Consider the following 55,635-nt stretch of genomic DNA (forward strand, 5'->3'; position numbering starts at 1 on the left):
CGAGGTGCTCGGCATCAGCGCGCCGGTGGGCATGATCGACGTGTCCTTCTACCGCGACGATTTCGGCGAGAAGGGCCTGCATCCCCAGGTGAAGCCGACCTCGATCCCCTTCGAGGTGGAAGGCCGCCACCTGATCCTGGTGGACGACGTGCTGTACACCGGCCGCACCACCCGGGCCGCCCTCAACGAGATCTTCGACTACGGCCGGCCGGCGGCGGTGGACCTGGCGGTGCTCGCCGACCGGGGTGGCCGCGAGCTGCCGATCGCTGCCCAGTACTGCGTCTGGGACGTGGAACTGGACGACCACCAGGAGTTGATCCTGACCAAGGACGACGCTGGAAAACTCTCCTGGAAACTCGGCGCCCTGTAAGCCGCCTGGCTGTTGCCGCTACCCCTGCTGCCCCTGCCTTCCCGGTCGAATTTCCCAGCCCCTCTAGCACTATCCGCGAGACTGCCCATGGCTGACCTGCCCACTCCGCCCCACCAGCCCCTCTCCCCCCAGCTCGGCGCCGACGGCCGCCTGCTGCACCTGCTCTCCACCGAGGGCCTGCCGCGGGAGACCATCACCCACATCCTGGACACTGCCAAGAGTTTCCTCGAAGTCTCCGACCGGGATGTGAAGAAGGTTCCGCTGCTGCGCGGCAAGAGCGTCTTCAACCTGTTCTTCGAGAACTCGACGCGCACCCGCACCACCTTCGAGATCGCCGCCAAACGCCTCTCGGCCGACGTCATCAACCTGGACGTGTCGCGCTCGTCCACCGCCAAGGGCGAGACCCTGCTCGACACCATCGACAACCTCTGCTCGATGCACGCCGACATGTTCGTGGTGCGCCACGCCACCTCCGGCGCCCCCTTCCTGATCGCCGAGCACCTGGCCCGCACCGGCCGCCACGACATCCGCGTGGTCAACGCCGGGGACGGCCGCCACGCCCACCCGACCCAGGGCCTGCTCGACATGTACACGATCCGCCACTACAAGGGCGACTTCGCCGGGCTGACCGTGGCCATCGTCGGCGACATCCTGCACTCCCGGGTGGCCCGCTCCGACATCCACGCCCTGCGCGCCCTGGGTTGCGGCGAGATCCGCGCCATCGGCCCGAAGACCCTGCTGCCGGCCCACCTGGAGGCCCAGGGGGTGAAGGTCTTCCACAACCTGGAAGACGGTCTCCGGGACTGCGACGTGGTGATCATGCTGCGCTTGCAGAACGAGCGCATGGACGGCGCCCTGCTGCCCTCGGCCTCCGAGTACTTCAAGCGTTTCGGGCTGACCCCGGCCAAGCTCAAGCTGGCCAAACCCGACGCCATCGTCATGCACCCGGGGCCGATGAACCGGGGCATCGAGATCGATTCCGCCGTGGCCGACGGGCCCCAGGCGGTGATCCTCAACCAGGTCACCTTCGGCATCGCCGTGCGCATGGCGGTGATGAGCATCCTGGCGGGGAACTGAACATGAGCCAATCCGACATGAAAATCGCCATCACCAACGGCCGCGTCATCGATCCCAAGCACGGCGTGGACGCGCCCCGGGACCTGTTCATCGCCAACGGCCAGATCGTCGCGCTGCTGCCCGCCGGCCAGACGCCGGACGGTTTTGCCGCCGACCGCACCCTGAACGCGGCCGGCCAGCTGGTGCTGCCCGGGGTCGTCGATCTAGCCGCCCGTCTGCCCGGCCTGGAGCCGGAGCTGGAAGCCGCCGTGGCCGGCGGGGTGACCCGCCTGGCCTGCCCGCCGGACACCGATCCGCCCATGGACGAGCCCGAGCTGGTGGAACGCCTGGTGCGCCGCGCCCAGGACGCCGGCCTGGCCCGGGTCCACCCCGTCGGCGCCCTGACCCAGGGGCTGGCCGGTGAGAAGCTGGCCGAGATGGCCGGCCTGGCCGCCGAAGGCTGCGTCGCCTTCTCCCAGGCCAAGCGCGCCGTGCGCGAGAGCCAGTCCCTGCTGCGCGCCCTGCAGTACGCCGCCACCTTCGACTTCCCGGTGTGGTACTACCCGCAGAACCTGTCCCTGGCCCGGGGCGGCGTCGCCCACGACGGCGAGGTGGCGGCCCGCCTCGGCCTGCCCGGCATCCCGGTGGTGGCCGAAACCGTGGCCATCGCCCAGATCACCGAACTGTGCCGCGCCACCGGCGTGCGCATCCACCTCACCCGCCTGTCCTCCGCCGCTGGTGTCGCCCTGGTGCGCGCCGCCCGGGCCCAGGGCCTGCCCCTGTCCGCCGACGTGGCGGTGCACCACCTGCACCTCACCGACGACGACATCGGCTTCTTCAACAACCTGACCCGGGTCGATCCGCCCTTCCGCACCGCCGCCGACCGGGCCGCCCTGCGCGAAGCCCTGGCCGACGGCACCCTGGCGGCGGTCTGTTCCGACCACACGCCCCTGGCCGAGGACGAGCGCCAAGTGCCCTTCGGCGAAGCCACCCCCGGCGTCAGCGCCGTGGAACTGCTGCTGCCCCTGACCCTAGCCTGGGCCCGGGAAGCGGGCGTGCCCCTGACCACGGCGGTGGCCCGGCTGAGTTGCGATCCGGCCGCCCTGCTCGGCGTGGCCGGCGGCGACCTGGGCGTCGGCGCCCCCGCCGACGTGGTGCTGTTCGACCCGGAAGCGACCTGGACCGTGGGTACCGACACCCTGGTCAGCCGCGGCACCAACACCCCCTTCCTCGGCCGTGCCATCACCGGCCGGGTCGCCACCACCCTGGTGGGCGGCAAGGTGGTGTTCAGCCGCTAATGGCGTTCAACCGCTAACCCGGCCGCCGCCACGGCAGGGCGATTCCCGCCGGCACCCGACCGCGCCGGGTTCTTGCCTTGCCTCCGGGCCGCCGCCCAGTTCGCCGTTTTCGGGCACCGCCTGGAAAGCCACGACTGGCGCGGGGTTTCACGGTGGCCGGCTGAAAAGCCACGAGGGGCGGGCGTCTCCAGGCATATGCCGTGAAGATGCCCGCCCCTCGTGGCTTTCCGGGCATGGCTTTGCTGTCAGTGCCGCCATGGGCCGCACACCCGCCGGGCCACGGCCCAAAATTTCTGCCGCTATTTCCCCGGAAGTGCCGCAAGCCCCCACGGGCACGGCAAACCCGTGCGAAGCAACGCCGCCATGACGCGGCCGAACGCCTCGGCCGGGCCGGAGAACGGGGAAAAAACGCAGGAGTATTAACGACTAGCCGGCGAACAGGCGCCGGTCGCCGTCGGCGGGGGGATCGCTGATCTCCACCACCTTTTGCCGCGAGGTCTGGCCGCTTTTCAGCGTCACCGCCGCCTTGGGCACCCCCAGGGCGGCAGCGACGAAGGCGAGCAGGCTGGCGTTGGCCTTGCCATCCACCGGCGGGGCGGCCAGCTTGATCTTCAGGGCGTCGCCATGGGGGCCGGCCACCTCGGTCTTCTTCGCCCCGGGCTGGACGTGGAAGGCCACCGTGACGCTACCGTCCCGCCCGATCCGCCACCACACCGGCGCCATGGGCCGGCTCAGAGCAGGACCGGCAGCAGGCCGGCGCGCACCCCGGTCAGCAGCATCAGCAGCACCTGGCCGATCAGCAGCGCCGCCAGGGGCGACAGGTCGATGCCGGAAATGGTCGGGATGATCCGCTGCAAGGGCGCCAGGATCGGCTGGGTCAGCTCGGCCACCGGCCGGGCCAGGGGCGAGTAGGGATTGACCCAGGACAGGATGGCCTGGACCAGCACCAGGGCGAGGAACACCACCACGGTCAGGTGAATCAGCTCCAGCACGCCGAACAGGGCTGCCGCCGGCAGCCAGCGCAGCACGTCGCCCCCCAGTACCAGCCCCAGCTGCAGCCCCTGCACTGCGGCCAGGATGATCCACGCCGGCAGCAGGCTGGCCCAGTCGTACCCGCCCACCCCGGGCACCACCCGGCGCAGGGGCAGCACCGCCCAGTTGGTCAGCTTGACGATGAACTGGCCTAGGGGATGGGCGAAGGACAGGCGGCGCAGCTGCATGAGAAAGCGCAGCAGCATCAGGCCGGCGAAGAAGCTGGCCAGGGTGTCGATGAGGAAGAAGAGGATTTGCAGCAGCATCGCGGCGCTCCGCCTCAGCCCTTGCCGAGCTGATCGCCCAGCTCCTGGCCCCGGGCGTTGGCCGCATGTACCCCGGCAACGATGCCCTCCTTGACCCCCTTGGCGGCCATCACTTCCAAGGCGGCGAAGGTGGTACCGCCCTTGGAGGTGACCCGCTCGCGCAGCACGCTGGCCGGTTCCGGGCTGCCTGCGGCCAGCTTGGCGGCGCCGAGCACGGTGCCGATGGCCAGTTGGCGGGCGGTGTCGGCGTCGAAGCCGAGTTCGGTGCCGGCCTGCTGCAGGGCCTCGATGAACAGGAAGACGTAGGCCGGGCCGGAACCGGACACGGCGGTGACCGCGTCCATCTTGGCCTCGTCGTCGATCCACACGGTCTCGCCGACGGCGCCCAGGATGCGCGCCGCCGCCTCCCGCTCGGCGGCACTCACCGCCGGGGCGGCCCACAGGCCGGTGATGCCGGCGCCCACCAGGGCCGGGGTGTTGGGCATGGTACGCACGATCTTGGCGTGGCCGCCCAGCCAGCGCGACAGGGCGTCGAAGCGCAGGCCGGCGGCGATCGAAACCACCAGCTGGCCCTTGAGGTGGGCCGCCAGGGGGGCCACCGCCTCCTTCATGCTCTGGGGCTTGACCGCCAGCACCACCACGTCGGCGGCGGCCACGTCGGCGCCGGCTTGGTCGGCGGCTTCCCGGGTGACGACGCCGAAGTCGCGATTGAGCCGCTCCCGGTTCTCGGCGTGGGGTTCGATGACGGTGATGTCGGTACCGGCAAAGCCTTTGCCAGTGAGGCCGCCGATGAGGGCGTTGGCCATGTTGCCGCCGCCGAGGAAAACGATCTTCATTGTTCGGATCCTTGTGGTTTCTTGCGTTCGCCAAAGATCGCCGTGCCGATGCGCACCATCGTGGCGCCCTCCAGCACGGCGGCTTCCAAATCGTGGGACATGCCCATGGACAGGGTGTCCAGGGACAGCCCTTCCCGGTTGAGTTGTTCAAACAGCTGGCGCAGCCGCGCCAGGGGTTCGCGCTGGGCGGTCATCTCATCGGCCGGCGCGGGAATCGCCATCAGGCCGCGCAGCCGCAGGTTGGGCAGGGCGGCCACGGCGCGGCACAGGGCCGGTGCTTCTTCCAGGGTGCAGCCGCTCTTGGTGTCCTCGCCGGAGACGTTGACCTGGACGCACACGTTGAGCGGCGGCAGGTCGGCGGGACGCTGGGCGGACAGCCGCTCGGCGAGCTTGAGGCGGTCGATGGAATGGACCCAGGCGAAGGTCTCGGCCACGGGGCGGGTCTTGTTGCTCTGCAAGGGGCCGATGAAGTGCCACTCCAGCCCCAAGCCGGCCAGCTGGCGCGCCTTGTCCACGCCTTCCTGGACGTAGTTCTCGCCGAAGGCGCGCTGGCCGGCGGCGGCGGCGTCGCGCACCCGCTCCGCGGGCATGGTCTTCGACACCGCCAACAGGCCGATGCTGTCAGCATTTCTGCCGGCGACAGCCGCCGCCAGTCGGATACGGTCGCGCACAGCTTGCAGGTTGGCGGAAATGAACGTCATAATCGGCCGGATCGTCAGTGTTGGCGGCATTCGGAAACAAGGTGGACGGCCGCCGACAAGGCAGCCAGCCGCGAGTATACCCCGCTCCACCGGGGCATTTCAGGCCCCGCTCCCCTCCCCTCCGCCACACCCCGCCCATTCTTCCGCAACTTCGCCCGGACTCCCGCTCAGGACCCACCATGGATATCACTGAACTGCTCGCCTTCGCCGTCAAGAACAAGGCCTCCGACCTGCACCTGTCCGCCGGCCTGCCGCCCATGATCCGGGTGCATGGCGACGTGCGCCGCATCAACCTGCCGCCCATGGAGCACAAGGATGTGCACGCCATGGTGTACGACATCATGAACGATGGGCAGCGCAAGGTTTACGAAGAGAACCTGGAGTGCGACTTCTCCTTCGAAATTCCCGGCCTGGCCCGTTTCCGGGTCAACGCCTTCGTCCAGCAGCGCGGTGCCGGCGCGGTGTTCCGGACCATTCCCTCCAAGGTGCTGACCCTGGAGGAGCTGAACGCGCCGAAGATCTTCAAGGACATCTCCGAGTACCCCCGCGGCATCGTGCTGGTGACCGGCCCCACCGGCTCGGGTAAATCCACCACCCTGGCGGCGATGGTGAACCACATCAACGAAAACGAGTACGGCCACATCCTGACCGTGGAAGACCCGATCGAATTCGTGCACGAGTCGAAGAAGAGCCTGATCAACCAGCGGGAAGTGGGGCCCCACACCCTGTCCTTCAACAACGCCCTGCGCTCGGCCCTGCGCGAAGACCCGGACGTGGTGCTGGTGGGCGAAATGCGCGACCTGGAAACGATCCGCCTGGCCCTGACCGCAGCGGAAACCGGTCACCTGGTGTTCGGCACCCTGCACACCTCGTCGGCGGCCAAGACCGTGGACCGGATCGTGGACGTGTTCCCGGCGGCGGAAAAGGAAATGGTCCGGGCGATGCTCTCCGAGTCGCTGCGCGCGGTGATCTCCCAGACCCTGCTCAAGACCAAGGACGGCGCCGGCCGGGTGGCGGCCCATGAGATCATGATCGGCACCCCGGCCATCCGCAACCTGATCCGGGAGAACAAGGTGGCCCAGATGTACTCGGCCATCCAGACCGGCCAGCAGTTCGGCATGCAGACCCTGGACCAGAACCTGATGGACCTGGTACGGCGCAACGTGGTCTCCGCCGCCGAAGCCAAGACCAAGGCGACCAACAAGGACGCCTTCGGCGCCTGAGCCGGCGGCGCAACACGCACTACCTAGGAGTCAAGCAGCATGGAACGCGACCAGGCCCTCAAATTCATGTACGACCTGCTCCGCCTGATGGTGGAGAAGAAGGGCTCGGACCTCTTCATCAGCGCCGGTTTTCCCCCGGCGATCAAGATCGATGGCAAGGTCACCCCGGTGACCAACCAGCCCCTGTCGGTGCAGCACACCGCCGAACTGGCGCGGGCGATCATGAACGACCGTCAAGCGGCCGAGTTCGAGGCGAAGAAGGAGTGCAACTTCGCCATCTCGCCCTCGGGCATCGGCCGTTTCCGGGTCAATGCCCTGGTCCAGCAGGGCCGCATCGGCTGTGTGCTGCGCACCATCAACACCGCCATCCCCGACCTCGACGAGCTCAAGCTGCCGCCGGTGCTGAAAGACGTGGCCATGACCAAGCGCGGCCTGGTGCTGTTCGTCGGCGGCACCGGTTCGGGCAAGTCCACCTCCCTGGCGGCGATGATCGGCTACCGCAACGAGAACTCCTACGGCCACATCATCACCATCGAGGACCCGGTGGAGTATGTGCACGAGCACAAGAACTGCATCGTCACCCAGCGCGAGGTGGGGGTGGATACGGATTCCTGGGAGGCGGCGCTGAAGAACACCCTGCGCCAGGCCCCGGACGTGATCCTGATCGGCGAGATCCGCGACCGGGAGACCATGGAGCACGCCATCGCCTTCGCCGAAACCGGCCACCTGTGCATGGGCACCCTGCACGCCAACTCGACCAACCAGGCCCTCGACCGGATCATCAACTTCTTCCCCGAGGAACGGCGCCAGCAGTTGCTGATGGACCTGTCCCTCAACCTGCGCGGTCTGGTCTCCCAGCGCCTGATCCCGCTCAAGGATGGCAAGGGCCGGGCGGCGGCGGTGGAGGTGATGCTCAACTCGCCGCTGATTTCCGATCTGATCTTCAAGGGCGACGTCACCGAGATCAAGGAGATCATGAAGAAGTCCCGGGAACTGGGCATGCAGACCTTCGACCAGTCCCTGTTCGATCTCTACGAGGCCGGCAAGATCAGCTACGAGGACGCCCTGCGCAACGCCGACTCGGTCAACGACCTGCGCCTGCAGATCAAGCTGCACGGCAAGGAATCGAAGGACCGGGACCTGTCCGCCGGCATCGGCCACCTGGATATCGTCTGACCTAATCGCTCCTCCCCCCTGCCCCCGGCTGTCCTGGCCGGGGGAGCACCGCCCGCTTCTCGCGCCAACTCCGCCATGCCCCTCGCCCCCTACCTCGACCACACGCCCCAGCTTGGCGAACGGGTCTATCTCCATCCCTCCGCCCAGGTGATCGGCGACGTCACCATCGGCGCCGACAGTTCCTTGTGGTGCAACACGGTGGTGCGCGGGGACGTGAACCGCATCGTCATCGGCACCTGCAGCAACGTCCAGGACCTGGCCATGGCCCACGTCTCGCACAAGACGGCGGACAAGCCGGAAGGCTCGCCGCTCATCATCGGCGACTACGTCACCATCGGCCACGCCGCCATCCTGCACGGCTGCACCATCGGCAACGAGTGCCTGATCGGCATGGGCACCATCGTCATGGACGACGCGGTGATCGCCGACCGGGTGATGGTCGGCGCCGGCAGCCTGGTCCCTCCGGGCAAGATGCTGGAAAGCGGCATGCTGTACACCGGCCGCCCGGTGCGCGCCGTGCGCCCCCTGACCGAGGCGGAAATCGCCTACCTGAAGTACTCCGCCGAGCACTACGTGCGGGTCAAGAACAACTACCGGGACAGCGCCGCCTGAGCGTCCCGTCGCCGAGGCGGCCATGAAAAACGCCGGCCCGCGGGCCGGCGTTCTTGCTTCCGTGAAACGTTGCGCAGTGAAACCTGAACCGGCTTACACCGCAAGCGCATCCTCTTCGCGCCGCGCCTGCTTGCGCCGCGCCAGAACCCCCATCAGGCCGAGACCGGCCAGGAACATGGCGTAGGTTTCAGGCTCCGGGACCGCCGGAGCGAGCTTGGCCGAATCGTCCATGCCATACCCCGGGGGGATGTTCTGCAGGTGGATCATCATCCGGGCCGGGTTGGTGAAGGAAGCCACGCTCACACCGGCGCCCAGGATGGTCCAGGCGGCGTTGTCACCGGGTAGGAAGTGGTCGCCGTTCCCCGGAGGGGGCGGGAAATCCACGGTCCATTGATAACCGTTGAGTGACGTGTTGCTATTCGAGGCCGGAACTGCCACCCAGGTGCCACTGCTGATGGTTTGGACACCTGTACTGGCAAACGTCCCATTCGGACCGTCCATGAGGAATTTGCCGATGAATGATCCCGGCGGGGCGGTGCTGGTCAGAGAGAACGATACCCCACCCACGATGTCATTCAGAGTTAGGGTAGCGATGCTGGCAACACTCCCCGAGCAGCCCGACAGGCAACTGCTGAAGCTGTAGGACTGGGTCGCCGCCGACGCCGCGCTGGCGCCCACGGCCATGGCGCCAGCCACAGCAAGGGAAAGAAGGGTCTTACGCATGATGATTACTCCCACGGAAACTACGCCTTCAGTTTTGTTCGTGGGCGTGACATATGCAATAGCTTTCGGTTAGTCCGTTTGACCCAATCGCCCAGCCGGCGGGGCTTTCCGAGAATCATGCGCCACGCGTCGCACCGCTCCCGCCGGCGTAAAAAAGCCGGCAACCGCCGGCTTTTTCCTGGCACCTGAACAAGCCCGGGCTTACTTCAGGCTGAGAATCCACTTCGCCAGGGTTGCTGCCTCGGCTTCGGAAACAGCGGAGTTGGCGGGCATTTCCGCGCCACCCCAGACACCCTTGCTGCCGCCGCGGATCTTCTTCGCCAGGTCGCCCTCGGCGCCGGCCACGCCGGCGTATTTCTTGGCCACGTCCTTGTAGGCCGGGCCAAGCAATTTCTTGTCGATCTGGTGGCAGCCGACGCAGAACTTGGCCTTGGCCAGATCCTCGGAGGCCTGGGCGGCGCCGGACAGCAGGCCGGCGCTCAGGGCCAGGGCGGAAAGCGCGGAAAGGGAGATCAGGGACTTGCTCATCGATACACCTCCATGCGGGTCGTTGTTATGAATGCAGCATCAGCTTGCCCCAGCAACGGCGCCGGGGCAAGCCTGGAGAGGCGCATGGATAGAGGCTTACTGGTCGAGGTCCTCGGAGGCCCAATCGGGGAGCGGCTCTCCGGACTGCCCTTGTTGAGGTTGAGCCGTGGTGCGGCGATTGAAGCCGGCGACGATGCGGAACTGGTACAGGCGGCATTCCAGCTTGCCGTTGTAGAGCGGCGTCTTGCGGTCCGGGCGCAGGCCGATCAGCTTGGGCAGGCGGGTGTCCGAGGAGAAGAAGCAGGCGGTCCAGCCGGCGAACTCGGCCTTGAGGTGGTCCCCCAGCTCCGGGTACAGCTCGGCCAGCTCGTTGGCCTCGCCGATGCGCACGCCGTAGGGCGGGTTGGTCACCCAGATGCCTTCGGCGGCATGGGGGCGGATGTCCCGGGCGTCGCAGTGCTTCAGTTCCACCGCCCCTTCCAGACCGGCGCGGCGCAGGTTGGCCTGGGCCTTGCGCAGCAGGCCGCCGTCGATGTCGCTGCCGACGATGGGCAGCTTGGTCAGGGGCTGCACCCTGGCCGCCGCTTCGTTGCGCAGGTCGCGCCAGATGGCCGGGTCGAAGCTCGCCAGGCGCTCAAAGCCGAAGGTGCGGTTGAGGCCCGGGGCCTCGCCCTTGGCCATCTGCGCCGCTTCGAGCAGGAAGGTGCCGCTGCCGCACATCGGGTCGAGCAGGGCCATGCCCGGCTGCCAGCCGGACAGGCGCAGGATGCCGGCGGCCAGGTTCTCCTTGAGGGGCGCCTCACCGGTATCCAGACGCTCGCCGCGCTGCCACAGGGGGTTGCCCGAAGTATCCACGTAGAGGGTGGCCTCGTCCTCGGTGAGGTGCAGGGAGATGCGCACGTCCGGGTCCCGGGTATCCACGCTGGGGCGGATGCCGGTGCTGGCGCGGAAGCGGTCGCAGATGGCGTCCTTGACCCGCAGGGTGACGAATTCCAGGCTGCGCAGCGGACTGCGCGTGGCCACGGTGTCGCAGCGGATGGTCTGGCTCGGATCGAAGATGTCGGTCCAGCTGATGGCCAGGGCCATCTTGTAGATGTCCTCTTCCCGGGTGTAGCGGTTGTGGGCGATGCGCCAGAGGATGCGGGTGGCCACCGACGAGTGCAGGTTGGCCCGATAGCAGGCCTCCCAGCTGGCGGTGAACTGGGCGCCGCCCGGCACCTGGGCAACGCGCAGGGCGCCGGCGGCGGTCAGGTCCTCGACGAGCAGGGTTTCGAGCCCCCGCGGACAGGAAGCGAAAAATTGGAACACAGGCAGTCCTTATAGGGGTGGGCGATCAGCGCGAGAACAAGGCGCATCGCCTCAGGCAGGGCGCTCGCACGGCAAGGCGAAGCAACCCAGTTATCGCGTTGCGTGCGAAGCCGGATTAAAAGGGTTTGAGCACGACCAGGAACACCACCGCCACCAGCAGCAGCACCGGAATCTCGTTGAAGAAGCGAAACCAGACGTGGCCGCGCAGCTCGGCCCCCCGCTGGAAGCGGCGCAGCAGCTGGCCGCAGAGCAGGTGATAGACCACCAGCAGCAGCACCAGGAAGGTCTTGGCGTGGAGCCAGCCCCCGGGAAAGCGGTCGGCGCCGAAGCCGAACCACAGCCAGAAGCCCAGGCCCACGGCCAGGGCGCCGATGGGGGTGACGAAGCGGTACAGCTTGCCGGCCATGAGCAGCAGCCGGTCGCGCTCGGCCACCGACTCGGCCGGCACCATGGCCAGGTTGACGAAGATGCGCGGCAGGTAGAACAGGCCGGCGAACCAGCTGACGACGAAGATCAGGTGCAGGGCTTTGACGGTAAGCATGGGCGATGGGTAACGGGAGAAAGGGAAGTCAGGTACCGTGGGTTGCGGCCAGTGCCGCCACCGCGGCGGCCAGGCCCTCGGCTACGGTGGGGTAGCGCAGGCGCAGGTGCAGTTCGCGTTTCAGGCGGCGGTTGGAGAGGCGGCGCGACTCGTTCATGAACGACAGCAGGGCCGGCGACAGGGTCTGCTCGGCGTCGCGCCGGCTGACCCGGGGCGGGCGCGGCAGGGCGAAGGCGTCGGCCACGGCGTCGAACCAGTCGCCCATGGTCAGCTGCGAATCGTCACAGGCATTCACCGCCCGACCGGGCCGGCCGCGCACCAGGGCGGCGACGCAGGCGGCCGCCAGATCGTCGGCGTGGATGTGGTTGGTGTAGCCGTCCTCGCCGGGCAGCAGGGCCGGGGTACCGCGCTTGAGGCGCTCCACCGGCAGGCGGTCGGCGGCGTAAATGCCGGGCACCCGCAGCAGCGTAGCGGTCACACGGTTGCGCCGGGCGAAGGCGCGCACCTGCCGCTCCGCATCGACCCGGCGCTTGCCTCGGGCGCTCTGCGGCGCCACCGGCCGGGTCTCGTCGATGCGCGCGCCGCCACAGTCGCCGTAGACGCCGCTGGTGCTGATGTAGACCAGCCGCTCGGGCAGGGTCTTGCCCCGGCCCAGGGCGGCCAGTAGCCGAGCGGTGCGCGGGTCGCGCTCGCCGGAATCCGGCGGCGGCGCCAGGTGCAGCACCTGCTGTGCCAGGCCGGCCAGCCGGGCCAGGGAGGCGGGATCGTCCAGGTCGGCCACCACCGGGATGGCGCCGAGGGCGCGCAGCGCCGCCCGCTCGCCCGGATCACGGATCACGGCGAACACCCGGTAGCGCCGCACCAGGGCCGGTAGGGCGCGGCGCGCCACGTCGCCGCTGCCGATCAACAGCAGTCGGCGGGCGGGATGGCGGGGGGCAAGGGACGCGCGGGAGGCGTCATCGCACAGACGGCCATGTATCCGGGGCGCGACCGTGGCAAAATTCACGGATTGTGCCGCCGCTTGCGTCGGAGCGACGGCAGGAGTTGGTTGCGACATGGGGCCATTTTAGCCGATGGCACCGTCCCCGCCCCGCTTCTGCCGTGCCGCCGCTCCGCCGGCCCCGGTCCGCCGGGGTGCGCGAGACGGTGACCGCCCCGGTCCGTTCCCGGCCGCCTTCTTTTTTTGCGACCTTTTCGCCGCCATGACCTACACCGTCCGCATCGAACCCAGCCAGCACACCTTCACCGCCAACGAGGGCGAGACCCTGCTCGACGCCTCCCTGCGCCAGGGCCTGTTGCTGCCCTACGGCTGCCGCGATGGCGCCTGCGGCGCCTGCAAGGGCGGCGTGCTGGAAGGCACGGTGGACCACGGCAAGGCCGCCCCCCACGCTCTCACCGACGCCGACAAGGCCGCCGGCAAGACCCTGTTCTGCTGCGCCACCGCCCATTCCGACCTGGTGATCGAGTGCCGCGAGGTGCGCCGGGCCACCGATATCCCGGTGAAGACCCTGCCGGCCCGCCTGGAAGTGCTGGAAAAACCCGCGCCGGACGTAGCCATCCTCAAACTCAAGCTGCCTGCCGCCGAACGCCTGCAGTTCCTCGCCGGCCAGTACGTAGACATCCTGCTGCCGGGCAATAAGCGGCGCAGCTTCTCCATCGCCAACGCCCCTCACGACGACGTCTTCCTGGAACTGCACGTGCGCCACGTACCCGGCGGCCTGTTCACCGACAAGGTGTTCACCACCATGAAGGCCCGCGACATCCTGCGCTTCAACGGCCCCCACGGCACCTTCTTCCTGCGCGAGGACTCCACCAAGCCGATGGTGCTGGTGGCCGGCGGCACCGGCTTCGCGCCGATCAAGGCCCTGGTCGAGCACGCCCTGCACGAGGGTCTGACCCGGCCCATGGCGATCTACTGGGGCGCCAGGGACAAGGCCGGCCTGTACCTGGCCGACCTGCCGGCCGGCTGGGCCGCCGCCCACCCCCACATTTCCTTCGTGCCGGTGCTCTCCGAGCCTGCCGCGGGCGACGGCTGGAGCGGCCGTACCGGCTTCGTGCACCAGGCGGTGCTGGCCGACTTCCCCGACCTGTCCGGCCATGAGGCCTACGTCTGCGGTGCTCCGGTGATGGTCGAGGCGGCCAAGCGCGACTTCGCCGCCGCCGGCCTGCCCGAGGACGCCTTCTTCGCCGATTCCTTCGAATTTTCCGCGGACGCCCTCAGCGCGGCCACTGCCTGACCAGGCCCTCGTCCGGAGCCCCCATGTCCGTCGAACTGTTTTTCTCCCGCGAGCCGGTGGTCAACCGGCAGAACAAGATCATCGCCCACCGCTTCACGGTGCACGACCGCGGCAGCGCCGCGGCCGTGGCGGCGACCCTCAACGCCCTGGATGAGCACTGGCCCCGCGGTGAGCGTTCGGTGTTCGTGCATCTGCCCGGCCTGGACGCGCCCGGCGGCTACGCCGACCTGGCCAGCCTGGCCGATTGGGTGGCCCCGCCCAACGCCACCCTGGAAGTCCCCGCCGAACTGATCGCCCGCTCGGCCCAGGAACCGGCCCTGCAGGCGGCCCTGGCCCCCGTGGCCGGCCACCTGTGCCTGGACTTCTCCCTGGAGCATGGCGCCGCCGCCCTCAATACCGGCCGCACGCCGCGCTTCATCGGCTTTGATGCCGCCTTGCCCGCCAATACCCTGGCCACCCTGATCAACAAGACCGGCGCCCTGGGCATCCCCCTGGCCCTCAACGTCGCCAGCCACGCCGCCTGCAAGGCGGCCCTGGACGCCGGCGCCAGTGCCGTGGCCGGCTGGTTCTTCCTCGACAGCCCCGAGGGCATGACCAAGGCCGCCACCCTGGCGCCCTCCGAAGCTCACACCATCCAGGTGCTCAACCTGGTACGCCAGAACGGCGACATCCGCGACATCGAAAACGCCCTGAAGCAGGACGTGGCCCTGTCGTACAAGCTGCTGCGCTACATCAACTCGGCGGGTTTCGGCCTCTCCTGCGAGATCCAGTCGTTCCGCCACGCGGTAACCATCCTCGGCTACGAAAAGCTCAACCGCTGGCTGTCGCTGCTGCTCGCCCATTCGAGCAAGGACCCGATGGCGCCGGTGCTGCTGCACACCGCCATCACCCGCGGCCGGTTGATGGAACTGCTCGGCCACGGCCTGGTGGACAAGCAGGAGCTCGACAACCTGTTCATCACCGGCGCTTTCTCGCTGCTCGACGTGATGCTCGGGGTGAGCATGGAGACGGCCCTGGAGGCGATGCACCTGCCCGAACCGATCAGCGACGCCCTGATCAGCGATACCGGCGTCTATGCCGCCTTCCTCGACCTGGCCCGGGCCTGCGAGGCCGGCGACGGCGCCGAACTGGCCCGTCAGGCCGGCATGCTCGGCCTGTCCGCCAGTCAGGTGAATGCCGCCCAGCTGGAAGCCCTGGCCTTCGCCGAGAAGCTCGAGTTCTAATCCGCTAATTCGTTAATTCGCGATCCGCGGCGTCCCGCCAGGGCGCCGCTGCCACGGGCCCCAGACCCATGGCCCGGCCGCACCACCGGGCCAAACCCCGCGCCAGTAGCCGATCTTCAGACCCTATCCGTGAAGATCGAGCATTGGCGCGGCATTCCAGCCATGCCCTGCCGAAACGCCCGCCAGGCGTGGGGTTTACGCCCCCCCGCTAGCGGGAACGCTGCCGTTTGGCGGCGACCCCGGAGCGCACCGCCAGGGCGGCGCTGAGGGCGAACAGCAGCACCGCCAGCCCGTTGCCAAGCCCCCCGGCCAGGCGCCAGTCGGCGCGCTCCAAGCCGTCGCCGAGCAGGCGCAGCAGCAAGGAGCCGTGCAGCACCGCCAGGGGGGCGTACAGCCAGGGCCGGTAGGGGAAGGGAATGCCCGCCACCGCCGGCAGCACGATCGGCGCGTGGCCGAACACCATGGCCAGCACATAGCCGACGAACAGGGCGTGCAGCGCCGCGTCGTAGTGCGGCCCGCCCCCGGGCAGGCCCCAGGCGAGCAGCATCAAGGCGCCGGCCGCCAGCCACAGGTAGCCGGACAGCAGGCACACCGCGATGTAGCGCGGCAGCCCGGGCAGCCGGGCCGACTTCCAGGCCACGTCGCGCTTCACCAGCAGCGCCGCCAGGGCCAGGTAGGCCACGGCGAGCACCGCGCCGACCGCATCGGCGCCCAGCCCCCCGAGGGCGCCGGCCAGGACCGCCAGGGCGGCGAGCCCGGCCGCGGCGGCCACCCCGCGCAGGGTGAACGGCGAGGGAGGGAGGAGGCGGGACAACTCCAGCCGCTCGCCGGCGATGGTCAGCACGAGAAAGGCGCTCCAGCCGGGCACCGCATCGCGGATCGGCGCTCCGGCGGCGAACACCAGGGAAGCCACCGCCCCCAGGGCCGCGGCCAGCAGCAGGATGACGTTGTGCAGCGCCTTCTGGCGCCGCCACACCTCCGCCGACGCCACCACCAGCATGGCCAGGCCGAGGGCCAGCAGGCTGCCCCCCGGCACCGGTGCCAAGCCGGCCAGCAAGGCGATGCCGCCCAGGCCGCACAGGGCCGGGGCCAGATAGGCCCAGGGGCGGTTCAGCGCCACCGCCCGCTCCAGGCTGATCACCGTGCCGAAGAAGGCAGCGGCCATCAGGGCGCCGTGGAAGCCGATGGCGTTGGGCGGCGGCAGGGCCGCGCCGCCGGTCAATTCGAACAACCCGGGCAGGCGGCCAAGGCCGCCCCACAGGCCGGTGACCAGGGCGACCACGGCGCAGAGAAAGAGGGGGATGCGGTAGCGGACCGGCATGGCGTGGGCTTCCGTGGGGCTTCAGCGTGGGGCGCTGACGGCCTCAATCCCAGCCGAAGTGCTGCTTGGCGGCATCCGACATGCGTTCCGGCCCCCAGGGCGGCTCCCACACCAGCTCCAGATCCACCACGGTGCCCGGCGCCACCACGCCCTGCACCGCCTCCTCGGCGTCGCCCAGGATCAGGTTGCCCATGGGGCAGCCCGGGCTGGTCAGGGTGAGGCGCACCGTCACCTGGCCCGGGGCCACGTCCACCCCGTAGACCAGGCCCAGGTCCACGATGTTGATGCCGTGCTCCGGGTCGGAGACGGTGGAAAGGGCCGCCAGCACGGCGGCGCTATCGACAGGATCGGTCATGACATTTCTCGCTGAATGCCCAGCCCTTTAGCGACGCAAGGTGCTCTTGACCTCGTAGGCGGCAGAACGCCCCAGCATGTCGTAGGAAGTCAGGCTCAACTGGGCAGAACGATCGCGGCTGCTCACGATCAGGGAACCAGCGTAACGCCGGTTGTAGTTCGTAACATTGCAATTGCTCAAAGTCAGGTCGAGATTCAGGGCCTCCGCGACGAAATGTGGCGAGGCGATGCCCAGCACCCGGCAGCCATTGGCGCTGCTCGCACCGACCACTTTGCCCTGCCCGTCGATACCGATGGTGAAGGGCACGACCGCATGTCCCTCTGCCACCTGCCGCCCGCCAGCCACCATGTTGAATTGCGCCTGTCCGCGCCATTCGCCATAGGGGCTGGGGCCTTGGGCCGGACCATTCAGGGTGACGGTGCGGGATTGGGACGGGGATGGTGAATTCGGCCCGGCATGCCCCGCGGAGGCCGCGCAGGGCGTGTCCGAGATCACTACCTTGCCGTTCTGCTCGCATCGATAGGCCGCGTGGGACGCGCCGGACAGAGTGCAGACGATCGCCGCCCAAACGACGGCGGTGGAGGTAGGGCCGAACCGGCGGTGGCGGGTATTGATGGTCATTCTCCTAAATAGGCCGCCTGCACCCGGGGGTCTGCCAGCAGGCGGGGGGCATCGTCGGTAAACGCCAGTTCCCCGGATTCGAGCACGTAGCCCCGGTCGGCGGCTTGCAGCGCCAGGCGGGCATTCTGCTCGACCAGCAGCACCGTCACCCCGGCGGCGCGCACCTCGCGGATCACCTCGAACACCTTCTGCACCATCAGCGGCGCCAGGCCCATGGAGGGCTCGTCGAGCAGTAGCAGGCGCGGCTCGCCCATCAGGGCCCGGGCGATGGCCAGCATCTGCTGTTCGCCGCCGGACAGGGTGCCGGCCAGTTGGCGGCGCCGCTCCTTGAGGCGCGGCATCAGGGCGTAGGCCCGCTCCAAGCCTTGGGCCACGGCCTGACGGCCGGCCCGGCCGGTCAGGGAGTAGGCGCCCATGTCCAGGTTCTCTTCCACCGTCAGCCGGGCGAACACGCCGCGGCCTTCGGGCACCAGGGCAATGCCGGCGCCGATTAGCTGGTGCGGCGCCAGCTCGGCCAGTTCCCGGCCCTCGTAGCGCAGGCTGCCGACAGCGGGCAGTTGCCGGGCCAGGGCCTTGAGGGTCGAGGTCTTGCCGGCGCCGTTGGCACCGATCAAGGCCACCAGCTCCCCAGCGTTGACGTGGAAGGTGATGCCCTTGACGGCGCGGATGCCGCCGTAGGACACGGCCAGGCCGGTGACTTCAAGCATGGCCGCCCTCCTCCGCCCCACCCTGGCCTGCCTCGTCCGGGGCGGCGCCCAGGTAAGCCTCGATCACCCGGGGGTGGCGCTGCACCACCGCCGGCACGTCCTCCACCACCAGTTGGCCGTAGTCGAGCACCGCCACCCGGTCGCACAGGCCCATCACCAGCTTCACGTCGTGCTCGATGAGGAGCACGGTAATACCGTCGCTGCGGATGCCGGCGATCAGGGTGCGCAGGGCCGCGCGCTCGGTGGCGTTCATGCCCGCCGCCGGCTCGTCGAGGCAAAGCAGGCGCGGCTCGGTGGCCAGGGCCCGGGCAATCTCCAGGCGACGCTGGTCGCCGTAGGAGAGGTGCTTGGCCAGGTCGTCGGCCCGGTCGGCGATGCCCACGTAATGGAGCAGTTCCTCGGCGCGCCGGGCGATGGCCGCTTCCTCGGCCCGGGTACGCGGGTCGCGCAGGATGGCGCCGATCACCCCGGCCCGGGTGCGGGCGTGGCGGCCGACCATGACATTCTCCCGGGCGGTCATGTGGGCGAACAGGCGGATGTTCTGGAAGGTCCGGGCGATACCGCGCTGGGCTGCCTGGTGCGGCGCGCTGGCCTTGAGCGGCGCCCCGGCGAAGGTGAAGCCGCCGCCGTCCGGTGCATACAGGCCGGTCAGGCAGTTGAAGAAGGTGGTCTTGCCGGCGCCGTTGGGGCCGATCAGGCCGTAGATCTCCCCCGGAGCAATGGACAGGGACACGTCCTTGAGGGCCTTCACCCCGCCGAAGTGCTTGGCCACCGCCCGGGCCTCCAGCAGGGCGCTCATGAGGTACTCCGTTTCAGCTCGCGCTTGCGCAGGGGTGAAGGCCACAGCCCCGCCGGGCGGTAGAGCATGACCAGGATCAGGGCCAGACCGAACAGCAGCATGCGCAGGCTTTCCGGGTCTACCACCACGTGGCCGAACAGGTATTTTTGCACCGGCACCGCGGCGTAGCGGAAGGCTTCCGGCAGCAGCGACAGCAGCACGGCACCGAGGATCACCCCAGGGATGTGGCCCATGCCGCCCAGCACCACCATGCACAGCACCATCACCGATTCCATCAGGCTGAAGGATTCGGGGCTGACGAAGGCCTGGAAGCCGGCGAACAGGCCCCCGGCCACGCCGCCGAAGCTGGCCCCCATGGCGAAGGCGAGCAGCTTGATATTGCGCGTGTCGATGCCGCAGGCCTTGGCGGCGATTTCGTCCTCGCGGATCGCCACCCAGGCCCGGCCGATGCGCGAGTTTTCCAGGCGCAAGGTGACGAACACCACCCCCAGGGCGAGCAGCAGGAAGACGTAATAGGTGGCCGCCAGGGGCGGCAGGGTAAAACCGGCCACCACCACCGGCTTGGCCAGGGAGACGCCGAAGAAGGCCAGGGGATCGATGCCCGACACCCCCTGGGGACCGTTGGTGATGTTCACCGGGGCGTTCAGGTTGTTGAGGAAGATACGCACGATCTCGCCGAAACCCAGGGTGACGATGGCCAGGTAGTCGCCGCGCAGGCGCAGGGTGGGCGCCCCCAGGATGACCCCGAACAGCCCGGCCAGGGCCGCCCCGGCGGGGAGGATGGCCCAGGCCGGCAGGTGCAGGCCGAAGTGGGGCGAGGCGAGCAGGGCGTACAGATAGGCGCCCACGGCATAGAAGGCGATGTAGCCCAGGTCGAGCAGCCCGGCGAAGCCGACCACGATGTTGAGCCCGAGGGCGAGCATCACGTAGAGCACGGCGAAGTTGAGGGTGCGCAGCCAGGCGTTGCCCAGGCCGAGCACCCCGCCCACCAGACAGGGCAGCAGCGCCAGCAGCAGGGCCAGGCCGGCGTAGGCCGCCCACACCCGGGCGGGGATGGGCGTGCGGCCGACGGGAGAAATGGCGGGGGAAGCAGCAGGAGCCGTCATCACGCCCGCTCCGCGACTTTTTCGCCGACCAGGCCCGAGGGGCGGAAGACCAGCACGGCGATGAGGACGAAGAAGGCGAACACGTCCTGATAGTTGGAGCCGAAGAAACCGCCGGTCAGGTCGCCGATGTAGCCGGCCCCCAGGGATTCGATCAGACCGAGCAGGATGCCGCCGACCATGGCTCCGGCCAGGTTGCCGATGCCCCCCAGCACGGCCGCGGTGAAGGCCTTCAGCCCGAGGATGAAGCCCATGTAGTAGTGGGCGATCGAGTAGTTGGCGCTGACCATCAGCCCGGCCAGGGCCGCCAGGGCCGAGCCGAGGACGAAGGTCAGGGAGACGATGCGGTTCACGTCCACTCCCATCAGTTGGGCGATGGCCGGATTCTCGGCGGTGGCGCGCATCGCCCGGCCGAGGCGGGTGCGCAACACCAGCAGCATCAGGCCGGCCATGGTCAGGGCGGCGAGCAGCACGGTGAGCACCTGGAGCAGGGTGATGGTGGCGCCGAAGACGTCGTACTGGCGTTCCGGCACCAGGTTGGGAAAGGCGTGGTAGTTGCGTCCCCAGACCATCATGGCGCCGTTTTGCAGCACGATCGACACGCCGATGGCGGTGATCAGCGGCGCCAGCCGGGGCGCGCCGCGCAGGGGGCGATAGGCGACGCGCTCGACGGTGTAGCCCACCGCCATGCACAGCAGGGCGGCAACGGCCAGGCCGGCCAGGGCCGCCAGGGGCAGGGGAACCCCCAGGCCGAGCAGGCCGGTGATGGTCGAATAGGCGGTCAGGGCGCCGAGCATGACCACCTCGCCGTGGGCGAAGTTGATCAGGCCGAGGATGCCGTAGACCATGGTGTAGCCCAGGGCGACCAGGGCGTAGATGCTACCCAGGACCAGCCCGTTGATGATCTGCTGGATGAAGATGTCCATGGCCCGTTGCCTGTGGGTCCAGCATGGAAAAACGGCGCCAGGAAAGGCGCCGTCGCGGTTGGTTTATTTTTGCCCGTCGCCCTTGGCCGGGACAGGGGCATCGCCGCCGGAGCCACCGGCGCCGCCGCCCACGGTCTCGACGAATTGCAGCTTGCCGCCGGCGTACTTGTAGAGCGAGATGGGGCCGCTCTTCAGGTCGCCCTTGGCGTCGAAGGCGATGCGGGCAGTAACGCCCTGGTAATCGGTCTTGGCCACCTCCGGCAGGTACTTGGCCGGGTCCGCCGAGCCGGCGCGCTTCATGGCGTCGGCCAGCACCATGGTGGCGTCGTAGACGTAGGGCGCGTAGAGCTGGATGTCGGTGTTGAACTTGACCTTGAACTTGTTCACGAAGGCCGGCCCGCCGGGCATCTTGTCCAGGGGCACCCCAGGCAGGGAGCACATCTGGCCCTCGGCGGCCTCGCCGGCCAGTTTCATGAATTCGGGGGTGCAGCCGCCGTCGCCGGTGAGGAAGTTGGACTTGATGCCCAGTTCACGCAGCTGCTTCATCAGGGGCCCGGCCTGGGCGTCCATGCCGGCATAAACGATCAGGTCGGGCTTTTTCGACTTGATCTTGGTCAGGATGGCCTTGAAGTCGGTGGCCTTGTCGTTGGTGAATTCCCGGGCCACCACCTCGCCGCCGTTGGCCTTGATCGACTTCTCGACCTCGTCGGCCAGGCCCTGGCCGTAGGCGGTGCGGTCGTCCACCAGGGCGATCTTCTTCGCTCCCAGTTTCTTCACGCCATACTCGCCCAGCACCAGGCCCTGCTGCACGTCGTTGGTCATGACGCGGAAGGCGGTGTTGAAGCCCTGCTGGGTGTACTTGGGGTTGGTGGCCGAGCCGGACACCTGGGGAATGCCGGCGTCGAAGTAGATTTTCGACGCCGGGATGGTGGTGCCGGAGTTGAGGTGGCCGACGATGCCGTTCACCTTGGCGTCCACCAGCTTCTGGGCAACGATGGTGCCCTGCTTGGGATCGGCCTGGTCGTCCTCGGAGAGCAGTTCGAACTTGGCCTTGGCGCCGCCGATTTCGATGCCCTGGGCGTTAAGGTCGTCGATGGCGAGCAGGGCGCCGTCCTCGTTGTCCTTGCCCAGGTGGGCCTGGGGTCCGGTGAGGGGGCCGACGTGGCCGATGCGCACGGTGATCGTCGGTGCGACGGCCGGGGCCGTGGCGGGGGTGGCCGCCGGTTTGGGCTCTTCCTTGTTGCCGCAGCCGGCCAGGGCGGCGGCGATCAGCAGGGCCAGGGGCGCCGCACTGGCAAGAGGATGGGGATAGGCCGGGCGGGCAGGGCAAGTCTTGGTCATGGTTCCGATTCTCCGCAGGGTTCGGACAGGGTCCGGAAACGCCGCGCCCGGTTCGGGCAGGGCGACAGGGGAAAACGTACAGCCGACAACAAAGAGCTTTCCGGGCCATTCTGCGAGTGGCCGCTTTTGCCTGTCAATCAGGCACCGCACAAGCCCTGCGCGGTTTTTCACGGTCCGGCACGATGCACCAAAATGGACACAAAAAAGCCGGGAGTCCTGGGACTCCCGGCTTTTTGCGCACTGAAATCAGGCGAGGCTCACTTCTGGGACAGGATCCACTTCACCAGCTTGTGCAGATCGTCGTCGCTGACAGCGGCGTTGGGGGGCATCGGGACGGGGCCCCAAACGCCGGAACCGCCCTTCTTGACCTTCTCGACCAGCTTGGCTTCGGCGGTCTTGTCGCCGGCGTACTTCTTGGCAACATCCTTGTAGGACGGGCCGACGAGCTTCTTGTCGACGGCGTGGCAGGCCAGACAGCCCTTGGACTTGGCCAGGGCTTCATCAGCCTGGGCGACACCGGCAGACAGCAGACCGGCAACGGCCAGGAGGGACAGGATTGCTTTCATGATCTCGCTCCGTGATTGGTGGGTTGAACAACAGCCCGGGGATGGTACTGGCTTTTGCCCCCCTTGGGAACGTCACACCCACCGTCAGAATTACCTAGCACAAGGGCTGGCGTGGGGTGGCGAAGCGTTGCGTAGGCATAGCCAAGGGGCCAGGCAGTTAACGCCCTGGCATGGTCGGGCGTTGACGCGGGGGGAACTGGTCCGCCGCGCCCGAGAGACCGCTTTTCAGGGTTCAGGTGCCGCAGAAGGTGCGGTATCCCGCCGTAAAGGACGGTGCCGCCGGCTCGGCAAGGTGGACGGCACCGGACTGCTCGTCGTAGGGCCGTTGCAGCACCGCCAGTAGCTGCTCAAAGGGCTGCAGATCACCGCGATCCGAGGCGGCGGCAAGGGCCTCCTCGACCCGATGGTTACGTGGAATCAACCAGGGATTGACCCGGCGCATCCGTTGCGCCCGCACCCGGGCGGCGCCGCCCGGCTCCGCTACCGCGCCGCGGTCATCCTCGGCGGCGCAGCGGCTCTGCCAACGGATCAGCCAGGCATCCAGCGCCGCTTGATCGGCAAACAGCGTGCGCAGGGGCGACAACTGCCCTTGCGCCGCATCCGCCAGGCGCCGCCAGGCCCAGGTGAAATCGACCCGGTCATGGTGCAGCAGCTGCAGCCAGTCGGCCACCAGGGCCGTATCGCGTTCGTCCCCCCCTGCATCCCCCGGCCCCGCCAGCCCCAGCTTGGCCCGCATGACCGCCAACCAGTGGTGCCGGTAGTCCTCGGCAAAGGCGTTGACCGCCTCGGTAGCCAGGGCCACGCCCTGCTCCGGATCATCCGCCAGCAGCGGGACCAGGGTTTCTGCCAGGCGGGCCAGGTTCCACTGGGCGATGCTGGGTTGATTGGCGTAGGCGTACCGCCCGTACTCATCGATCGAACTGAATACTGTCCCGGGATCGTAGGCTTCCATGAAGGCGCAGGGACCGTAATCGATGGTTTCCCCGGGGATGCTCATGTTGTCGGTGTTCATCACCCCATGGATGAAGCCCACTCCCATCCATTGCGCCACCAGCGCGGCCTGCCGCTCGATGACGGCCCGCAGGAACGCCAGATAGGGCGCCTCCCGCCCCAGCAGCGCCGGATAGTGGCGGGCAATGGCATAGTCGGCCAGCTGACGTACGCGCGCTTGCTCGCCCCGTGCGGCAAAGAACTCGAAGGTGCCGACCCGGAGGTGGCTGGCAGCCACCCGGGTCAGCACCGCCCCGGGCAAGGGAATCTCCCGGGCGACGGCCTCCCCGGTGGCAACAACGGCCAGGGCGCGCGTCGTGGCGATCCCCAGGGCGTGCATCGCCTCACCGATCAACACTTCGCGCAACATCGGGCCGACTGCGGCCTTGCCGTCGCCGCGGCGCGAAAAGGGCGTGCGGCCTGAGCCCTTGAAGGCAATGTCGCGGCGCACACCGTGGCGGTCGATGACTTCACCGAGCAACAGCGCCCGGCCGTCGCCAAGTTGCGGCGAGAAGCCGCCGAACTGGTGGCCGGCATAGGCCTGAGCAATCGGTGCGGCCCCTTCCGGAATCGTGTTGCCGGAGAAAACGGCGGCCAGGACATCGCCATCGCCGGGCGTCGGCTCCAGCCCCAACTCCTCCGCCAGCGTCGGATTGAAAAACAGCAACAGGGGTTTCGGCACGGGCTGGGGCTGCCAGGGCACATAAAACCCGCTGAGGTCGCGGGCATAGCTGTTATCAAAGGCAAAGCGCATCTGCGGCATGGAATCCTCTCGACTACACGGCCTTACCGCCCCGGTGCACAGGCATCCGGATTGGCCAAGGCCGTACCTGCATGATTAGACCGGGATATCGGCCAAAAAAGCCCGGACGTCCCCTGAACGCCCCTTTTCTCAAGCCAGCACCTCCCATGCCAGGGAACGCCCCGCCAGGGCAGCAGGGAAGTCCGTGTTCCAGCGCCGCCCCGGCTGCCCCTGGAAATCCCCGAATTTGCGCTGGATCAATGAACCGACGGCTCACCACAGGGCACCCGGGAAATGACGTTAAAATTGCAAGGTTTGTCATATAACCCAGGGAGAGATCGATGTTTCCTCGGCTTACCGGAGGATCCGGCCGGCAACGCCCGCGTGGCCTGCTGACCACCGTGCTGGTGTCACTGACCCTGTTCGGGCCGCTCACAGCGCTCGCCCAGGGCGAAAAGACCATCGACCTGGTCAAGGCCTGGGAAGCGGATGCCGCCAAGAAGGCCGCCGCGATCAACGCCGGCAAGAAGGCATCGTTCTTCTGTGCCAACTGCCACGGGGAAGATGGCAACAGCCGCTACCCGGAAGTTCCCAACCTGGCCGGACAAAATTCGGCCTACCTGGTGGAACAGATCCGCAAATTCGGTTCCGGCGAACGCAAGGACGACTTCATGCAGGGCCTGATCAAGGTGCTCAACGACGAGCAGAAAGCCCAGATCGCCCTCTTCTACGCCGACGCCAAGGTCAGCCCGATCAAGGCCGGCGCGGTAGGCGACATCAATCGCGGCAAGGCCCTCTTCTCCCGGGTGTGTACCGGCTGTCACGGCCCCGAAGCCAAGGGCAACGAAACCATCCCGCGCCTGGCCGGACAGCAGGGCGAATACCTGAAGAAGTCGCTGCTGCGCTACCGCAACAAGAGCGGCGAACGGCTCTACGCGCCGATGAGCGCGGTGACCGCCCAGCTGAACGACAACGACGTGGAAGCGGTGGTGGCCTTCCTCTCGGCGCTGAAGTACTGACCCTCGACCAGCACGGCCGCGTAGCACCGTGTGACACAAGGGGCTCCCAACGGGAGCCCCTTGTCGTTTCTGCCAGTTCTGCCATTGCGCCGACGGGCTGCGCCACCTCGGGGTGACGACAGCCCGGCAGAGGCTTTAACGTTTCAATTGGGACAGGTCGCGCACTGCGCCCCGGTCGGCCGAGGTGGCCATCAGCGCATAGGCTTGCAGGGCTACCGACACCTTGCGTTCCCGGTTGGCCGGCTTCCAGGCGGCATCGCCCTTGGCCTCCATGGCGGCACGGCGGGCGGCCAGCTCGGCGTCGCTGATCTTCAACTGGATCGAGCGGTTGGGGATGTCGATCTCGATGGTGTCGCCGGTTTCCACCAGGCCGATGGCGCCACCCTCGGCGGCTTCGGGCGAGGCGTGGCCGATGGACAGGCCCGAGGTGCCGCCGGAGAAGCGGCCGTCGGTGAGCAGGGCGCATTCCTTGCCCAGGCCGCGGGACTTGAGGTACGAGGTCGGGTAGAGCATTTCCTGCATGCCCGGGCCGCCCTTGGGGCCTTCGTAGCGCACGATCACCACGTCGCCGGACACCACCTCGCCCTCGAGGATGCCCTTGACCGCGTCGTCCTGGCTTTCATAGACCCGGGCGTGGCCGGTGAACTTGAGGATGGAATCGTCCACCCCGGCGGTCTTCACGATGCAGCCGTTCTCGGCGATGTTGCCGTAGAGCACGGCCAGGCCGCCGTCCTGGGAATAGGCGTTCTCCTTGTTGCGGATGCAGCCGTGGGTGCGGTCCAGGTCCAGCTCGGGATAGCGGCGCTCCTGGGAAAAGGCCACCTGGGTGGGCACGCCGCCCGGGGCGGCCTTGAAGAATTCGAGCACGCCCAGGGACGGGGTGCGCATCACGTCGTGGGTGTCGATAGCCTCGCCCAGGGTCTTGGCATGGACGGTGGGCACGTCGCGGTGGATCAGGCCGGCCCGGTCCATTTCGCCGAGGATGCCCATGATGCCGCCGGCGCGGTGCACGTCCTCGATGTGGTACTTCTCGGTGGCGGGGGCCACCTTGGCCAGGCAGGGCACCTGGCGCGAGATGCGGTCGATGTCGGACAGGGTGAAGTCCACCCCGCCTTCCTGGGCAGCGGCCAGGATGTGCAGCACGGTGTTGGTGGAACCGCCCATGGCCACGTCCAGGCTCATGGCGTTCTCGAAGGCCTGTTTGCTGGCGATGGCCCGGGGCAGCACCGAGGCGTCGTCCTGCTCGTAGTAGCGGCGGGCCAATTCGACGATCTGCCGGCCAGCGGTGAGGAACAGCTTCTTACGGTCGGCGTGGGTCGCCACCACGGTACCGTTGCCCGGCAGGGACAGGCCCAGAGCTTCGGTCAGGCAGTTCATCGAGTTGGCGGTAAACATGCCGGAACAGGAGCCGCAGGTGGGGCAGGCGGAACGCTCGAAGGCGGCCACGTCCTCGTCGGAACAGGAGCTGTCACCGGCCTTGATCATGGCGTCGATCAGGTCGATGGCGATGGTCTTGCCCTGCCACTGCACCTTGCCCGCCTCCATGGGGCCGCCGGAGACGAAGATCACCGGGATGTTGAGGCGCATGGCGGCCATGAACATCCCCGGGGTGATCTTGTCGCAGTTGGAGATGCACACCATGGCGTCGGCACAGTGGGCGTTGACCATGTACTCCACCGAGTCGGCGATCAGGTCCCGGGAGGGCAGGCTGTAGAGCATGCCGTCGTGGCCCATGGCGATACCGTCGTCTACGGCGATGGTGTTGAATTCCTTGGCGATGCCGCCAGCCGCCTCGATCTCGCGGGCCACCAGCTGGCCCAGGTCCTTGAGGTGCACGTGGCCCGGGACGAACTGGGTGAAGGAGTTGACCACGGCGATGATCGGCTTGCCGAAATCGCCTTCCTTCATGCCGGTGGCGCGCCACAGGGCACGGGCGCCGGCCATGTTGCGGCCATGGGTGGAGGTGCGGGAACGGTACTGGGGCATGGTGCTGACTCCTGGATCCTGGATGCGGAAGCCTGACAGGGAACAAAAAGCCGCATGGCCGACGCACCCCATGAGCGGGCTTGGGGGTGGTCCGCCTGACGGCTGACCGGCGAGGGCGATGCGGCGTAACGCCTATAATCTTGCCATTCTATCCGCGAAAGAACGCCTCGCCCATGCTCGTCCATCCCCAGTTCGATCCCGTCGCCCTGGCCATCGGCCCCCTCGCCGTACGCTGGTACGGCCTGATGTACCTGCTCGCCTTCCTCCAGTTCTGGTTCCTCGGCCGGCGCCGCGCCCAGGCCAGCACCGGCCAGGCCAAGCCGTGGAGCGTCGAGGAGCTGGACGACCTGCTCTTCTGGGGCGCCATCGGCGTGGTGCTGGGGGGCCGCCTCGGCCAGGTGCTGTTCTACGAGCCAGGCTATTACTTCAGCCACCCCCTGGAGATCGTGGCGGTGTGGAAGGGGGGCATGAGCTTCCACGGCGGCTTCCTCGGCGTGCTCGCCGCCTTCACCCTGTTCGCCCGCAAGACCGGGCGCAGCTGGTTCCAGGTGGCCGATTTCGTCGCGCCCCTGGTGCCCCTGGGCCTGTTCTTCGGACGCATCGGCAACTTCATCAACGGCGAACTGTGGGGCCGTCCGGCGGACCCGTCCCTGCCCTGGGCGATGGTCTTCCCCCAAGTGGACGGCCTTCCCCGCCACCCCTCCCAACTCTACGAGGCCGGCCTGGAAGGGCTGGTCCTGTTCGCCGTGCTGTGGCTGTATTCGGCCACGCCGCGCCCCGCCGGCCGGGTGTCCGGCCTGTTCCTCGTCGGCTACGGCCTGGCCCGCTTCGTCGGCGAATTCTTCCGCACCCCGGACGACGGCATCTTCGGCCTGTCCACCACCGTCAGCATGGGCCAGTGGCTGTCCCTGCCGATGATCGCCGCCGGGCTCTGGCTGCTGCTGCGCCGGATGCCGGGAACGGCCCGGAACGCGGCGTCCTGAGCCCTTCTCCGACTTGACACGCCCCCCTCCTGGGGCAGAATCGGCCTGACAAGGAGGGGACCATGACCAGTACCGCCCACGCCACCACCGTTCGTTCCATCCCCGGCGACGGCCTGCCGGCCAAGGACCTAGAGCGGATCCGGGCCCAACTGCAGGAATGCGCAGCCAGTCTGGGCGGCGAAGTCTCGGCGCGCAACCGGGCGGCCCGCCTGGGTGAGACCTACCTGCAACTTGCGCCCGCCGGCCGCCGCGCGGTGTTGCAGCTGATCGCCCGGGAATTCGGCCCGGACCCGGTCAAGGTGGCCAGCGCCCATACGGCCTGGCAGGCATCGATCGGCACGCCCGCCGAAGGCGACGCCGAAGCGGCGTTGCGCGCGGCCATGCGCTCGGCGCGCATCCGCATCATGACCCAGTTTCTGGCCCTGCCCCAGGGCGTCAAGTTCCTGGTGGACCTGCGTGCCGACCTGCTGCGCTTCCTGCCCCACGCCCCCGAACTGGCGGTGCTCGACCGGGAACTGGAAGCGCGCCTGTCAGCCTGGTTCGACGTGGGCTTTCTGGAACTGCAGCGGCTCACCTGGCATTCCCCCGCCGCCCTGCTGGAAAAGCTGATCGCCTACGAGGCGGTGCACGAGATCCAGTCCTGGGCCGACCTGAAGAACCGGGTCGATTCCGACCGGCGCTGCTACGCCTTCTTCCACCCGCGCATGCCCGACGAGCCGCTGATCTTCGTCGAGGTGGCCCTGTGCGACCACCTGGCCGGCAACGTCCAGGACCTGCTCGACGTGCACGCCCCGGTGTTCGACCCGAAGCGCGCCGACACCGCCATCTTCTATTCGATCTCCAACACCCAGACCGGCCTGCGCGGCGTGTCCTTCGGCAACTTCCTGCTGAAGCGGGTGATCGACGACCTGAAGCGCGACTACCCGCGCCTCGACACCTTTGCCACCTTGTCGCCCCTGCCCGGCCTGCGCGCCTGGGCCGAAGCCCAGGCCGACCTGGAAAACGATGGGGCCCCGGGGGAATGGGCCCGGGCCTTTCCCGAGGCCGACCGGCAACGCATCGCCAAACTGGCCGGCATCGCCCCCACCCTGCACGCCATCCGCAGCCTGCTCGCCACCCCGGCCTGGAGCGGACCGGAAGCCGACCCACGCCTGGCCGGTGCCCTGCGCGGCGGTCTGGAGCGGCTGGCCGCCCGCTACCTGGTCACCGCCACCCACAAGGGCAAGCCGCGGGACCCGGTGGCCCGCTTCCATCTGGGCAATGGCGCCCGCATCGAGCGCCTCAACCTGCTCGCCGACACCTCGGCCAAGGGCTATGGCCAGTCCTACGGGATGATGGTCAATTACCTCTACCAGCCGGACAGCATCGAAGAGAACGTGGAAGCCCTGCTGCGCGACGGCACCATCGCCGCGGTGGCCAAGGTACGCCGCGCTGCCCGGGACTGAGCGGCACCGCCCCCTGCGACGGGGCGCCGCCCTGCGTATAATTATGAATTTTTAACGCATCCAAGGAGAAACCCCATGAGCCAGCGTCCGTTCAAGGTGCTCGGTATCCAGCAGATCGCCATCGGCGGCCCGTCCAAGGACAAGCTGAAGACCCTGTGGGTGGACATGCTCGGCCTGGAAGTCACCGGCAATTTCGTGTCCGAGCGCGAGAACGTGGACGAGGACATCTGCGCCATGGGCAAGGGCCCCTTCAAGGTGGAAGTGGACCTGATGCAGCCCCTGAACCCGGAAAAGAAGCCGGCGGTGCACGCCACTCCGCTCAACCACGTGGGCCTGTGGATCGACGACCTGCCCAAGGCCGTGGAGTGGCTCACCGCCAACGGCGTGCGCTTCGCCCCGGGCGGCATCCGCAAGGGCGCGGCCGGCTTCGACATCTGCTTTCTGCACCCCAAGGGCAACGAGGAAGCCCCGATCGGCGGCGAAGGCGTGCTGATCGAACTGGTGCAGGCGCCGCAGGAAGTGGTTGCCGCCTTCGCCAAACTGGCGGCCTAAGGGACAAACACTGCGGGGCGGCACAGCCCGCAGCCCCGCGGTGCAAGGATCACCCCTCGGCGACGCGATAACCGCTGCGCCCGCCGTTCTTGGCCGCGTACATGGCCTGGTCGGCACGCTGGATGAGGGTCTGGGCATCCTCGCCGTGTTCCGGGTAGATGGCGATACCGACGCTGGCGCCGACCAAGAGACGCAGCCCCTCCACCTCGAAGGGCGCCGACAGGCTGGCCACCACCCCGGAGGCCAGGCGCTCCACGTCCTCCCGGTAATGCACATCTTCCAGCAGCAGGATGAATTCATCTCCCCCCAGGCGGGCCACGGTGTCGCTGCCCCGCACCAGGGCAGTGAGCCGCGTCGCCACGGCGGAGAGCAGGGCATCGCCGACCGCATGGCCGTACTGGTCGTTGACCGGCTTGAAGCGATCCAGATCGATCAGCAGCACGGCGAATTGCTTGCCGTTGCGCCGGGCCTGGCTCACCGCCTGGCCCAGGCGGGCATCGAGGAGCAGGCGGTTGGCCACCCCGGTGAGCGGATCCTGGTGCGCCATGCGTTGCAGTAAGCGCTCATTTTCCTGAAGGCGGGCGTTGGCATCGGCCAGATCCTGGGTCCGTTCCACCACCCGGCGCTCCAGTTCCCGCTCCGACTTTTCCAGGGCCTCGACCATGTCGTGCTTGGCCTGCAACGCCTCGGCCTGAGCCTGTACGCGTTCCTGGCGCGCCAGCTGGATACGGTCGGCCAGGGCGAAGGAGAACAACAGCATCTCCAGGGCCGACCCGATCTGCATGGCATTGGAGGTAAACAGGTTGGTCGGCAACCAGCCCAGGTTGCGCAAGCCCAGGGCGCCGACCCCCACCAGCAATAGAGTCCAGGCCAGCAGGAACCAGCGGGCTCCTGCGTTGCCGCTGCGCAGGCAGTAGACCGCCACCGCCACGGCTACCGCCGAGAAGGCCACCCCGACCAGGGAGGTAAACACTGCGGCCGGCCGATAGGGAAGAAACAAGGGGGCCAGGGCCGCCGCGGCAAAACTCCAGGCCAGGACCAACAGCACGCGGTCGATACGCGGATAGCGTCCTCGGGTCCTCAGGAACAGCCGGGTGAACAAGGCCCCGAACAGGCCGGTGGCAGCGAACCCGCTCGGCAGTGCGATGTTGCCCCAAGCCGGCAGGTCGGGCCACAGGAACTGGTTGCCCAGACCGTTCAGGGACAACTGCCCCACCGCCATGGCGGCAACGAAGGCGACATAGACCAGGTAGATGCGCTCACGCAGGGAAAAGTAGAGCAGCAGGTTGTACAACCCCAGGGCCAGCAGCATGCCGTAGTAAAGCGACAAGGCGGCATAGAGTTCCTGGTTATGCACCTGGAAGGCCCGGGGCGCCCACAGGGTCAACGGCGCCGTCAGGGAGCCCGCCGACTGGATGCGCACATAGAGGATCTGCGGCTCCCCCGCCGTCAGCGCCAGGGGGAAGACGAAATTCCGGTGGGGGTAGTAGCGGGCGGCGAACGGCATCAGGTCGCCGCTGCTCCAGCTAGCGACGCCCTGGCGGCCTGGAACGAACAGGGTGACGTGATCGAGGGAGGCATAGCCCACCTCCAGCAACCACTCGCCGGCCATGCCTTCCCCGGCGCGCACTGTGGCCCGCAGCCAGTAGGCACTGGCGGAATAGCCGAAATTGATGTCCTGGCCCTGGCCTGCTACTGGGCGAAAACGCCCGGCCTGGGCCGCTTCCTGGACCTGCGCGATGGTCAGGGCGGCGGACGGATCCTCAAGCACTTCGAGGAACGGCGTCAGGGATTGACCCTGGGCATCCGGCGCCAGGGACAGCACGGGAACCGCCGCCCTGACCTGTCCGGCCGCCAGCATCACCACGGCAGCAAGCAGCAGGGTAATGGACAACAAGAAGCGGCGGAGGGGCGGCGACGCAGGCAAGGGAAGCGCTCGTAATGCAAGGTGAATCCATTGTATCTACAGCTTTCCCCGGCCAGTTATTATAAATTTCGCCTTTCCGCAGATTTTCCGGGCGCCGCCGCGTGTGCGCCGCGCCCCGTCCTTCGTCCGTGACCACGCCCTCCCCCCTGCATGCGTTCCAAACCGCCCTGCTCGGCTTCCTGCGCCAGGGCGGCAGCACCGCTGCACCTGCCCTCGCCGATGCCGTGCGCGGCTTCGCCCGTCAGCGCCCCCGCCCGGAAGCTGGCTTCTGGGCCGAGAGCGCCGCGTTCTACGACGAACTGGCCAGCGCAAAGCAGCCCCCCGACGAAGCGCAACGGCTGTGGAGCACCCGGCTCGAGCGACAAATGCGCCGCAGCCTGCGGGGCAACGACCTGGACCCGGAGCTGGAACGGGAACTGACCGTTCTGCGCGCCGCCCAGGCCTCCACCGACACCACCGCCGCGCCCCCCTTGCCCCCCCAGCTGGCCGCCCTGGCCGGTCTGCTCGGGCGTACCCTGGATCCGCTCAGCCTGGCGGCCTGGAACGCGGCCGGCAGCACATTGCAGCAGGCCTGGAATGGTGGCATCCAGCCCGACTGGAACGGCTTGCGCCAAGGCGGAGTGGCCCTGTGCGCCGCCGCGACCCGGCTGGCGAGCGAACAACCCGATACCCTGGCCCTGGCAGTGGCCCTGGCCGATGCCCTAGATCGCCAGGACGGCGTCCTCGAACCGGCCGCGGAGGTACGCGCCACCCTGTCCGCCACCCTGGAAGCCTTCGCCGAAGACGATGCCCCGGCCCGGCCCGGCTTTGCCGACCGGGTCGCCCACCTGGCGCGGCGTCTGGAGGCGATTACCCGGACCCCAGCCCGGCGGGTGGCACCCAGCCCCGATCCGGAACGACGCGACCGACCGTTCGGTTCCCTGGCCATTGCCGCCGAATTCGCGGCCGAGGCGGCCGAGCGCCTGGCCGAGCTGCGGGAAGCCCTGCACCGCTACCCTCCAGACCGGCACGCCCTCGCCCTGGGGGCCGCAGAGCTGGCCGAGGATACGGCCAACCACGGCCTGAGCGCCCTGGCGGAAATCGCCCGCCTGCTTTCCCGCGCGGTGGACTTTGGTGCTCCGGACCTGGAGTCGGCTACGGTGCGCGCCCGCCTCGAATCGGCCCTGGACGGCATGTCGGGGCAACTCGATGAGGTTGCCGACGACTGCTGGCCCACACCCCTGCCGCCCCTTGCCGCCGCCCTGGCCGCCTTTGTCGGCGAGCGCAGCTAGGTCCGCAATAACCAGCTAACCAGCGGGCAATGAAAAAGGGACCCCGGAGGGTCCCTTTTTCATTGCCGCGGCACCCTATTGCAACGGGCGCCGATCCAGCAGATCACTCGAACTCGATGATGATCTCGTCCACCGACAGGCTGGCGCCGGCGGAAGCGGAGATCTTCTTCACCTTGCAGTCCTGCTCGGCCTTGAGGATGTTTTCCATCTTCATGGCTTCGATCACCGCCAGCTTCTCGCCCGCCTTCACTTCCTGACCCACGGCCACGGAAACCTCGCGCAGCAGGCCGGGCATCGGAGAGAGCAGGAACTTGGAGAGGTCGGGCGCGGCCTTGGCCGGCATCAGCGCCAGCAGTTCGGCGGCGCGGGCGGACATCACCATCATGTCGGCACGGGTACCCCAGTGGAACAGCTGGTAGGTCATGCGGTGACGTTCCACCTGCAGGGTGAATTCCTCGCCGTTGCAGGTGCCGTTGAACAGGGACTGACCGAGGCGCCAGTTGGAGAGAATCTCGTACTTCTCGCCGTTGTACTGGACCACGTAGCCGCCGGCGATGGGCTTGGCCACCACCGGGAAGCGTTCGCCGTTACGGATCACCACCCACTCGTCGCCAACGCGACGCTCGTGGCCCGGCAACTGGCCGGACACCTTGGCGGCGCGGTCGATGTAGCGGCGGTGCACGAAGGCGGCCACCGAGATCAGCAGGGCCGGATCGTCATGGGGCACCATCGAAGCGTCGAAGCCCTTCGGGTACTCCTTGGCGATGAAGCCGGTATCGAAGATGCCGGACTGGAAGCGCGGGTGCTGCATCAGCGCGGCCTGGAACGGGATGTTCGAGGAGATGCCGCGGATGACAAAGCTGTTCAGGGCGTCGCGCATGCGGGCGATGGCCTGCTCGCGGTTGGCGCCGTGCACGATCAGCTTGGCGATCATCGAGTCGTAGAACATCGAGATCTCGCCGCCGTCGTAGACGCCGGTATCGACGCGCACCTGGCCGGCAACCTCTTCCGGCGGTTGGAACTTCACCAGGCGACCGGTGGAGGGCAGGAAGCCGCGGAACGGGTCTTCGGCGTTGATGCGGCACTCCATGGACCAGCCGTTGATCTTCACGTCGGCCTGGGTCAGGGGCAGCTTCTCGCCGTAGGCGACGCGAATCATCTGCTCCACCAGGTCGAGGCCGGTGATCAGTTCGGTGACGGGGTGCTCCACCTGCAGACGGGTGTTCATCTCCAGGAAGTAGAACTCCTTGGTGGCACCGGAAACCACGAACTCCACCGTACCGGCGGATTCGTAATTCACGGCCCGGGCCAGGGCCACAGCCTGTTCGCCCATGGCCTTGCGCATCTCGGGATCGACGAAGGGGCTCGGGGCTTCTTCGATGACCTTCTGGTGACGGCGCTGGATGGAGCAGTCGCGCTCGTTCAGGTACACGTAGTTGCCGTGGGAGTCGCCCAGCACCTGGATTTCGATGTGGCGGGGTTCCAGCACGTACTTCTCGATGAAGACGCGGTCGTCACCGAAGGAATTGCGGGCTTCATTGACGCAGGAGGAGAAGCCTTCATGGGCTTCGGCGTCGTTGTAGGCCACGCGCAGGCCCTTGCCGCCGCCGCCGGCGGAGGCCTTGATCATCACCGGGTAGCCGATCTTCTTGGCGATCTCGACGGCTTCGTCGGGACCGGCAATGGCGTCGTTGTAGCCCGGGATGGTGTTGACCTTGGCTTCGATGGCCAGCTTCTTGGACTCGATCTTGTCCCCCATCTTGGCGATGGAGTAGTGCTTCGGACCGATGAACTTGACGCCCTCTTCCTCCAGGCGACGGGAGAAGTCAGCGTTCTCGGAGAGGAAGCCGTAGCCGGGGTGCACCGCTTCAGCGCCGGTCTGCTTGCAGGCGGCGATGATCTTGTCGGCGACCAGGTAGGATTCCTTGGAGGCAGCCGGGCCGATGCAGACGGCTTCGTCGGCCATCTCCACGAACAGGGCGTCCTTGTCGGCCTCGGAGTACACGGCGACGGTCTTGATGCCCATCTTGCGGGCGGTCTTGATGACGCGGCAGGCAATTTCGCCGCGGTTGGCGATCAGGATTTTCTTGAACATGTTTCTGGTTCTCCCCGGCGATCAGAGCGGAATGTTCCCGTGCTTGCGCCACGGGTTTTCGAGTTTCTTGTCACGCAGCATCGCCAGGGAGCGGCAGATGCGCTTGCGCGTTTCGTTGGGCATGATGACGTCGTCAATGAAGCCACGGGCGCCGGCCACGAAGGGGTTGGCGAACTTGGCCTTGTATTCGGCCTCGCGCTCGGCCAGCTTGGCCGGATCGTTCTTCTCTTCGCGGAAGATGATTTCCACGGCGCCCTTGGGACCCATCACGGCGATTTCAGCGGACGGCCAGGCGAAGTTCACGTCGCCGCGCAGGTGCTTGGAGCTCATCACGTCGTAAGCGCCGCCGTAGGCCTTGCGGGTGATCAGGGTGACCTTCGGCACGGTGCACTCGGCGTAGGCGTAGAGCAGCTTGGCGCCGTGCTTGATGATGCCGCCGTATTCCTGGGTGGTGCCAGGCATGAAGCCCGGGACGTCCACCAGGGTCACCACCGGGATGTTGAAGGCATCGCAGAAGCGCACGAAGCGGGCGGCCTTGATGGAGGACTTGATGTCCAGGCAGCCGGCCAGCACCAGGGGCTGGTTGGCGACGATGCCGACCGGGTGGCCGTCGAAGCGGGCGAAGCCGGTGATGATGTTCTTGGCGTAATCGGGCTGGATCTCGAAGAAGTCGCAGTCATCGACCACCTTGATGATCAGCTCCTTCATGTCGTAGGGCTTGTTGGCGTTCTCCGGCACCAGGGTGTCGAGGGAGAAATCGAGGCGCTCGACCGGATCGTTGGTCTTCTGCACCGGGGGCTTTTCCCGGTTGTTGGCGGGCAGGAAGTTCACCAGGCGACGCAGGTAGTTGAGCGCTTCCACGTCGTTGTCGAAGGCCAGGTCGGCCACGCCGGACTTGCTGGTATGGGTGACGGCGCCGCCCAGCTCCTCGGCGGTCACTTCCTCGTGGGTCACGGTCTTCACCACTTCGGGACCGGTCACGAACATGTAGGAGGAATCCTTCACCATGAAGATGAAGTCGGTCATGGCCGGGGAGTACACCGCGCCGCCGGCACAGGGGCCCATGATCATGGAGATCTGGGGAATCACGCCGGAGGCCATGACGTTGCGCTGGAACACGTCGGCGTAGCCGCCCAGGGAGGCCACGCCTTCCTGAATACGGGCACCGCCCGAGTCGTTCAGGCCGATCACCGGCGCGCCGACCTTCATGGCGTGGTCCATGATCTTGCAGATCTTCTCGGCGTGGGTTTCGGAGAGGGAGCCGCCGAATACGGTGAAGTCCTGGGAGAACACGAACACCAGACGGCCATTGATGGTGCCGTAGCCGGTAACGACGCCATCGCCCGGGTTCTTGGTGTCCGCCATGCCGAAGTCGGTGCAGCGGTGTTCCTTGAACATGTCCCATTCTTCGAAGGAACCCGGGTCGAGCAGCAGTTCGAGGCGTTCGCGGGCCGTCAGCTTGCCTTTGTTGTGCTGGCTGTCGATACGCTTCTGGCCACCGCCCAGACGGGCCGCGGAACGTTTTTCGTCCAGCTGGCGGATGATGTCGTGCATAAAAATCTCCCTCGGAAGAAACGCGATCTACTGTCTAACAGTGCGCCATGAGGTCATGGCTTACAGCGGGCTGGCATCGGCTGACGCCAGCCCGGCTGCGGCTTGATTCGGATCGGCGCAGTCGGCCGATACGGTTTGCAGATGCCCCAGCAGGCGGTAGGCCGCCGCGGTGGGGGTGGTACGTCCGGCTTCCACCTGGGCGATCAGCCCGGGCAGGTCGGCCTGCACCGCCGGATGGTGGCGGAAATACTGGCGCAGGCCGGAATCGATCAGGTTCCACATCCAGGCCTGGGCCTGGTGACGGCGCTTGGCCTCGAACTCACCGGTGGGGGTGAGCGCCTCCCGGTAGCCCTCGACCTGGGCCCAGAAGTCGGCGATGCCTTCCTTGTGCAGGGCCGACAGGGTCAGCACCGGCGGCGCCCAATGGGGGCTGGCGTGGCGCAGGAAGTGCAGGGCATTCTTCCATTGGGCCTGCACCACTTGGGCCGCCCGGGGGTCGATGTCGGCCTTGTTGATCACCACCATGTCGGCGATCTCGACGATGCCCTTCTTGATCGCCTGCAGGTCGTCGCCGGCGTTAGGCAGTTGCAGCAGGCAGAACATGTCCACCATGCCGGCCACGGCCGTCTCCGACTGGCCGACGCCCACCGTCTCGACGATGATCACGTCGAAGCCGGCAGCCTCGCACAGCAGCATGGCCTCCCGGGTCTTCTCGGCGACGCCGCCCAGACTGCCGGCGGATGGGCTGGGGCGGATGAAGGCCTCCTCGCGCTGGCAGAGGGTCTCCATGCGGGTCTTGTCGCCAAGGATGGAGCCACCGGACACCGACGAGGACGGATCGACCGCCAACACCGCCAGGCGGTGACCCCGCTCGATCAGCCAGGTGCCGAGGGCCTCGATGAAGGTGGACTTGCCGGCGCCGGGCACCCCGGAGATACCGATGCGGGTGGCCCGACCGGTATGCGGCATGAGTGCGCCGAGTACCTGCTGGGCACGCTGCTGGTGGTCGCGCCGGGTCGACTCGATCAGGGTGATGGCCTTGGCCAGGGCGCGCCGCTGCCGGCCCAGCACCCCGTCCACCAGAGCCTGGTCGACAGGGGCGAGGCCGGCCTGACCGGACGCCGCGTGAGCGCCCTCGGTGGCGGCGGATGAGGACATCCCGGTCATCGGGCGTTAGCCGCGAGCCTTGCGGATTTCTTCGAGCACGCGGCGGGCCGAATCCTCGATCCGGGTGCCCGGGCCGAAGATGGCCTTGGCGCCGGCCTGGTACAGGAAGTCATAGTCCTGGGCCGGAATCACGCCACCGGCGAAGACGATGATGTCGTCGGCGCCCTGGGCCTTGAGCGAATTCACCAGGGTCGGCAGCAGGGTCTTGTGGCCGGCGGCCAGGGACGACACGCCGATGGCGTGCACGTCGTTTTCCACGGCCTGGCGGGCAGCTTCTTCCGGGGTCTGGAAGAGGGGGCCCATGTCGATATCGAAGCCCAGGTCGGCGAAGGCGGTGGCCACCACCTTGGCGCCCCGGTCGTGGCCATCCTGGCCGAGCTTGGCGATCATGATGCGGGGCCGACGGCCTTCTTCCTCGGCGAACTTGGCAATCTCGGCCTTGAGGCCTTCCCAGTTGTCCTGTCCTTCCACGACGCCTCCGTAAACACCGGAAATGGTCTGGTTGTTGGCGCGGAAGCGGCCGAACACCTTTTCCAGGGCGTCGGACACTTCACCCACGGTGGCGCGCAGGCGGATCGCCTTGACGGCCAGGTCGAGCAGGTTGCCCTCGCCGCTCTCGGCGGACTGGGTCAGGGCCGCCAGGGCGGCCTGGACGGCAGCACCGTCGCGGGTCTCGCGGATCTTCTTGAGGCGGGCGATCTGGGCCTCGCGCACGGCGTGGTTGTCGATATCGAGGATCTCGATCTCGTCTTCCTTGGCCAGCTTGTACTTGTTGACCCCGACGATGACGTCCTTGCCCGAGTCGATGCGCGCCTGCTTGTCGGCGGCGCAGGTCTCCACCTGCATCTTGGCCCAGCCGGATTCCACGGCCTTGGTCATGCCGCCCATGGCCTCGATCTCCTGGATGATGCTCCAGGCCTTGTCGGCCATGTCCTGGGTCAGCTTTTCCATCATGTAGGAACCGGCCCAGGGGTCTACCACGTTACAGATGTGGGTCTCTTCCTGGATGATCAGCTGGGTGTTGCGGGCGATGCGCGCCGAGAACTCGGTGGGCAGGGCGATGGCTTCGTCGAGGGCGTTGGTGTGCAGCGACTGGGTGCCGCCGAACACGGCCGCCATGGCCTCGATGGTGGTGCGCACCACGTTGTTGTACGGGTCCTGCTCGGTCAGCGACCAGCCGGAAGTCTGGCTGTGGGTGCGCAGCATCAGCGACTTGGGGTTCTTCGGGTTGAACTGGCTCATGATGCGGTGCCACAGCAGTCGGGCGGCGCGCATCTTGGCGATTTCCAGGTAGAAGTTCATGCCCACTGCCCAGAAGAACGACAGGCGGCCGGCGAAGGCGTCCACGTCGAGGCCCGAGGCGATGCCGGTACGCACGTATTCCATGCCGTCGGCCAGGGTGAACGCCAGCTCGATCGCTTGGTTCGCCCCCGCTTCCTGGATGTGATAACCCGAGATCGAGATCGAGTTGAACTTGGGCATGTGCTGGGCGGTGTAGCCGAAGATGTCGGAGATGATCTTCATCGACGGCTTGGGCGGATAGATGTAGGTGTTCCGCACCATGAATTCTTTGAGAATGTCGTTCTGGATGGTGCCCGACAGCTTCTCCTGCGGCACGCCCTGCTCTTCCGCCGCCACGATGTAGCCGGCCAGGATCGGCAGCACGGCGCCGTTCATGGTCATCGACACGGAAATCTTGTCGAGGGGGATGCCGTCGAAGAGGATCTTCATGTCCTCGACCGAATCGATCGCCACGCCGGCCTTGCCCACGTCGCCCAGCACCCGGGGATTGTCCGAGTCGTAGCCGCGGTGGGTGGCCAGGTCGAAGGCCACGGAAACGCCCTGGCCGCCGGCCGCCAGCGCCTTGCGGTAGAAGGCGTTGGATTCCTCGGCGGTGGAGAACCCGGCATACTGGCGGATGGTCCACGGCTTGACCGCGTACATGGTCGGCTGGGGGCCGCGCAGGTAGGGCGCGAAGCCCGGCAGGGTATCGGTATACTCCAGCCCCGCAACGTCCTTGGCCGTATACAGGGGCTTGACCGTCAGCCCCTCCGGGGTCACCCAATTCAGGTTGGCCACATCGCCATTGGGGGCCTGCTTGGCAGCAGCTTTCTCCCACTGATCCAGCTGGTCGGAATTGAGTTGGGTCGGTTCGGTCATGGCATCACCTCGTGTTCGGCCCCGGCATCAGGGCGACTCGTCGTTCTGGTCCAGCTGGCTCGCTCCGCGGGACCGGCTCCGGCTCTCGGCCGGACACCATGTCCCAAGCGGGCGCGTATCGGGCGAAGGGGCTGATTATGCTCCTCGCACAAAACGGCGCAGCTTGACATTGGAAACCTTCGATAATACGTTATCCATAATTATGAATGCAACCACCGGCGGCAGTGAGCGCCACCCGCCCACGCCCAGGGAGAAGAAACGGAACATGACCGGCCATCGCATCGCCCAGCCCGCCCTCTATGAAGAGGTGGCAGAGCGGCTTCGCCAGCGCATTTTCGCCCACGAGTTGAAGCCCGGGGCGTGGATCGACGAACAGGCCATCGCCGAACAGTACGGCATTTCCCGCACCCCGCTACGCGAGGCCCTCAAGGTGCTCGCCTCCGAAGGGCTGGTGAACCTCAAGCCACGCCGCGGCTGCTACGTCACCGAGCTGTCGCCCAAGGACATCAGCGACATCTTCCCGCTGATGGCCTTGCTCGAAGGGCGCAGCGCCTTCGAGGCCACCGAGCGCGCCACCGACGCCGACCGGGCCCGCCTGCAAGCCCTCCACGACGATCTCGAACAGGCCGCCCGGGATGGCGACATCCCGCGCTTCTTCGAAGCCAACCAGGAATTCCACCGCACCCTCCAGGCCATCACCGGCAACCGCTGGCTGCTCCAGGTGATCCAGGACCTGCGCAAGGTGCTCAAGCTCACCCGGCTCCATTCCCTCTCCGCCGAGGGCCGCCTGCAGCAATCCCTGGAAGAGCACCGCGCCATCCTCGCCGCCGTGCTCAAGGGCGACCCCGCCCGGGCCGAGAGCCTGATGCGCGACCATCTGCTGGCCGGGCGCGAAGCCGTCACCAAGAATCTGCCCGCCGACACCCGGGCCGCCTGACCATGGGCGGCAGCATTCTCACCCGCCACCACGGGGCGGTCGCTACCGTAGCTCTGTCCAACCCGGGCAAGCTCAACGCCGTCGATTACGCCATGTGGGGCGAGCTGAAGGCCGCCCTGGAGGCCGTTGCCGCCGAGGCCGACGCCGCCGGCAGCGAACTGCGGGTGGTGGTCATCACCGGCGAGGCCGACGGCGCCACCCCGGCCTTCGCCGCCGGCGGCGACCTGGAAGAATTCCTCACCCTGCGCGCCACCCTGGACCAGGCCCTGCACTATCACGACGAGCGGGTCGCCCCGGCGCTCAACGCCATCGCCAATTGCCCGCTGCCCACCGTGGCCGCCATCAACGGCCCGTGCATCGGTGGCGGGCTGGAGATCGCCGCCGCCTGCGACCTGCGCATCGCCAGCGCCTCGTCGCGCTTCGGCGCCCCGATCAACCGCCTCGGTTTTTCCATGTACCCCGGCGAAATGGCCGGCCTGGTGCAACTGGCCGGCCCGGCGGTGGTGCTGGAGATCCTGCTCGAAGGCCGGGTGCTCGGCGCCGACGAGGCCTACGCCAAGGGCCTGCTCACCCGGGTGGTGGAGGATGCGCAATGGCGTGCCGAAGTGGACGCCACCGTCGCCCGCATCGCCGCCGGCGCCCCCTTGGTGGCGCGCTGGCACAAGCAGTGGGTGCGCCGTCTGCTCCACGACACCCCGCTCAGCGCCACCGAAAAAGCCGACTCCTTCGCCTTCCTCGCCACCGACGACTACAAGGAAGGCCTGCGCGCCTTCTTCGCCAAGGAAAAGCCGCGCTTTTCCGGGCGCTAAGCGCGCCTTCCCCCGCTCAGGAGCCCCCGTGAGTTACGCCTACGTGATCGGCCATATCACCGTCAAGGACCCGGCACGCTGGGCCGACTACCGCCGCCAGGTACCCAACACCCTGGCACCGTGGGGCGGTGAGTTGGTGTTCCGCGGCGAGCGGCTGACGGACCTGGCCGGGCAGCAGCCTCATGGCGACGTGGTGGTGATCCGTTTCCCCGATCCGGCCGCCCTCGCCGCCTGGCACGCCTCCCCGGCCTACCAGGCCCTGATTCCCCTACGCACCGCCGCCGCCGACGTAGTCCTGACGTCCTACGGCACCTGAACCCCACGCGGCCACGTCCATCACCACCATCCCACCCAGCACCGTAGCCAGGTCCTGGCCTGGGGGTTGGATCTCGCAGATCTCGCAGCCTACTCAGCCACCGCAGCACACCCAGCGGGGTCACGTGCGGCCCCGCGCCGCCGACTCATCGGAAACCCTGCGCCCTAGTGGCTTTCCGGGCAGCCCCCGTTTGTACCGGTTCCCTGGTGCGCCCTTAGCCCGCTTTGCGGAAGGTCAAGCTGATGCGTTGGGGGCCAAGCTGCGGGTGGTGGCCGTCCTTGACCGGCAGCACGCCATGGAAATACAGCCGGGCCGGGCCGCCCCAGGCCACCACGTCGCCGTGGGTGACGGGCAGCCGCTGCGCCCGGTCCTCCCGGCGGGGGCCGCCGAACAGGAAGGTGGCGGGCAACCCCAGGGAGACGGTGACGATGGGCTGGCCCATGTCCCGCTCGTTCTTGTCCTGGTGCAGGCCCATGCGTGCCCCCGGGGCGTAGCGGTTGATCAGGCAGGCGTCCGGCTCGAAACCGGCAAAGCCGGCAGCCGCCGCGGCCTCCCGGGCGAGACGGGCGAAGGCTGGCGGCATGGCCGGCCAAGGCAGGCCGCTGGCCGGGTCCCGGGGCGCGTAGCGGTAGCCGTGGCGGTCGGTGACCCAGCCCAGGGCGCCGCAGTTGGTCATGGCCACCGACATGTCGTAGCCCCCCGGGGTAGCCAGATGGCGGAAGGGGGCTGCGGCGGTCACCGCCGCCAGCGCGGTGAGCAGGTCCGCCATGCCGTCCAGGGCGTAACGGCGCAGCAGCACGGCGCCCACGGCGATGTCCTCGCGCCAGGGCGGTGTGGTGTCGATGCCGGCCGCGGGCGGGCCAAACAGGTCCAGGGTCATGGCAAACCAAATTCCACGGAAGAAAACGCAGGGTAGCGCCCCGCCCGGGGCGAGGAAAGCGAGGGCGCCAGGCACCGCAGGCTGACTGCCGGGAGCGGGCTTTGGCGGGTCGCGGCGCAGGAGGAGTGGCGCCGTGCCACCGCGTCGCGCAACGCCCACCGACTGGCACCGCCCCTTGAAACTCCGCGCCCTTATTGACTCTCCGCAGGCATGCCGCGGAACGCAAGGCGGGACGGGCCTCTTCGGGCAGGCACCGTGAAGATGCCCGTCCCTATTGGTGTTTCAAGCAGGCGGTGCGCTGCATCCGGGCACGGGCCGGTGATTACTGCGACTCCTTGTCGAGCAGGGCGCGCTTGCGCTCCACGCCCCAGCGATAGCCGGCCAGGCCACCGTCGCTGCGCACCACCCGATGGCAAGGAATGGCCACGGCCAGGGCGTTGGCGGCGCAGGCCTGGGCCACGGCGCGCACCGCAGCGGGGGCGCCGATGCGTTCGGCGATCTCGCTGTAGGTGGCCGTCTGCCCGGGCGGAATGGCGCGCAGGGCCTGCCAGACGCGCTGCTGGAAGGCGGTGCCGCGCACGTCCAGGGGCAGCTCCAGGCCCAGGCCGGGCGCCTCGACGAAGCCGACCACCCGGGCCACCAGCTGCTCGAAGGCGGCATCGCCGCCGATCAGGGTGGCGCGGGGGAAGCGTTCCTGCAGGTCCCGGGCCAGGGCGTCGGGGTCGTCGCCGAGCAAAATGGCGCAGATGCCGCGCTCGCTCTGGGCCACCAGGATGGCGCCGAGGGAACACTGGCCGATGGCGAAGCGGATGGCCGTGGCCGCGCCGCCGGCCCGGTAACGGCTCGGCGTCATGCCCAGCACCTCCTGGGATTTTTCGTAGAAACGGCTGCTGGCGTTGTAGCCGGCGGCGAAGATCGCCGCGGTGACCGGAGCACCCCGGGCGAGTGCGGCGCGCAGCCGCGCTTCGCGTCCGGCAGCGGCGTACTGGCGCGGCGTCAGGCCGGCGATGGCGGTGAACACGCGGTGGAAATGGTAGGGGCTCAGCCCCGCCCGGGCGGCCAGCTCGGCCAGGGTGGGCGGCGCTGCGCCGCTATCGGCCTGGTCGAGCCACTGGCAGGCCTGGGCCACCAGGGCCGCGTGCTGCTCGCGCCGGGACGGCTGGTCGGGCCGGCAGCGCTTGCAAGGGCGAAAGCCGGCCTGCTCGGCCGCCTCCCGGCTGGCGTGGAAGGCCACGTTCTCGGGCCGGGCCTGGCGGGCACCGCAGGAGGGACGGCAATAGACCCCGGTGGTGGCCACCGAATAGTAGAAGGTGCCGTCGGCCCGGGCGTCGCGGGCCACCACGGCGGTCCAGCGCGGGTCCCGGGTGGTGGCCAGGGCCCGCTCGGTCCTCCATTCACTCCTGCGTTCCCCTGTAGCGCCCCCGGGGCCGGTCGCCCCGTCGGCGCGCTTGGCTGCCGGTTTCATGCTGCTTCCTTCGCTCATCGTGGATGACGCTCACTGTAGTCCGCCTACACCGGGGCCACACTCCGCTGCTTGCGCCTAAATTCGCATTGGCCATGCGGGCAGGCCCGTTCCAGGCCGGGATTGTGCCTGGAGGCCGGGCCTCGGTGGCGCACCGGGCCCCGCGCCGTGGCCGTCGGCCCGGTACCACGACGTCCGGGGTGGCGCAGCCTCCGCGTTCACAGCCGCTGCCGGTTCCGCGACGTCCGCCATTCCCGTCGCATCCGATGGCAGGCAGCAAAAACGGGCCGCCGCGCCGAATTCCGGCGCAACAAACGGAGCGCCGCCGGAACGCTCCCCTGCTAAGGTCGACGACCGCCCCCTTTCCCTGCCGACCACGACCATGCCCCCCGCTTCCGCGCCCCATCCCTACCAGCAGGCCAGCGACCATCTGGCCGGCATCGACGCCGACTGGGCCCGCCTGGTCGCCGCCGTGGGGCCGTGCACCCACCAGCCCAAGCCAGCCCGGGAACCCTACGAGGCCCTGATCCGCGCCGTGGCCTACCAGCAACTCCACGTCCGGGCGGGGGATGCCATCGTCGCCAAGTTCCTCGCCCGCTACCCGGACACAGCCTTCCCCAGCCCGGCGCAAATCCTCGCCACCGACGCCGCCACGCTGCGCGCCTGCGGTTTTTCCACGCGCAAGGCGGAAACCCTCCTGGCCCTCGCCGCCGGGGCCGCCAGCGGCCTGGTGCCGAGTCGTGCCGAGGCCGAGGGCCTCAGTGACGACGAACTGATCGCCCGCCTCACCCCCCTGCCCGGCATCGGCCGCTGGACCGTGGAGATGTTCCTGATCTACACCCTGGACCGCCTCGACATCTTTCCCGTGGACGACTTCGGCGTGCGCGACGGCTATCGCCGCCTCAAGAGCCTGCCTCGCGCCCCGGGCCGCCGCGAACTGGCCGCCGCCGGCGAGCCCCTGCGCCCCTACCGCACCATCGCCGCCTGGTATTTGTGGCGGGTGCCGAAAACGGCGGGCTGACCCCGCCGGCCAGCACGGGCGTTGCGCCTGGATTATGCTGGGCGCTGCGCGGGACGCCATGCCCGCCCGCCCCCCACCCGGCTCCCTACAGTGGCGGGGTTCAGGTTAACGCTTCCCGGAGGACCACCGTTGCGCCATCCCGACCTGCCGCTGCGCACCGCCCTGCTGCTGGCGGCCGCCCTCGCCCCGATGGCGGCGCTCGCCCAGGGCTTCATTCCCCCCGAGCAGATCACCCAGTTCGGCCGTACCTACACGCTGGCCTACCAGGACGTCGCGCCGAATGGCCGCGCCCTGTACGAATACACCAGCGCGGGCGAAACGGTGGATAACTGGACCACCCTGGTCACCCTCAACTACGCCAAGGATCTGGTCAGCGATCCGGCCACCTGGGCAAAAGCGGTCAAGGCCTCCCTCGACGCCAACACCCCCAAGCCCCACTACGCCCTCTACACGGCCAAGGGCAACGGCTACGCCCGCTTCATTTTCGAGCCGGACGGCACCCACCCCAGCTACGAATCGAACATCCACAAGAGCTTCCACACGCCGGCCTGCGGGGGACTGCTGGTACTGCAGTACGCCGCCCGGTACGCCCCAAGCGAAGAGCAAGGCAGCGCCGGCAAACTGGTCCGGCTGCGCACCATCGCCACGGAAAACGCCAAGCAGACGGTGGAGCTGGAACGCAGCGACTGGGTGCCGGCGTGCCGCTGAACGCCCCGGCGGCCGACAGCGCACCGCCGGACGAAACACCAGCCACGGGCCCGGCCGGTACCGCGGTGCCCCGCGCCAGCCGTGCCCTGGTAGCCCTCGCCACCCTGGCCTTCGCCCTCTCCCAGGCCAACCTGGCCCGCCTCCTGGCGCCCCTCGATCCGAGCATCTTCGCCCTGCAGCTGGCGTTCACCCCCGAGGCGTTCTGGCGGGTCGTCGATGCCTGGGGCCCGACCGGGGTGGCGGTGTACCGAGCCCATTTCACCTTCGACAACCTCCACCCGTTCCTCTACGGCGCCTTCGGCTACCTGGCCGTCTCGCGCACCCGGCTCTTCCCGCGCTCCGCCGGCCGCCTCTACCATGGCGTCCTGCTGGCCTTGCCGGTCGCCGGCCTGTGCGACCTGGCCGAAAATGGCATCCACGCCTGGCTGCTGGCCCACGCCCACGGCACCGGCGGCCTGCTGGTGCCGCTCTCGGGCACCTGCTCCCTGCTCAAGTGGGGACTGGCCCTATTCTTCACCCTGGCCCTGGCCGGGCGGCTACTGGTCGTACTAACGCGCCCGGCGACCAGGCCCGGTCCTCCCGCCCCACCGATACCATGAAACGATTTCTCGCCCTACTCTGCCTGCCCCTCCCCGCCCTGGCCAGCGTCTGGCACGACGACGGACGCCTCGCCGCGGCCTTTGCCAAGGCCGGCCTGCGCGGCACCTTCGTGCTCTACGACGTGGCCGCCGACCGGCTGGTCGGCCACGACCGGGCCCGGGCCGAAACCCGCTTCATCCCCGCCTCCACCTTCAAAATTGCCAACAGTCTGATCGGCCTGGACACGGGGACGGTGAGCAGCGTGGACCAGGTGCTGCCCTACGGCGGCCGCCCCCAGTGGAACAAGGCCTGGGAAAAGGACATGGGGCTGCGCGAGGCGATCCAGGTGTCCAACTTTCCGGTGTACCAGGAACTGGCCCGGCGCATTGGCCTCGCCCCCATGCAGGCCGGCGTGAAGGCCCTGGGCTACGGCAACGGGGAGGTCGGCACCGCGCTGGACCGCTTCTGGGTCGACGGCACCCTGACGATCAGCGCCGTGGAACAGGCCCACTTCCTGGCCCGGCTGGCCCGGGGCGAACTGCCGGTTTCCCCGAAAGCCCAGGCCGACGTGCGCGAAATCACCCGGCTGGAAAGCGGCCCGGGCTGGTCCCTGCACGGCAAGACCGGCTGGAGCGACAACAGCCGGCCCGACCTGGGCTGGTGGGTGGGCTGGGTGGAAAAGGCGGGCCGGGTCTATGCCTTCGCCCTCAACATCGACATGCCCGACAAGACTGCCCTGCCGGCCCGTATCGCCCTGGGCCGGGAGTGCCTGGCCATCCTGGGCGTCCTCTGACCCGGGCACCGGGTTCCCTTGTCCGGACGCCCCGTCGCAACGCGACCGCCCCGATTCAGCCTATCCAGCCATCCGGCCGCCCCCCGGCGGCGCCCGCGGAGTGCATGACCATGCAGATCCTCGCCACCCTGGCCACCCTCGCCACCGCCGCAATGGCCCTGCTGCACCTCTACATCCTGGTCCTGGAAATGTTCCTGTGGGACACGCCCACGGGACGCAAGGCCTTCGGCCTGACCCCGGAATTTTCCGCTGCGTCGAAGGTTCTGGCCGCCAACCAGGGGCTGTACAACGGCTTCCTGGCGGCCGGCCTGCTCTGGGGTGCCCTGCTCGGGTCGGAGGGCACTTCGATCCGGGTCTTCTTCCTCGGCTGCGTCGTCGTCGCCGGGATCTTCGGCGCGGCGACGGCCAACCGGAAAATCCTCGTGGTGCAGGCCCTGCCCGGCGCCATCGCCCTGGTGCTGGTCCTCGCGGCCGGAGGCGCCCCGGCATGAGCGGCGCCACCCGGCTGGTCTCCCTGGCCGCCTACGTCGGCGCCATCCACCGCCAGCCCAGCCCGCATACGCTGGCGGACGAAAGCGTTGAGCGCACGTCCTGGCTGGACCAGGGCATCGAGGTGCGCCAGGAGGTGGCCGTCTACCGCTTTGCCGACGGGGCGGTGATCCGGCGCACCGTGGAGCAGGACAGTTTTCCCAGCGACCTGGCCTGCGCCGAGTGCTGGATCACCTACGAGGTGCTCGCCCACGGGGATTCCGGCAGCCCGATCCACCCGGCGCGCCAGGTGTTCGAGAACGCCTGCCGGGAATCCTTCTGGCTCGCCTACCATACGGCCCCGGCCTGATTCGCCCACCACACCCGGCCCGGTCGCGTACCATGCGGCCGCTGCCGCCGCAGGCGGAACAATGCAATACAGGAGCACGCAATGGCAGAGATCACCTGGGACGACTTCATGAAAGTCGAGCTGCGCGTCGGTCGCGTGGTCGGCGCCGAAATCTTCAAGGAAGCGCGCAAACCGGCCTATGTGCTGCAGGTCGATTTCGGGCCGGAGATCGGCCTGAAGAAATCCAGCGCCCAGGTCACCCACCTGTACCGCCCCGAGGATTTGCTCGGCAAGCAGGTGGTGGCGGTGGTGAACTTCCCCAAGAAACAGATCGGCCCCCTCATGTCCGAATGCCTGGTCACCGGCTTTCACAACGAAAACGGCGAAGTGGCCCTGTGCGTGCCGGACAAGCCGGTGCCCCTCGGCACCAAGCTGCTGTAAGGGCCGCCCGCGCCGGCAAGCGGCGCGATCCACCCAATCCACCAGGAACGCCTTGCCACGCCCCCAACCGCCGATGCTCCTGAACTTCCTCTACGACTGGGGTGGCCTCAACCACGCCCTCTTCACCGTCATCAACGGCATTCGCGGGCCGCTGGTGGATGCCCTGATGCTCGCCGGCACCCAGCTCGGCAGCGCCTGGAACGCGGGCTGGATCGCCCTCGGGCTGACGGTGCTGAGCGCCGCCCGCCGCTGGCCGCCCCACCCCGCCCTGGCGTCTCGTCTGCCCGAGGCCCAGGTCACCGTCCGGCTGCTGCTCGCCTTCCTGCTGGCCAGCGCGGCAGCCCTGGTGCTGGTCCTGGGCGCCAAGCACGCCCTCGACATGCCCCGCCCGGCCGAGGCCCTGCCGCCGGGCAGTGTCGCCGTGCTGGCGCCCACCAGCGAGCCCTACAGCCTGCCCAGCGGCCATGCCGCCTTCGCCATGCTGGTGGCGGTGGTGTTCTGGCCCTACTGCCCACGCCGCTGGCGGATCGCCCTGGCCGCAGGCGCCCTGTGGGTGGGCCTCTCACGCATCAGCGTCGGCGCCCACTTTCCCGCCGACGTGGTGGCGGGCTACCTGTGCGGCGGCGCCTGCGCCGCGCTGGCGAGCCGGGCACTGCCCCCGCGCCGGCAGGGGTCATAGCGGAGGCACCCCGCCAAACCCCGCGCCAGTCGGGCATCTCCAGGTAGACACCTCTAGAAACAAGGCGGGGCGCGGATCTCCACTGGTATACCGTGAAGATCCGCGCCCCGCCTTGTGTTCAGCGATGGGCCGGTTTTTCAGGCGACGTTTGTCGGGCGAAACGGCCCCGCGCAAAGGCCCCGAAAACCCCTGGATTCAGCCCAAGGCGCGCATGACGATCTCGCCCACGTCGCGGGACAGGCCCGGGTGGTCGCGCAGGCTTTCCAGGGCGGCCCGGGCATGGGCCTGGCGGCCGGCGTCGAACTTCTTCCAGCGGTCGAAGCAGCGGGCCAGGCGCGAGGCCACCTGGGGATTGCGCGCGTCCAGGGCCTTGATCTGCTCGGCGAAGAAGGCGTAGCCGCTGCCGTCGGCGGCGTGGAAGCGCACCAGGTTGGCGCCGAAGGTGCGCAGCAGGGCGTACACCTTGTTGGGATTGGAGAGGTCGAAGGCCGGATGGGCGGTCAGGCGCTGCACGGTCGCTAGGGTGTCGGGCAGGCGGCTGCCGGCCTGCACCGCCAGCCACTTGTCGACGACCAGGGCCTCGCCCTGCCAGCGCTGGTAGAAGTCGGCCAGGGCCGCCTCGCGGGCCGGGCGGGCGGCGGCGTTGGCATTGGCCAGGGCCGCCAGGGCGGCGAACTGGTCGGTCATGTTGTCGGCGCCGGCGTACTGGTCCTGGGCGCGCTGGCGCTCGGCCGGGGCGTCGCGTTCGAGCAGGTAGCCCAGGCAGACGTTGCGTAGCGCCCGGCGGCCGGCCTGGTCGGCGCTCGGCGCGTAGGGGCCGGTGGGCGCCAGGGCGGCATAGGCGGCGGCGAACTCGGCGTGCAGGGCCTCGGCCAGGTGGCGACGCAGGCCGTTGCGGGCGGCGTGCAGGGCGTCCGGGTTCACCTCGTCGAGCAACTCGGCCAGGGTGGCTTCGCCGGGCAGGGTGAGGGCTTCGGCGACAAAGGCGGCGCCTCGGGCTTCATAACCGGTCAACAGCGTCCGGGCGGCGGCGGTGAAGCTTTCCGGCCAGACCGGGGCGCGGCCGGCGGCGATGGCGGCGGTGGCCTCCAGGATCAGGCCGGTGGCCAGGCGCTGGCCGGCTTCCCAGGCATTGAAGGGATCGGACTCGGCCGCCAGCAGCAGGGTCAGCTCGGCCGGGGTGTAGGGGTAGTCGAGCAGCACCGGGGCGGAGAAGTCGCGCAGCAGCGAGGGCACCGGGGCGCTGGCCACGTTATCGAAGGCGAAGGTCTGGGTGGTCTCGGTGAGCAGCAGGGTGCGGCTGTGGCCTTCCAACTCCTGGCCTTGGGCGTCGAACAGGGCGACCCGGATCGGGATCAGGTAGGGCGCGTTGTCGCTGGCCTTGGGGTTGGCCTGGGTGAAGGTCAGGGTGTAGCGGCGGGCCTGGGCGTCGTAGGCGGAGGCGGCGGTGACCCGTGGGGTGCCCGGTTCCCGATACCAGCGCATGAACTGGGTGAAGTCGAAGCCGGAGGCGGCGCTCATGGCGGCGACGAAGTCGTCGCAGGTCACCGCCTGGCCGTCGTGGCGGCGGAAGTACTCGTCCATGCCGGCGCGGAAAGCCTCGCGGCCGATCAGGGTCTGGATCATGCGCACCACCTCGGCGCCCTTTTCATAGACGGTGGCGGTGTAGAAGTTGTTGATCTCGATGTAGGAGGCCGGGCGCACCGGGTGGGCCATGGGGCCGGCGTCCTCGGGGAACTGGGCGGCGCGCAGGCCGCGCACTTCGCGGATGCGGGCCACGTCCCGGTTGTGAGTGTCGGCGCCGAACTCCTGGTCGCGGAAGACGGTGAGGCCCTCTTTCAGGGAGAGCTGGAACCAGTCGCGGCAGGTGACCCGGTTGCCGGTCCAGTTGTGGAAGTACTCGTGGGCCACCACCCGGTCGATGTTCTCGAAATCCACGTCGGTGGCCACGTCGGGGCGGGCCAGCACGTACTTGGTGTTGAAGATGTTGAGGCCCTTGTTCTCCATGGCTCCCATGTTGAAGTCGCCCACGGCGACGATCATGTAGTGGTCCAGGTCGCATTCCAGGCCGAAGCGGCGCTCGTCCCAGGCCATCGACTTCTTCAGCGCTTCCATGGCGTGGGGGCACTGGTCGAGCTTGCCCGGCTCGACGTAGATGGCCAATTGCACGGTGCGGCCGGAGGCGGTGGCGAAGGTGTCGCGCAGCACGTCGAGCTTGGCGGCGACCATGGCGAACAGGTAGCAGGGCTTCTTGAACGGGTCTTCCCAGGTGGCGTAGTGGCGACCGTCCGCCTCGTCGCCCTGGCCCACCGGGTTGCCGTTGGCGAGCAGCACCGGGTAGGCGGCCTTGTCGGCATGCAGGGTGACAGTGAAGCGGGCCATCACGTCGGGCCGGTCGGCAAACCAGGTGATGCGGCGGAAGCCCTGGGCCTCGCACTGGGTGAAGTAGCCGTCCTTGGAGCGGTAGAAGCCGGACAGCTGGGTGTTTGCGTCGGGCTGGATGCGCACCTTGGTGCGCAGGGTGAAGCGCGCCGGCACGGTGGCGATGGTGAGGGTCTCGGCGTCAATCCGGTAGGCGCTGGCCGGCAGGACCTGGCCGTCGACGGCCACCTCCAGGGTTTCCAGTTCCTCGCCGTCGAGGACCAGGGGCGGGTTCGTTGCTGCGGCGGCGGTTCCGGCGTTGCGCACGCAGGCCAGGGTGGCGGTGACCACCGTGCCGTCGGCGCGGAGGTCCACGTCCAGGTGCACGGTATCGATCAGGTAGGCCGGCGGGGTGTAGTCGGCCAGCAGGATGGGGGCGGGGGTTTCGCTGCGCATGGGGGAGTTCCTGTGGGAGAGGGCGCGCGACCGGGCAAGCTCACCGGACGGCGGGCGCCCGGGGCACGGCGGAACCGTGCGCCGGGGCGCGGAGGACGTGGTTATTTTACTCGGCGCAGCGGGCAAGGACAGGGCACGGCCGCCTGCCCGCCCCACTCGCCCCCGGCGCCAGCCCTCAACAGAGGAAGCTGGTGCCGCGCTCGGGGATGGTGACGTGCTTCCAGCCGAGCCGGTTGCGCATCGCCTCGGCCAGTTTGTTCGAGGCATCCGGCTCGCCGTGCACCACGAAAACCTTTTCCGGCGGGCTGGCAAAGCCGCCCAGCCAGGTGAGCAGGCCGCTCTGGTCGGCATGGGCGGACAGGCCGCCGACGGTGTGCACCGACGCATTGACCGGGACTTCGCGGCCGAACAGGCGCACGGTCCTGGCCTTTTCCACCAGCTGGCGGCCCGTGGTGCCGCGCGCCTGGAAACCGGTGATGATCACCGCGTTCTGCTGGTGCGGCAGGTTGTTGTAGAGGTGGTGCACCACCCGGCCGCCTTCGCACATGCCGCTGGCGGAGATGATGATGGCGCCGCCGCGGATCAGGTTGAGGGACTTGGACTCCTCGACGTCGCTGACCAGGCGCAGGCGCAGGGCCTCGGGATGGGCCTCGTGCCAGGCGAGCATGTCCTGGGCTTCCTCTTCCAGGGCATCGCGGAAGTGGGCGGTGAGCTGGGTCACCGCCGTGGCCATGGGCGAATCGATGAAGACGTTGAGGTGGGGCAGGCGCTTGATGCGCACCAGTTCGGCGAGCAGCAGCAGCACCTCCTGGGTGCGGCCCACGGCGAAGGCGGGAATGACGATGTTGCCGCCGTGGCGCAGGGTATGGGTGACCACCTCGACCATCTCGTCCCGGGTCTGCTCCATGGTCTTGTGCAGGCGGTCGCCGTAGGTGGACTCGACCACCAGCACGTCGGCATGGGGGATCAACTCCGGGGCCGGCATCATGAACGGGCCCGAGGGACCGATATCGCCGGAAAACACCAGGCGGCGGGTCTTGCTCGGCGTCACCTGGTCGATCGCCACGTCGATCACGGCGATGGCCGCGCCGAGGATGTGGCCGGCGTTGTGGAAGCGCACCAGGATGCCGGGCACGGGCTGGAAGGTCAGCCCGTAGTTGAAGGGCCGCACCTGCTGTAGCGTCGTCTGCACCTCGTCCATGCCGTACAGCACGGTGGGCAGTTCGCCGTGCCAGCGGCCCTTTTCCAGGCGGCGTTCGGCCCGCTCCCGGTCGGCGGTCTGCAGGTGGGCGGAATCGGGCAGCAGGATCTTGAGCAGCTCCAAGCTGGCGGCGGTGGTGTAGATCGGCCCGCGAAACCCTGCCGCGCACAGGCGCGGCAGCAGGCCGCTGTGGTCGAGGTGGGCGTGGGTGAGAACGACGAAATCGAGGCTGGCCGGATCGAAGGCGAAACCCTGCTCGTTCTTGTCATGGGCATCGCGGCCCCCCTGGAACAGGCCGCAATCCACCAGGAAACGGCGCCGCTCTCCGGCCACCACGCCTTCGCACAGGTATTGGGAACCGGTGACCTCCCCCGCCGCGCCGAGAAATCTGATCTGCATCGTCCTGCTCCTCGTTGGAATCCCATGAATACCTGGGGCAGGCTATGCCCACCCCCGATGAGTTTCAAGAGGCAGCCCCCGGGAGACGGCCCGCCGCAAACAAAAACGCCCCGGCATAACCAGGGCGTTTTTGGTGCGACAGGGACTGCAGCGGTCAGTGATTCGACGCGGCAGCGGCCCCCAGACCCGTCTGGGCACGCACGTACTGGTCGGCGAAGCGTTCCTTCTCTTCCTTGGCGCGCACGCTGGAATCGGTGACCGAACCCAGCCAGGCGAAGAAGAAGGCCACCGGCATGGAGAACAGGGCCGGCTGGTCGTAGGGGAAGAGGGGCGCGGCATTGCCGAGCACCGCCACCCACACGGACTTGGACAGCACCACCAGGGTCACCGCAGTGGCCAGGCCGATGTAGCCGCCGAGCAGGGCGCCGCGGGTGGTGAGGCCCTTCCAGTACATGGACAGGATCAGCACCGGGAAGTTGGCCGAGGCGGCGATGCCGAAGGCCAGGCCGACCATGAACGCCACGTTCTGCTTTTCGAACAGGATGCTCAGGGTCACGCCGATCACGCCCAACACCAGGGTGGCGAACTTGGAGACGCGGATTTCGGTCTTCTCCGAGGCCTTGCCCTTCATGATCACCCGGGCGTACAGGTCATGGGAGATGGCCGAGGCACCGGCCAGGGCCAGGCCCGAGACCACCGCCAGGATGGTGGCGAAGGCCACGGCGGCGAGGAAGCCGAGCAGCAGGTTGCCGCCCACGGCCTTGGCCAGGTGCATGGCGATCATGTTGCCACCGCCCACCACCTTACCGCCGATGCTGCCACCCTCGAAGAACTGGGGATCGGTGCCGACGATGATGATGGCGGTCATGCCCATCAGGAAGATGACGTTGAAGAAGTAGGCGATGAAGCCGGAGGCGTAGAGCACCGACTTGCGGGCTTCCTTGGCGTCGGTCACGGTGAAGAAGCGCATCAGGATGTGGGGCAGGCCGGCGGTGCCGAACATCAGGCCCAGGCTC

54 protein-coding genes (2 of these 54 cut by a window edge) are annotated in these 55,635 nt (G+C 68.4%); 24 read left to right on the plus strand and 30 right to left on the minus strand.

Annotation, left to right across the window (positions count from 1 at the left end):
* The 3 genes from pyrR to OTERR_RS14875 form a co-directional block, all read left to right on the plus strand.
* A protein-coding gene (gene pyrR, locus OTERR_RS14865; protein ID WP_054621497.1) for a bifunctional pyr operon transcriptional regulator/uracil phosphoribosyltransferase PyrR crosses the window boundary here: on the plus strand, positions 1-370 show its 3' portion. Its footprint begins 134 nt before the window's first position; the window shows 370 of its 504 coding nt (coding positions 135-504); the start codon falls outside the window, past its left edge; its stop codon occupies positions 368-370.
* 87 nt (positions 371-457) lie between these two features.
* The gene (locus tag OTERR_RS14870) at positions 458-1,447 is read left to right on the plus strand and encodes an aspartate carbamoyltransferase catalytic subunit (protein ID WP_054621498.1); all 990 of its coding nucleotides are present in this window, start codon (positions 458-460) and stop codon (positions 1,445-1,447) included.
* A 2-nt stretch (positions 1,448-1,449) separates the two neighbouring features.
* Positions 1,450-2,724, plus strand: a complete 1,275-nt coding sequence (locus tag OTERR_RS14875; protein ID WP_342780105.1) for a dihydroorotase — start codon at positions 1,450-1,452, stop codon at positions 2,722-2,724.
* A gap of 426 nt (positions 2,725-3,150) precedes the next feature.
* Here OTERR_RS14875 and OTERR_RS14880 read toward each other — a convergent pair whose 3' ends face one another.
* The 4 genes from OTERR_RS14880 to OTERR_RS14895 are packed head-to-tail and all read right to left on the minus strand — an operon-like array spanning position 3,151 to position 5,559.
* Complete coding sequence (locus OTERR_RS14880; RefSeq protein ID WP_054621499.1) at positions 3,151-3,447, minus strand: DUF167 domain-containing protein; 297 nt, start codon at positions 3,445-3,447, stop codon at positions 3,151-3,153.
* Between the two features lie 8 nt (positions 3,448-3,455).
* Positions 3,456-4,022: a YggT family protein gene (locus OTERR_RS14885; protein WP_149426242.1), complete on the minus strand. Its 567-nt coding sequence runs from the start codon at positions 4,020-4,022 to the stop codon at positions 3,456-3,458.
* Positions 4,023-4,036: 14 nt separating this feature from the next.
* Entirely contained in the window at positions 4,037-4,858 is an 822-nt protein-coding gene (gene proC, locus OTERR_RS14890) for a pyrroline-5-carboxylate reductase (RefSeq protein ID WP_149426243.1), read from the minus strand.
* Positions 4,855-5,559 carry a YggS family pyridoxal phosphate-dependent enzyme gene (locus OTERR_RS14895; protein WP_149426244.1) on the minus strand — a complete coding sequence of 235 codons (705 nt, stop codon included), beginning with the start codon at positions 5,557-5,559 and terminating at the stop codon, positions 4,855-4,857. The genes proC and OTERR_RS14895 overlap by 4 nt, the downstream gene beginning before the upstream one ends.
* Positions 5,560-5,738: 179 nt before the next feature.
* On the opposite strand from OTERR_RS14895, the gene OTERR_RS14900 reads away from it, so the two are divergent.
* From OTERR_RS14900 to OTERR_RS14910, 3 genes are all read left to right on the plus strand, one after another.
* Positions 5,739-6,782: a type IV pilus twitching motility protein PilT gene (locus OTERR_RS14900; protein ID WP_054621503.1), complete on the plus strand. Its 1,044-nt coding sequence runs from the start codon at positions 5,739-5,741 to the stop codon at positions 6,780-6,782.
* Between the two features lie 39 nt (positions 6,783-6,821).
* Positions 6,822-7,958, plus strand: a complete 1,137-nt coding sequence (locus tag OTERR_RS14905) for a PilT/PilU family type 4a pilus ATPase (RefSeq protein ID WP_054621504.1) — start codon at positions 6,822-6,824, stop codon at positions 7,956-7,958.
* Positions 7,959-8,033: 75 nt separating this feature from the next.
* Entirely contained in the window at positions 8,034-8,570 is a 537-nt protein-coding gene (locus tag OTERR_RS14910; RefSeq protein WP_149426245.1) for a gamma carbonic anhydrase family protein, read from the plus strand.
* Positions 8,571-8,663: 93 nt separating this feature from the next.
* Here OTERR_RS14910 and OTERR_RS14915 read toward each other — a convergent pair whose 3' ends face one another.
* From OTERR_RS14915 to OTERR_RS14935, 5 genes are all read right to left on the minus strand, one after another.
* The gene (locus tag OTERR_RS14915; RefSeq protein WP_149426246.1) at positions 8,664-9,293 is read right to left on the minus strand and encodes a PEP-CTERM sorting domain-containing protein; all 630 of its coding nucleotides are present in this window, start codon (positions 9,291-9,293) and stop codon (positions 8,664-8,666) included.
* Positions 9,294-9,494: 201 nt separating this feature from the next.
* The gene (locus OTERR_RS14920; RefSeq protein WP_149426247.1) at positions 9,495-9,821 is read right to left on the minus strand and encodes a c-type cytochrome; all 327 of its coding nucleotides are present in this window, start codon (positions 9,819-9,821) and stop codon (positions 9,495-9,497) included.
* A 96-nt stretch (positions 9,822-9,917) separates the two neighbouring features.
* A complete protein-coding gene (locus OTERR_RS14925) occupies positions 9,918-11,129 on the minus strand; it encodes a THUMP domain-containing class I SAM-dependent RNA methyltransferase (RefSeq protein WP_149426248.1) in 1,212 nt (403 codons plus the stop codon).
* A 115-nt stretch (positions 11,130-11,244) separates the two neighbouring features.
* The gene (locus tag OTERR_RS14930; RefSeq protein WP_149426249.1) at positions 11,245-11,670 is read right to left on the minus strand and encodes a CopD family protein; all 426 of its coding nucleotides are present in this window, start codon (positions 11,668-11,670) and stop codon (positions 11,245-11,247) included.
* Positions 11,671-11,698: 28 nt separating this feature from the next.
* On the minus strand, positions 11,699-12,580 hold the full coding sequence (locus OTERR_RS14935) for an NAD-dependent epimerase/dehydratase family protein (RefSeq protein ID WP_246154520.1): 882 nt from the start codon (positions 12,578-12,580) through the stop codon (positions 11,699-11,701).
* A 292-nt stretch (positions 12,581-12,872) separates the two neighbouring features.
* Between OTERR_RS14935 and OTERR_RS14940 the strand changes: the two genes are divergently transcribed.
* Both OTERR_RS14940 and OTERR_RS14945 read left to right on the plus strand, forming a co-directional pair.
* A complete protein-coding gene (locus OTERR_RS14940) occupies positions 12,873-13,907 on the plus strand; it encodes a CDP-6-deoxy-delta-3,4-glucoseen reductase (RefSeq protein ID WP_149426251.1) in 1,035 nt (344 codons plus the stop codon).
* Positions 13,908-13,930: 23 nt separating this feature from the next.
* Positions 13,931-15,130, plus strand: a complete 1,200-nt coding sequence (locus OTERR_RS14945; protein ID WP_054621510.1) for an EAL and HDOD domain-containing protein — start codon at positions 13,931-13,933, stop codon at positions 15,128-15,130.
* A 208-nt stretch (positions 15,131-15,338) separates the two neighbouring features.
* Here the strand turns inward: OTERR_RS14945 and OTERR_RS16615 are convergent, their stop codons facing one another.
* The 10 genes from OTERR_RS16615 to OTERR_RS14995 all read right to left on the minus strand — a co-directional run bounded on the left by OTERR_RS16615 (position 15,339) and on the right by OTERR_RS14995 (position 24,622).
* Positions 15,339-16,451, minus strand: a complete 1,113-nt coding sequence (locus OTERR_RS16615) for a hypothetical protein (RefSeq protein WP_149426252.1) — start codon at positions 16,449-16,451, stop codon at positions 15,339-15,341.
* Between the two features lie 43 nt (positions 16,452-16,494).
* Positions 16,495-16,806 (minus strand): metal-sulfur cluster assembly factor, encoded by a 312-nt coding sequence (locus OTERR_RS14955; protein ID WP_054621512.1) that lies wholly within the window; start codon positions 16,804-16,806, stop codon positions 16,495-16,497.
* A 27-nt stretch (positions 16,807-16,833) separates the two neighbouring features.
* Positions 16,834-17,427: a hypothetical protein gene (locus OTERR_RS14960; protein ID WP_149426253.1), complete on the minus strand. Its 594-nt coding sequence runs from the start codon at positions 17,425-17,427 to the stop codon at positions 16,834-16,836.
* A complete protein-coding gene (locus OTERR_RS14965; RefSeq protein ID WP_149426254.1) occupies positions 17,424-18,134 on the minus strand; it encodes an ABC transporter ATP-binding protein in 711 nt (236 codons plus the stop codon). The genes OTERR_RS14960 and OTERR_RS14965 overlap by 4 nt, the downstream gene beginning before the upstream one ends.
* On the minus strand, positions 18,127-18,933 hold the full coding sequence (locus tag OTERR_RS14970; RefSeq protein ID WP_149426255.1) for an ABC transporter ATP-binding protein: 807 nt from the start codon (positions 18,931-18,933) through the stop codon (positions 18,127-18,129). The genes OTERR_RS14965 and OTERR_RS14970 overlap by 8 nt, the downstream gene beginning before the upstream one ends.
* Positions 18,930-20,039: an ABC transporter permease subunit gene (locus OTERR_RS14975; RefSeq protein WP_149426256.1), complete on the minus strand. Its 1,110-nt coding sequence runs from the start codon at positions 20,037-20,039 to the stop codon at positions 18,930-18,932. Before OTERR_RS14975 ends, OTERR_RS14970 begins: the two co-directional genes overlap by 4 nt.
* Positions 20,039-20,962, minus strand: a complete 924-nt coding sequence (locus OTERR_RS14980) for a branched-chain amino acid ABC transporter permease (protein WP_054621517.1) — start codon at positions 20,960-20,962, stop codon at positions 20,039-20,041. Before OTERR_RS14980 ends, OTERR_RS14975 begins: the two co-directional genes overlap by 1 nt.
* 63 nt (positions 20,963-21,025) lie before the next feature.
* Positions 21,026-22,303, minus strand: coding sequence for a branched-chain amino acid ABC transporter substrate-binding protein (locus OTERR_RS14985; RefSeq protein WP_149426257.1), 1,278 nt, complete (start codon positions 22,301-22,303; stop codon positions 21,026-21,028).
* Between the two features lie 257 nt (positions 22,304-22,560).
* Positions 22,561-22,869, minus strand: coding sequence for a c-type cytochrome (locus tag OTERR_RS14990; protein WP_054621519.1), 309 nt, complete (start codon positions 22,867-22,869; stop codon positions 22,561-22,563).
* Between the two features lie 232 nt (positions 22,870-23,101).
* On the minus strand, positions 23,102-24,622 hold the full coding sequence (locus OTERR_RS14995) for a protein adenylyltransferase SelO (protein ID WP_246154211.1): 1,521 nt from the start codon (positions 24,620-24,622) through the stop codon (positions 23,102-23,104).
* Positions 24,623-24,942: 320 nt separating this feature from the next.
* On the opposite strand from OTERR_RS14995, the gene OTERR_RS15000 reads away from it, so the two are divergent.
* Positions 24,943-25,620 (plus strand): c-type cytochrome, encoded by a 678-nt coding sequence (locus OTERR_RS15000; RefSeq protein ID WP_149426258.1) that lies wholly within the window; start codon positions 24,943-24,945, stop codon positions 25,618-25,620.
* 135 nt (positions 25,621-25,755) lie between these two features.
* Here the strand turns inward: OTERR_RS15000 and ilvD are convergent, their stop codons facing one another.
* Positions 25,756-27,606, minus strand: a complete 1,851-nt coding sequence (gene ilvD / locus OTERR_RS15005; RefSeq protein ID WP_054621522.1) for a dihydroxy-acid dehydratase — start codon at positions 27,604-27,606, stop codon at positions 25,756-25,758.
* Positions 27,607-27,779: 173 nt separating this feature from the next.
* Here ilvD and lgt point away from each other — a divergent pair, with 173 nt between their 5' ends.
* The 3 genes from lgt to OTERR_RS15020 all read left to right on the plus strand — a co-directional run bounded on the left by lgt (position 27,780) and on the right by OTERR_RS15020 (position 30,586).
* Positions 27,780-28,589, plus strand: a complete 810-nt coding sequence (lgt, locus tag OTERR_RS15010) for a prolipoprotein diacylglyceryl transferase (protein ID WP_149426259.1) — start codon at positions 27,780-27,782, stop codon at positions 28,587-28,589.
* A gap of 62 nt (positions 28,590-28,651) precedes the next feature.
* Entirely contained in the window at positions 28,652-30,034 is a 1,383-nt protein-coding gene (locus tag OTERR_RS15015) for a malonyl-CoA decarboxylase (RefSeq protein ID WP_149426260.1), read from the plus strand.
* A gap of 75 nt (positions 30,035-30,109) precedes the next feature.
* On the plus strand, positions 30,110-30,586 hold the full coding sequence (locus OTERR_RS15020; protein WP_149426261.1) for a VOC family protein: 477 nt from the start codon (positions 30,110-30,112) through the stop codon (positions 30,584-30,586).
* A gap of 49 nt (positions 30,587-30,635) precedes the next feature.
* Here OTERR_RS15020 and OTERR_RS15025 read toward each other — a convergent pair whose 3' ends face one another.
* On the minus strand, positions 30,636-32,480 hold the full coding sequence (locus tag OTERR_RS15025) for a 7TM diverse intracellular signaling domain-containing protein (protein ID WP_281290337.1): 1,845 nt from the start codon (positions 32,478-32,480) through the stop codon (positions 30,636-30,638).
* A gap of 161 nt (positions 32,481-32,641) precedes the next feature.
* On the opposite strand from OTERR_RS15025, the gene OTERR_RS15030 reads away from it, so the two are divergent.
* Positions 32,642-33,784, plus strand: a complete 1,143-nt coding sequence (locus OTERR_RS15030) for a FimL-related protein (RefSeq protein WP_149426262.1) — start codon at positions 32,642-32,644, stop codon at positions 33,782-33,784.
* A gap of 103 nt (positions 33,785-33,887) precedes the next feature.
* Here OTERR_RS15030 and accC read toward each other — a convergent pair whose 3' ends face one another.
* From accC to scpA, 4 genes are read right to left on the minus strand one after another with little or no spacing between them, the layout of a single operon-like run.
* Positions 33,888-35,879: an acetyl-CoA carboxylase biotin carboxylase subunit gene (gene accC, locus OTERR_RS15035; RefSeq protein WP_054621528.1), complete on the minus strand. Its 1,992-nt coding sequence runs from the start codon at positions 35,877-35,879 to the stop codon at positions 33,888-33,890.
* Positions 35,880-35,900: 21 nt separating this feature from the next.
* Positions 35,901-37,433, minus strand: coding sequence for an acyl-CoA carboxylase subunit beta (locus OTERR_RS15040; RefSeq protein WP_054621529.1), 1,533 nt, complete (start codon positions 37,431-37,433; stop codon positions 35,901-35,903).
* Between the two features lie 60 nt (positions 37,434-37,493).
* A complete protein-coding gene (gene meaB, locus OTERR_RS15045; RefSeq protein ID WP_149426263.1) occupies positions 37,494-38,591 on the minus strand; it encodes a methylmalonyl Co-A mutase-associated GTPase MeaB in 1,098 nt (365 codons plus the stop codon).
* 15 nt (positions 38,592-38,606) lie between these two features.
* The gene (gene scpA, locus OTERR_RS15050; RefSeq protein WP_054621530.1) at positions 38,607-40,760 is read right to left on the minus strand and encodes a methylmalonyl-CoA mutase; all 2,154 of its coding nucleotides are present in this window, start codon (positions 40,758-40,760) and stop codon (positions 38,607-38,609) included.
* A 265-nt stretch (positions 40,761-41,025) separates the two neighbouring features.
* On the opposite strand from scpA, the gene OTERR_RS15055 reads away from it, so the two are divergent.
* Genes OTERR_RS15055 through OTERR_RS15065 form a run of 3 tightly spaced genes read left to right on the plus strand, consistent with a single transcriptional unit; the run spans position 41,026 to position 42,822 of the window.
* Positions 41,026-41,697 (plus strand): GntR family transcriptional regulator, encoded by a 672-nt coding sequence (locus tag OTERR_RS15055; protein ID WP_054621531.1) that lies wholly within the window; start codon positions 41,026-41,028, stop codon positions 41,695-41,697.
* Positions 41,698-41,699: 2 nt separating this feature from the next.
* A complete protein-coding gene (locus tag OTERR_RS15060; RefSeq protein WP_149426264.1) occupies positions 41,700-42,506 on the plus strand; it encodes an enoyl-CoA hydratase/isomerase family protein in 807 nt (268 codons plus the stop codon).
* Between the two features lie 28 nt (positions 42,507-42,534).
* Complete coding sequence (locus OTERR_RS15065; protein ID WP_054621533.1) at positions 42,535-42,822, plus strand: DUF1330 domain-containing protein; 288 nt, start codon at positions 42,535-42,537, stop codon at positions 42,820-42,822.
* Positions 42,823-43,036: 214 nt separating this feature from the next.
* Here the strand turns inward: OTERR_RS15065 and alkB are convergent, their stop codons facing one another.
* Both alkB and ada read right to left on the minus strand, forming a co-directional pair.
* Complete coding sequence (gene alkB / locus OTERR_RS15070) at positions 43,037-43,702, minus strand: DNA oxidative demethylase AlkB (RefSeq protein WP_149426265.1); 666 nt, start codon at positions 43,700-43,702, stop codon at positions 43,037-43,039.
* A gap of 322 nt (positions 43,703-44,024) precedes the next feature.
* Entirely contained in the window at positions 44,025-45,167 is a 1,143-nt protein-coding gene (ada, locus tag OTERR_RS15075) for a bifunctional DNA-binding transcriptional regulator/O6-methylguanine-DNA methyltransferase Ada (RefSeq protein ID WP_149426266.1), read from the minus strand.
* Positions 45,168-45,546: 379 nt separating this feature from the next.
* Here ada and OTERR_RS15080 point away from each other — a divergent pair, with 379 nt between their 5' ends.
* From OTERR_RS15080 to OTERR_RS15115, 8 genes are all read left to right on the plus strand, one after another.
* Positions 45,547-46,185: a DNA-3-methyladenine glycosylase family protein gene (locus OTERR_RS15080; protein WP_149426267.1), complete on the plus strand. Its 639-nt coding sequence runs from the start codon at positions 45,547-45,549 to the stop codon at positions 46,183-46,185.
* A gap of 129 nt (positions 46,186-46,314) precedes the next feature.
* Positions 46,315-46,893: a hypothetical protein gene (locus OTERR_RS15085; RefSeq protein WP_149426268.1), complete on the plus strand. Its 579-nt coding sequence runs from the start codon at positions 46,315-46,317 to the stop codon at positions 46,891-46,893.
* A complete protein-coding gene (locus tag OTERR_RS15090; protein WP_149426269.1) occupies positions 46,884-47,492 on the plus strand; it encodes a hypothetical protein in 609 nt (202 codons plus the stop codon). The genes OTERR_RS15085 and OTERR_RS15090 overlap by 10 nt, the downstream gene beginning before the upstream one ends.
* Positions 47,489-48,265, plus strand: coding sequence for a class D beta-lactamase (gene blaOXA / locus OTERR_RS15095; protein ID WP_149426270.1), 777 nt, complete (start codon positions 47,489-47,491; stop codon positions 48,263-48,265). The genes OTERR_RS15090 and blaOXA overlap by 4 nt, the downstream gene beginning before the upstream one ends.
* 104 nt (positions 48,266-48,369) lie before the next feature.
* On the plus strand, positions 48,370-48,756 hold the full coding sequence (locus tag OTERR_RS15100) for a DUF1304 domain-containing protein (protein ID WP_246154213.1): 387 nt from the start codon (positions 48,370-48,372) through the stop codon (positions 48,754-48,756).
* Positions 48,753-49,103 carry a ubiquitin family protein gene (locus OTERR_RS15105; protein ID WP_149426271.1) on the plus strand — a complete coding sequence of 117 codons (351 nt, stop codon included), beginning with the start codon at positions 48,753-48,755 and terminating at the stop codon, positions 49,101-49,103. Before OTERR_RS15100 ends, OTERR_RS15105 begins: the two co-directional genes overlap by 4 nt.
* A gap of 81 nt (positions 49,104-49,184) precedes the next feature.
* Positions 49,185-49,523, plus strand: a complete 339-nt coding sequence (locus tag OTERR_RS15110; protein ID WP_149426272.1) for a tRNA-binding protein — start codon at positions 49,185-49,187, stop codon at positions 49,521-49,523.
* Between the two features lie 73 nt (positions 49,524-49,596).
* Positions 49,597-50,202, plus strand: coding sequence for a phosphatase PAP2 family protein (locus tag OTERR_RS15115; RefSeq protein WP_149426273.1), 606 nt, complete (start codon positions 49,597-49,599; stop codon positions 50,200-50,202).
* Between the two features lie 195 nt (positions 50,203-50,397).
* On the opposite strand, the gene pepN is transcribed toward OTERR_RS15115, so the two are convergent.
* The 3 genes from pepN to OTERR_RS15130 form a co-directional block, all read right to left on the minus strand.
* A complete protein-coding gene (gene pepN, locus OTERR_RS15120; RefSeq protein ID WP_149426274.1) occupies positions 50,398-53,019 on the minus strand; it encodes an aminopeptidase N in 2,622 nt (873 codons plus the stop codon).
* Positions 53,020-53,194: 175 nt separating this feature from the next.
* Positions 53,195-54,619: an MBL fold metallo-hydrolase RNA specificity domain-containing protein gene (locus OTERR_RS15125; protein ID WP_149426275.1), complete on the minus strand. Its 1,425-nt coding sequence runs from the start codon at positions 54,617-54,619 to the stop codon at positions 53,195-53,197.
* Positions 54,620-54,773: 154 nt separating this feature from the next.
* Positions 54,774-55,635 carry the 3' portion of a cation acetate symporter gene (locus tag OTERR_RS15130; protein WP_054621904.1) on the minus strand. 815 nt of this gene lie beyond the right edge of the window, so the window shows 862 of its 1,677 coding nt (coding positions 816-1,677); its start codon lies off the right edge, out of view; the stop codon is at positions 54,774-54,776.

The organism is Oryzomicrobium terrae, assembly GCF_008274805.1.
Classification (GTDB): Bacteria; Pseudomonadota; Gammaproteobacteria; order Burkholderiales; family Rhodocyclaceae; genus Oryzomicrobium; species Oryzomicrobium terrae.

Bases quoted from the DNA above. Each gene is read 5' to 3' on its own strand.
- OTERR_RS14870 (WP_054621498.1), top strand. From the start codon at position 458: ATGGCTGACCTGCCCACTCCGCCCCACCAGCCCCTCTCCCCCCAGCTC.
- OTERR_RS14875 (WP_342780105.1), top strand. From the start codon at position 1,450: ATGAGCCAATCCGACATGAAAATCGCCATCACCAACGGCCGCGTCATC.
- OTERR_RS14880 (WP_054621499.1), bottom strand. From the start codon at position 3,447: ATGGCGCCGGTGTGGTGGCGGATCGGGCGGGACGGTAGCGTCACGGTG.
- OTERR_RS14885 (WP_149426242.1), bottom strand. From the start codon at position 4,022: ATGCTGCTGCAAATCCTCTTCTTCCTCATCGACACCCTGGCCAGCTTC.
- proC (WP_149426243.1), bottom strand. From the start codon at position 4,858: ATGAAGATCGTTTTCCTCGGCGGCGGCAACATGGCCAACGCCCTCATC.
- OTERR_RS14895 (WP_149426244.1), bottom strand. From the start codon at position 5,559: ATGACGTTCATTTCCGCCAACCTGCAAGCTGTGCGCGACCGTATCCGA.
- OTERR_RS14900 (WP_054621503.1), top strand. From the start codon at position 5,739: ATGGATATCACTGAACTGCTCGCCTTCGCCGTCAAGAACAAGGCCTCC.
- OTERR_RS14905 (WP_054621504.1), top strand. From the start codon at position 6,822: ATGGAACGCGACCAGGCCCTCAAATTCATGTACGACCTGCTCCGCCTG.
- OTERR_RS14910 (WP_149426245.1), top strand. From the start codon at position 8,034: ATGCCCCTCGCCCCCTACCTCGACCACACGCCCCAGCTTGGCGAACGG.
- OTERR_RS14915 (WP_149426246.1), bottom strand. From the start codon at position 9,293: ATGCGTAAGACCCTTCTTTCCCTTGCTGTGGCTGGCGCCATGGCCGTG.
- OTERR_RS14920 (WP_149426247.1), bottom strand. From the start codon at position 9,821: ATGAGCAAGTCCCTGATCTCCCTTTCCGCGCTTTCCGCCCTGGCCCTG.
- OTERR_RS14930 (WP_149426249.1), bottom strand. From the start codon at position 11,670: ATGCTTACCGTCAAAGCCCTGCACCTGATCTTCGTCGTCAGCTGGTTC.
- OTERR_RS14940 (WP_149426251.1), top strand. From the start codon at position 12,873: ATGACCTACACCGTCCGCATCGAACCCAGCCAGCACACCTTCACCGCC.
- OTERR_RS14945 (WP_054621510.1), top strand. From the start codon at position 13,931: ATGTCCGTCGAACTGTTTTTCTCCCGCGAGCCGGTGGTCAACCGGCAG.
- OTERR_RS16615 (WP_149426252.1), bottom strand. From the start codon at position 16,451: ATGCCGGTCCGCTACCGCATCCCCCTCTTTCTCTGCGCCGTGGTCGCC.
- OTERR_RS14955 (WP_054621512.1), bottom strand. From the start codon at position 16,806: ATGACCGATCCTGTCGATAGCGCCGCCGTGCTGGCGGCCCTTTCCACC.
- OTERR_RS14960 (WP_149426253.1), bottom strand. From the start codon at position 17,427: ATGACCATCAATACCCGCCACCGCCGGTTCGGCCCTACCTCCACCGCC.
- OTERR_RS14965 (WP_149426254.1), bottom strand. From the start codon at position 18,134: ATGCTTGAAGTCACCGGCCTGGCCGTGTCCTACGGCGGCATCCGCGCC.
- OTERR_RS14970 (WP_149426255.1), bottom strand. From the start codon at position 18,933: ATGAGCGCCCTGCTGGAGGCCCGGGCGGTGGCCAAGCACTTCGGCGGG.
- OTERR_RS14975 (WP_149426256.1), bottom strand. From the start codon at position 20,039: ATGACGGCTCCTGCTGCTTCCCCCGCCATTTCTCCCGTCGGCCGCACG.
- OTERR_RS14980 (WP_054621517.1), bottom strand. From the start codon at position 20,962: ATGGACATCTTCATCCAGCAGATCATCAACGGGCTGGTCCTGGGTAGC.
- OTERR_RS14985 (WP_149426257.1), bottom strand. From the start codon at position 22,303: ATGACCAAGACTTGCCCTGCCCGCCCGGCCTATCCCCATCCTCTTGCC.
- OTERR_RS14990 (WP_054621519.1), bottom strand. From the start codon at position 22,869: ATGAAAGCAATCCTGTCCCTCCTGGCCGTTGCCGGTCTGCTGTCTGCC.
- OTERR_RS14995 (WP_246154211.1), bottom strand. From the start codon at position 24,622: ATGCCGCAGATGCGCTTTGCCTTTGATAACAGCTATGCCCGCGACCTC.
- OTERR_RS15000 (WP_149426258.1), top strand. From the start codon at position 24,943: ATGTTTCCTCGGCTTACCGGAGGATCCGGCCGGCAACGCCCGCGTGGC.
- ilvD (WP_054621522.1), bottom strand. From the start codon at position 27,606: ATGCCCCAGTACCGTTCCCGCACCTCCACCCATGGCCGCAACATGGCC.
- lgt (WP_149426259.1), top strand. From the start codon at position 27,780: ATGCTCGTCCATCCCCAGTTCGATCCCGTCGCCCTGGCCATCGGCCCC.
- OTERR_RS15015 (WP_149426260.1), top strand. From the start codon at position 28,652: ATGACCAGTACCGCCCACGCCACCACCGTTCGTTCCATCCCCGGCGAC.
- OTERR_RS15020 (WP_149426261.1), top strand. From the start codon at position 30,110: ATGAGCCAGCGTCCGTTCAAGGTGCTCGGTATCCAGCAGATCGCCATC.
- accC (WP_054621528.1), bottom strand. From the start codon at position 35,879: ATGTTCAAGAAAATCCTGATCGCCAACCGCGGCGAAATTGCCTGCCGC.
- OTERR_RS15040 (WP_054621529.1), bottom strand. From the start codon at position 37,433: ATGCACGACATCATCCGCCAGCTGGACGAAAAACGTTCCGCGGCCCGT.
- meaB (WP_149426263.1), bottom strand. From the start codon at position 38,591: ATGTCCTCATCCGCCGCCACCGAGGGCGCTCACGCGGCGTCCGGTCAG.
- scpA (WP_054621530.1), bottom strand. From the start codon at position 40,760: ATGACCGAACCGACCCAACTCAATTCCGACCAGCTGGATCAGTGGGAG.
- OTERR_RS15055 (WP_054621531.1), top strand. From the start codon at position 41,026: ATGACCGGCCATCGCATCGCCCAGCCCGCCCTCTATGAAGAGGTGGCA.
- OTERR_RS15060 (WP_149426264.1), top strand. From the start codon at position 41,700: ATGGGCGGCAGCATTCTCACCCGCCACCACGGGGCGGTCGCTACCGTA.
- alkB (WP_149426265.1), bottom strand. From the start codon at position 43,702: ATGACCCTGGACCTGTTTGGCCCGCCCGCGGCCGGCATCGACACCACA.
- ada (WP_149426266.1), bottom strand. From the start codon at position 45,167: ATGAAACCGGCAGCCAAGCGCGCCGACGGGGCGACCGGCCCCGGGGGC.
- OTERR_RS15080 (WP_149426267.1), top strand. From the start codon at position 45,547: ATGCCCCCCGCTTCCGCGCCCCATCCCTACCAGCAGGCCAGCGACCAT.
- blaOXA (WP_149426270.1), top strand. From the start codon at position 47,489: ATGAAACGATTTCTCGCCCTACTCTGCCTGCCCCTCCCCGCCCTGGCC.
- OTERR_RS15100 (WP_246154213.1), top strand. From the start codon at position 48,370: ATGACCATGCAGATCCTCGCCACCCTGGCCACCCTCGCCACCGCCGCA.
- OTERR_RS15105 (WP_149426271.1), top strand. From the start codon at position 48,753: ATGAGCGGCGCCACCCGGCTGGTCTCCCTGGCCGCCTACGTCGGCGCC.
- OTERR_RS15110 (WP_149426272.1), top strand. From the start codon at position 49,185: ATGGCAGAGATCACCTGGGACGACTTCATGAAAGTCGAGCTGCGCGTC.
- OTERR_RS15115 (WP_149426273.1), top strand. From the start codon at position 49,597: ATGCTCCTGAACTTCCTCTACGACTGGGGTGGCCTCAACCACGCCCTC.
- pepN (WP_149426274.1), bottom strand. From the start codon at position 53,019: ATGCGCAGCGAAACCCCCGCCCCCATCCTGCTGGCCGACTACACCCCG.
- OTERR_RS15125 (WP_149426275.1), bottom strand. From the start codon at position 54,619: ATGCAGATCAGATTTCTCGGCGCGGCGGGGGAGGTCACCGGTTCCCAA.